At 66.1% G+C, this 55,467-nt stretch carries 52 protein-coding genes and 1 tRNA gene (1 of these 53 only partly in view); 33 read left to right on the top strand and 20 right to left on the bottom strand.

Going from position 1 to position 55,467, the window contains the following annotated elements:
• The 4 genes from ACTJI4_RS11785 to ACTJI4_RS11770 all read left to right on the top strand — a co-directional run.
• Positions 1–14, top strand: partial view of a response regulator gene (locus ACTJI4_RS11785; protein WP_440869456.1) — the final stretch only. 628 nt of this gene lie to the left of the window's left edge; 14 of the gene's 642 nt are visible here — the last part of the coding sequence; the start codon falls outside the window, past its left edge; its stop codon occupies positions 12–14.
• Positions 15–278: 264 nt separating this feature from the next.
• Positions 279–1,358, top strand: a complete 1,080-nt coding sequence (locus tag ACTJI4_RS11780) for an SRPBCC family protein (RefSeq protein ID WP_392915690.1) — start codon at positions 279–281, stop codon at positions 1,356–1,358.
• A gap of 83 nt (positions 1,359–1,441) precedes the next feature.
• A complete protein-coding gene (locus tag ACTJI4_RS11775) occupies positions 1,442–1,813 on the top strand; it encodes a DUF423 domain-containing protein (RefSeq protein WP_392915693.1) in 372 nt (123 codons plus the stop codon).
• Between the two features lies 1 nt (position 1,814).
• Entirely contained in the window at positions 1,815–2,489 is a 675-nt protein-coding gene (locus ACTJI4_RS11770) for a DNA-3-methyladenine glycosylase family protein (protein ID WP_392915696.1), read from the top strand.
• A 105-nt stretch (positions 2,490–2,594) separates the two neighbouring features.
• Here ACTJI4_RS11770 and ACTJI4_RS11765 read toward each other — a convergent pair whose 3' ends face one another.
• From ACTJI4_RS11765 to ACTJI4_RS11745, 5 genes are read right to left on the bottom strand one after another with little or no spacing between them, the layout of a single operon-like run.
• On the bottom strand, positions 2,595–3,404 hold the full coding sequence (locus ACTJI4_RS11765) for a M15 family metallopeptidase (protein ID WP_440869455.1): 810 nt from the start codon (positions 3,402–3,404) through the stop codon (positions 2,595–2,597).
• A gap of 9 nt (positions 3,405–3,413) precedes the next feature.
• Complete coding sequence (locus tag ACTJI4_RS11760) at positions 3,414–3,947, bottom strand: PH domain-containing protein (protein WP_440869454.1); 534 nt, start codon at positions 3,945–3,947, stop codon at positions 3,414–3,416.
• Position 3,948: 1 nt separating this feature from the next.
• Positions 3,949–4,125 (bottom strand): DUF4177 domain-containing protein, encoded by a 177-nt coding sequence (locus tag ACTJI4_RS11755; RefSeq protein ID WP_392915705.1) that lies wholly within the window; start codon positions 4,123–4,125, stop codon positions 3,949–3,951.
• Positions 4,122–4,301 (bottom strand): Arc family DNA binding domain-containing protein, encoded by a 180-nt coding sequence (locus ACTJI4_RS11750; RefSeq protein ID WP_282247560.1) that lies wholly within the window; start codon positions 4,299–4,301, stop codon positions 4,122–4,124. The genes ACTJI4_RS11755 and ACTJI4_RS11750 overlap by 4 nt, the downstream gene beginning before the upstream one ends.
• Positions 4,302–4,303: 2 nt before the next feature.
• A complete protein-coding gene (locus ACTJI4_RS11745; protein WP_392915709.1) occupies positions 4,304–5,173 on the bottom strand; it encodes an SPFH domain-containing protein in 870 nt (289 codons plus the stop codon).
• Positions 5,174–5,318: 145 nt separating this feature from the next.
• Here ACTJI4_RS11745 and purT point away from each other — a divergent pair, with 145 nt between their 5' ends.
• Positions 5,319–6,506 (top strand): formate-dependent phosphoribosylglycinamide formyltransferase, encoded by a 1,188-nt coding sequence (gene purT / locus ACTJI4_RS11740; protein WP_440869453.1) that lies wholly within the window; start codon positions 5,319–5,321, stop codon positions 6,504–6,506.
• A gap of 92 nt (positions 6,507–6,598) precedes the next feature.
• Here the strand turns inward: purT and ACTJI4_RS11735 are convergent, their stop codons facing one another.
• The gene (locus ACTJI4_RS11735; protein ID WP_440869452.1) at positions 6,599–7,804 is read right to left on the bottom strand and encodes an endonuclease/exonuclease/phosphatase family protein; all 1,206 of its coding nucleotides are present in this window, start codon (positions 7,802–7,804) and stop codon (positions 6,599–6,601) included.
• Positions 7,805–7,841: 37 nt separating this feature from the next.
• Positions 7,842–8,597 (bottom strand): arginyltransferase, encoded by a 756-nt coding sequence (locus ACTJI4_RS11730; protein ID WP_392915718.1) that lies wholly within the window; start codon positions 8,595–8,597, stop codon positions 7,842–7,844.
• Between the two features lie 155 nt (positions 8,598–8,752).
• On the opposite strand from ACTJI4_RS11730, the gene ACTJI4_RS11725 reads away from it, so the two are divergent.
• Entirely contained in the window at positions 8,753–9,334 is a 582-nt protein-coding gene (locus ACTJI4_RS11725) for an EF-hand domain-containing protein (protein ID WP_440869451.1), read from the top strand.
• A gap of 66 nt (positions 9,335–9,400) precedes the next feature.
• On the opposite strand, the gene ACTJI4_RS11720 is transcribed toward ACTJI4_RS11725, so the two are convergent.
• The 4 genes from ACTJI4_RS11720 to ACTJI4_RS11705 form a co-directional block, all read right to left on the bottom strand.
• On the bottom strand, positions 9,401–10,615 hold the full coding sequence (locus ACTJI4_RS11720) for an RNA polymerase sigma factor (RefSeq protein WP_440869450.1): 1,215 nt from the start codon (positions 10,613–10,615) through the stop codon (positions 9,401–9,403).
• Positions 10,616–10,675: 60 nt separating this feature from the next.
• On the bottom strand, positions 10,676–11,185 hold the full coding sequence (locus ACTJI4_RS11715) for a putative signal transducing protein (protein WP_440869449.1): 510 nt from the start codon (positions 11,183–11,185) through the stop codon (positions 10,676–10,678).
• Positions 11,186–11,191: 6 nt separating this feature from the next.
• Positions 11,192–12,100 (bottom strand): acyl-CoA thioesterase II, encoded by a 909-nt coding sequence (gene tesB, locus ACTJI4_RS11710; protein WP_068850178.1) that lies wholly within the window; start codon positions 12,098–12,100, stop codon positions 11,192–11,194.
• Positions 12,101–12,288: 188 nt separating this feature from the next.
• Complete coding sequence (locus ACTJI4_RS11705) at positions 12,289–13,068, bottom strand: enoyl-CoA hydratase/isomerase family protein (protein ID WP_440869448.1); 780 nt, start codon at positions 13,066–13,068, stop codon at positions 12,289–12,291.
• Between the two features lie 34 nt (positions 13,069–13,102).
• Between ACTJI4_RS11705 and ACTJI4_RS11700 the strand changes: the two genes are divergently transcribed.
• Positions 13,103–13,561 (top strand): copper chaperone PCu(A)C, encoded by a 459-nt coding sequence (locus tag ACTJI4_RS11700; protein WP_440869447.1) that lies wholly within the window; start codon positions 13,103–13,105, stop codon positions 13,559–13,561.
• A 278-nt stretch (positions 13,562–13,839) separates the two neighbouring features.
• Here ACTJI4_RS11700 and ACTJI4_RS11695 read toward each other — a convergent pair whose 3' ends face one another.
• Entirely contained in the window at positions 13,840–14,247 is a 408-nt protein-coding gene (locus ACTJI4_RS11695) for an acyl-CoA thioesterase (protein ID WP_440869446.1), read from the bottom strand.
• Positions 14,247–17,252: an excinuclease ABC subunit UvrA gene (gene uvrA, locus ACTJI4_RS11690; protein ID WP_392915740.1), complete on the bottom strand. Its 3,006-nt coding sequence runs from the start codon at positions 17,250–17,252 to the stop codon at positions 14,247–14,249. The genes ACTJI4_RS11695 and uvrA overlap by 1 nt, the downstream gene beginning before the upstream one ends.
• A 266-nt stretch (positions 17,253–17,518) precedes the next feature.
• Here uvrA and rplU point away from each other — a divergent pair, with 266 nt between their 5' ends.
• The 3 genes from rplU to cgtA all read left to right on the top strand — a co-directional run bounded on the left by rplU (position 17,519) and on the right by cgtA (position 19,302).
• Positions 17,519–17,836 (top strand): 50S ribosomal protein L21, encoded by a 318-nt coding sequence (gene rplU / locus ACTJI4_RS11685; protein ID WP_440869445.1) that lies wholly within the window; start codon positions 17,519–17,521, stop codon positions 17,834–17,836.
• Between the two features lie 15 nt (positions 17,837–17,851).
• On the top strand, positions 17,852–18,112 hold the full coding sequence (rpmA, locus tag ACTJI4_RS11680) for a 50S ribosomal protein L27 (RefSeq protein ID WP_019184517.1): 261 nt from the start codon (positions 17,852–17,854) through the stop codon (positions 18,110–18,112).
• Between the two features lie 140 nt (positions 18,113–18,252).
• A complete protein-coding gene (cgtA, locus tag ACTJI4_RS11675; protein WP_392915748.1) occupies positions 18,253–19,302 on the top strand; it encodes an Obg family GTPase CgtA in 1,050 nt (349 codons plus the stop codon).
• A gap of 142 nt (positions 19,303–19,444) precedes the next feature.
• Here cgtA and rpsT read toward each other — a convergent pair whose 3' ends face one another.
• Complete coding sequence (rpsT, locus tag ACTJI4_RS11670) at positions 19,445–19,714, bottom strand: 30S ribosomal protein S20 (RefSeq protein ID WP_017354922.1); 270 nt, start codon at positions 19,712–19,714, stop codon at positions 19,445–19,447.
• Positions 19,715–19,830: 116 nt separating this feature from the next.
• Here rpsT and murJ point away from each other — a divergent pair, with 116 nt between their 5' ends.
• The 7 genes from murJ (at position 19,831) to ACTJI4_RS11635 (ending at position 29,647) form a co-directional block, all read left to right on the top strand.
• The gene (gene murJ / locus ACTJI4_RS11665; RefSeq protein ID WP_392917535.1) at positions 19,831–21,435 is read left to right on the top strand and encodes a murein biosynthesis integral membrane protein MurJ; all 1,605 of its coding nucleotides are present in this window, start codon (positions 19,831–19,833) and stop codon (positions 21,433–21,435) included.
• A gap of 75 nt (positions 21,436–21,510) precedes the next feature.
• Entirely contained in the window at positions 21,511–22,458 is a 948-nt protein-coding gene (locus tag ACTJI4_RS11660; protein ID WP_440869444.1) for a bifunctional riboflavin kinase/FAD synthetase, read from the top strand.
• Positions 22,455–25,286, top strand: coding sequence for an isoleucine--tRNA ligase (gene ileS, locus ACTJI4_RS11655; RefSeq protein ID WP_440869443.1), 2,832 nt, complete (start codon positions 22,455–22,457; stop codon positions 25,284–25,286). The genes ACTJI4_RS11660 and ileS overlap by 4 nt, the downstream gene beginning before the upstream one ends.
• Positions 25,286–25,792 carry a signal peptidase II gene (gene lspA, locus ACTJI4_RS11650; RefSeq protein WP_440869442.1) on the top strand — a complete coding sequence of 169 codons (507 nt, stop codon included), beginning with the start codon at positions 25,286–25,288 and terminating at the stop codon, positions 25,790–25,792. The genes ileS and lspA overlap by 1 nt, the downstream gene beginning before the upstream one ends.
• Before the next feature lie 53 nt (positions 25,793–25,845).
• Entirely contained in the window at positions 25,846–26,796 is a 951-nt protein-coding gene (gene ispH, locus ACTJI4_RS11645) for a 4-hydroxy-3-methylbut-2-enyl diphosphate reductase (RefSeq protein WP_392915759.1), read from the top strand.
• Positions 26,797–27,071: 275 nt separating this feature from the next.
• Positions 27,072–28,955: a M61 family metallopeptidase gene (locus tag ACTJI4_RS11640; RefSeq protein WP_440869441.1), complete on the top strand. Its 1,884-nt coding sequence runs from the start codon at positions 27,072–27,074 to the stop codon at positions 28,953–28,955.
• A complete protein-coding gene (locus ACTJI4_RS11635; RefSeq protein WP_392915765.1) occupies positions 28,952–29,647 on the top strand; it encodes a lysoplasmalogenase in 696 nt (231 codons plus the stop codon). Before ACTJI4_RS11640 ends, ACTJI4_RS11635 begins: the two co-directional genes overlap by 4 nt.
• Positions 29,648–29,785: 138 nt before the next feature.
• Here the strand turns inward: ACTJI4_RS11635 and treA are convergent, their stop codons facing one another.
• Positions 29,786–31,408: an alpha,alpha-trehalase TreA gene (gene treA / locus ACTJI4_RS11630; protein ID WP_440869440.1), complete on the bottom strand. Its 1,623-nt coding sequence runs from the start codon at positions 31,406–31,408 to the stop codon at positions 29,786–29,788.
• A 112-nt stretch (positions 31,409–31,520) separates the two neighbouring features.
• Between treA and ACTJI4_RS11625 the strand changes: the two genes are divergently transcribed.
• Positions 31,521–31,596 (top strand) — tRNA-Thr (locus tag ACTJI4_RS11625).
• A gap of 198 nt (positions 31,597–31,794) precedes the next feature.
• On the opposite strand, the gene ACTJI4_RS11620 is transcribed toward ACTJI4_RS11625, so the two are convergent.
• Complete coding sequence (locus ACTJI4_RS11620; RefSeq protein WP_440869439.1) at positions 31,795–32,994, bottom strand: hypothetical protein; 1,200 nt, start codon at positions 32,992–32,994, stop codon at positions 31,795–31,797.
• 792 nt (positions 32,995–33,786) lie between these two features.
• Here ACTJI4_RS11620 and ACTJI4_RS11615 point away from each other — a divergent pair.
• Complete coding sequence (locus ACTJI4_RS11615; protein WP_440869438.1) at positions 33,787–34,089, top strand: hypothetical protein; 303 nt, start codon at positions 33,787–33,789, stop codon at positions 34,087–34,089.
• A 475-nt stretch (positions 34,090–34,564) separates the two neighbouring features.
• On the opposite strand, the gene ACTJI4_RS11610 is transcribed toward ACTJI4_RS11615, so the two are convergent.
• Positions 34,565–34,930: a hypothetical protein gene (locus ACTJI4_RS11610; protein ID WP_440869437.1), complete on the bottom strand. Its 366-nt coding sequence runs from the start codon at positions 34,928–34,930 to the stop codon at positions 34,565–34,567.
• A 120-nt stretch (positions 34,931–35,050) separates the two neighbouring features.
• Here ACTJI4_RS11610 and ACTJI4_RS11605 point away from each other — a divergent pair, with 120 nt between their 5' ends.
• Positions 35,051–36,055, top strand: coding sequence for a 2-hydroxyacid dehydrogenase (locus tag ACTJI4_RS11605; protein ID WP_440869436.1), 1,005 nt, complete (start codon positions 35,051–35,053; stop codon positions 36,053–36,055).
• A gap of 13 nt (positions 36,056–36,068) precedes the next feature.
• Here ACTJI4_RS11605 and ACTJI4_RS11600 read toward each other — a convergent pair whose 3' ends face one another.
• Positions 36,069–36,401, bottom strand: coding sequence for a SymE family type I addiction module toxin (locus ACTJI4_RS11600; RefSeq protein WP_392915776.1), 333 nt, complete (start codon positions 36,399–36,401; stop codon positions 36,069–36,071).
• 896 nt (positions 36,402–37,297) lie between these two features.
• On the opposite strand from ACTJI4_RS11600, the gene cyoA reads away from it, so the two are divergent.
• Genes cyoA through cyoD form a run of 4 tightly spaced genes read left to right on the top strand, consistent with a single transcriptional unit; the run spans position 37,298 to position 41,335 of the window.
• The gene (gene cyoA, locus ACTJI4_RS11595; RefSeq protein ID WP_392915779.1) at positions 37,298–38,341 is read left to right on the top strand and encodes a ubiquinol oxidase subunit II; all 1,044 of its coding nucleotides are present in this window, start codon (positions 37,298–37,300) and stop codon (positions 38,339–38,341) included.
• A gap of 2 nt (positions 38,342–38,343) precedes the next feature.
• Complete coding sequence (cyoB, locus tag ACTJI4_RS11590) at positions 38,344–40,347, top strand: cytochrome o ubiquinol oxidase subunit I (RefSeq protein WP_392915782.1); 2,004 nt, start codon at positions 38,344–38,346, stop codon at positions 40,345–40,347.
• Complete coding sequence (gene cyoC / locus ACTJI4_RS11585; RefSeq protein WP_392915785.1) at positions 40,344–40,985, top strand: cytochrome o ubiquinol oxidase subunit III; 642 nt, start codon at positions 40,344–40,346, stop codon at positions 40,983–40,985. Before cyoB ends, cyoC begins: the two co-directional genes overlap by 4 nt.
• Positions 40,985–41,335 (top strand): cytochrome o ubiquinol oxidase subunit IV, encoded by a 351-nt coding sequence (cyoD, locus tag ACTJI4_RS11580; protein WP_282245983.1) that lies wholly within the window; start codon positions 40,985–40,987, stop codon positions 41,333–41,335. Before cyoC ends, cyoD begins: the two co-directional genes overlap by 1 nt.
• Before the next feature lie 97 nt (positions 41,336–41,432).
• Here the strand turns inward: cyoD and ACTJI4_RS11575 are convergent, their stop codons facing one another.
• On the bottom strand, positions 41,433–43,490 hold the full coding sequence (locus ACTJI4_RS11575; RefSeq protein ID WP_392915789.1) for a putative bifunctional diguanylate cyclase/phosphodiesterase: 2,058 nt from the start codon (positions 43,488–43,490) through the stop codon (positions 41,433–41,435).
• Positions 43,491–43,661: 171 nt separating this feature from the next.
• On the opposite strand from ACTJI4_RS11575, the gene radA reads away from it, so the two are divergent.
• From radA to ACTJI4_RS11560, 3 genes are all read left to right on the top strand, one after another.
• Positions 43,662–45,038: a DNA repair protein RadA gene (radA, locus tag ACTJI4_RS11570; RefSeq protein WP_282245979.1), complete on the top strand. Its 1,377-nt coding sequence runs from the start codon at positions 43,662–43,664 to the stop codon at positions 45,036–45,038.
• Between the two features lie 85 nt (positions 45,039–45,123).
• Positions 45,124–46,980 (top strand): ATP-binding protein, encoded by a 1,857-nt coding sequence (locus ACTJI4_RS11565; RefSeq protein ID WP_440869435.1) that lies wholly within the window; start codon positions 45,124–45,126, stop codon positions 46,978–46,980.
• Between the two features lie 45 nt (positions 46,981–47,025).
• A complete protein-coding gene (locus tag ACTJI4_RS11560) occupies positions 47,026–49,332 on the top strand; it encodes a hypothetical protein (protein WP_440869434.1) in 2,307 nt (768 codons plus the stop codon).
• A 30-nt stretch (positions 49,333–49,362) separates the two neighbouring features.
• Here the strand turns inward: ACTJI4_RS11560 and ACTJI4_RS11555 are convergent, their stop codons facing one another.
• Complete coding sequence (locus ACTJI4_RS11555) at positions 49,363–50,157, bottom strand: cytochrome C assembly family protein (RefSeq protein ID WP_440869433.1); 795 nt, start codon at positions 50,155–50,157, stop codon at positions 49,363–49,365.
• A gap of 96 nt (positions 50,158–50,253) precedes the next feature.
• Between ACTJI4_RS11555 and ffh the strand changes: the two genes are divergently transcribed.
• From ffh to trmD, 6 genes are all read left to right on the top strand, one after another.
• Positions 50,254–51,633 carry a signal recognition particle protein gene (gene ffh / locus ACTJI4_RS11550; protein WP_440869432.1) on the top strand — a complete coding sequence of 460 codons (1,380 nt, stop codon included), beginning with the start codon at positions 50,254–50,256 and terminating at the stop codon, positions 51,631–51,633.
• 97 nt (positions 51,634–51,730) lie between these two features.
• Complete coding sequence (locus tag ACTJI4_RS11545; RefSeq protein WP_392915805.1) at positions 51,731–52,807, top strand: NAD(P)H-dependent flavin oxidoreductase; 1,077 nt, start codon at positions 51,731–51,733, stop codon at positions 52,805–52,807.
• On the top strand, positions 52,804–53,589 hold the full coding sequence (locus ACTJI4_RS11540; RefSeq protein WP_440869431.1) for an aminotransferase class IV: 786 nt from the start codon (positions 52,804–52,806) through the stop codon (positions 53,587–53,589). The genes ACTJI4_RS11545 and ACTJI4_RS11540 overlap by 4 nt, the downstream gene beginning before the upstream one ends.
• Positions 53,590–53,834: 245 nt before the next feature.
• On the top strand, positions 53,835–54,095 hold the full coding sequence (gene rpsP, locus ACTJI4_RS11535; RefSeq protein ID WP_068850278.1) for a 30S ribosomal protein S16: 261 nt from the start codon (positions 53,835–53,837) through the stop codon (positions 54,093–54,095).
• Between the two features lie 42 nt (positions 54,096–54,137).
• Complete coding sequence (gene rimM, locus ACTJI4_RS11530) at positions 54,138–54,650, top strand: ribosome maturation factor RimM (protein ID WP_440869430.1); 513 nt, start codon at positions 54,138–54,140, stop codon at positions 54,648–54,650.
• Positions 54,651–54,653: 3 nt separating this feature from the next.
• The gene (gene trmD, locus ACTJI4_RS11525) at positions 54,654–55,397 is read left to right on the top strand and encodes a tRNA (guanosine(37)-N1)-methyltransferase TrmD (RefSeq protein ID WP_440869429.1); all 744 of its coding nucleotides are present in this window, start codon (positions 54,654–54,656) and stop codon (positions 55,395–55,397) included.
• The last annotated feature ends 70 nt before the right edge of the window (positions 55,398–55,467 follow it).

Raw genomic sequence — 55,467 nt, 5'->3', positions numbered from 1 at the left:
TGCAGCTGGTGTAAACATGAACGCCAGTTGAAAGCCTTGTGTGGCAAGGCCTGCGGCGGTCGCCGCAGGCCACATTGACGAAACCGGCAAATAAATATGGCCAACGGCCACATGCTGGCCCGCGCGATGCGCTATCTTTCCGCTCCTTGTCTATTCAAAACCGCTGCCGGTATGGAAACCGGTGCGCCAATCCTGATCCATAACACCCGCGAAGCCTGCTAGGATTGGCGCTTCGCTTCAATCAACCCGGCCGTGGGATCGGCCCCGGAGACTCCTGAATGACCCGTATTATCGAGTTCCTGATCGCCTTGGGGATCGTGGCTGGCCTGTTCGTCATCATTGGCGTTGTGCTGCCGGGCGAGCGTCACATTACCGAAAGCATCGAGACCAACCGCAAGATGACGATCGTGTACGACACGGTCAACAGCCTGCGCCGCTTCAAGGACTGGAACCCCCTCGTCCTGCGCGATCCCGCCGTTGAACTGAAGCACTCCGGCCCCGCCGCCGGTGTCGGTGCCCGTCTGGACTATTCCTCCAAGGAATCGTCGCTGGGCGAGGGCAGCTGGACGATCACCGAGTCCGAGCCGAACAAGCGCGTGGTCATCGCCATCGAGGACCAGACCAAGGGCCACGACAAAAAGACCAGCTTCGCGCTTGAGCCGACCGGCAAGGGTGGGCGCAACGTCAAGATCACCCAGGACTACAGCATCAAGTACGGCTGGAACCTGTTTGGTCGTTACGCCGGCCTGTACGTCAGCCGTCACGTGGGTGACGACCTGAAGCTGGGTCTGTCGCGCATGGCCAACATGCTGGCCACCGTGCCGAACGTCGACTACCGCACCGCCGAAGCCCCGCTGACCGACCTGGCCGTCATCGATGCCCCGGCCGAAGACCTGCTGGTGGTCACCGCCGGCAACGTCGACCGCGGCGAAGCGACCATCACCAAGTCCATCAAGGACAACCAGGAGTGGATCAAGCGCGTGATGGAGGCCAATGACCTCGAAGCCGCCGGTCCGTTCCGCATCATCACCACTGACTTCGGTCAGGAAAAGTACGCCTTCGACGTGGCCCAGCCGGTCAAGAAGAAGGGCTCGACGGGCGCTTCGGCTGAAGCCCTGACGGTGAAGATCGACGGTGGTGCCCCGGTCAAGTACGTGCACGTTGCCCCGCACCGTACCGCCCATGCCAAGTACACCGGTCACATGGCCGGCCTGGACATCGCCCGCAACGCACTGCGTGCCTGGGCTGTGACCAGCGGCAACGAAGTGATCGATCGTCCGTACGAATCCTGGAACGGCGGCCTGGAGAAGTCGTTCACGCAGGAAGGTACGTATGACATCTACTGGGCCGTCAAGTAAACCGACGGTTGCCACGGATGTAACGTAGAACAGAAAACGCGCCGCTTCCTGCGGCGCGTTTTTTTTTGGAGGAAGATGCAGCCATGCTCAACCTGGAACGACGCGCGCGTAAACCTTCATTGCTGGCCTGCCTGGGCGGCCTGCTGGCGGCTACGGCGGTGGGTCTGTCGGCGTACGCCTCGCACGGTATTGCCGAACCGCTTGCGCAGTCGCACGTGAACACCGCCGCGCTGTTCGCGTTCGGGCACGGCGTGGCGCTGGCGGTGCTGGGCCCCACCCAGCAGAACAGCGTGGGCAAGCTGGCGCTGTACGTGCTGTTGCTGGGCACGCTGTTGTTTTCGGGCAGTCTGGTTGCCGGTGCCCTCGCGCAGTTGAACACCGGGCTGGCCCCGGTAGGCGGTACGGCGCTGATGCTGGGCTGGGTGGTGTACGGCCTCAATGCCCTGAGGCGTTGACATGCCGCGCTTCCGCCGCGGTTTCGACGTACAGGAGGCGCACGACTGGCTCTCGCGTCGCGACCGTCGCCTGGGCGCGTGGATGAAGCGGCTCGGGCCCGTGGAGGCGCCGCCCGGCTGGGCGCGCAGCTTCGACCCGGTGGATGCGCTGGCCCGCGCGATCCTGTTCCAGCAGCTCAGCGGCAAGGCCGCGTCCACCATCGTGGGCCGGGTGGAGGCCGCCATCGGCAGCACCCGCCTGCACGCCGACACCCTGGCGCGGATCGACGACCCCGGCCTGCGCACCTGCGGCGTCTCCGGTAACAAGGCGCTGGCCCTGCGTGACCTGGCCCGGCGCGAGGCGGCTGGCGAGATTCCCGACCTGCGGCGGATGTCGGTGATGCCGCACGACGCGATCATCGACGCACTGGTGCCGATCCGCGGCATCGGCCGCTGGACCGTGGAAATGATGCTGATGTTCCGGCTCGGTCGTCCCGACATCCTGCCGATCGACGACCTGGGCGTACGCAAGGGCGCCCAGAGGGTGGACAAGGCAGAGCTGATGCCGACCCCAAAGGAGCTGGCCGCACGCGGCGAGAAATGGGGCCCGTTCCGGACCTACGCCAGCCTGTACCTGTGGCGCATCGCCGACTTCACCGAAAGCCCCAATACCACCACCAATCGCTCCCAGGATTGACCGACCGCCGCACGGAACCCCGCTGCGCACGGGCAATCGCCGCGTAGGGACACGCCCTGCGTGTCCAAGGGACTTCGACTGAAACCAGCCACGCACGGCGTGGCTCTACCGGTCGAATCCGGACCAGCACCAATGCCACGGCTCATACACGATGCCGTGGGGGTTGTCGCGAGGGTAGCTCAGGTGGAAGCCGTAGCCGCCCGCGTGCTCCAGCAGCCACGCGAACGCCGCAGTCGCCTCGAAGCTCTCCTCCGCCGGCGGTTCCCCGGGGCTGCTGATATCCAGCGCCCGCCCGCTGTGGTGCTCGCTGTAGCCGGGTGCGGCGTTGACCTGCAGGATCGCGTCCACGTCCAGCCCACGCGCGCGTTTGCGCGCGAAGATGCCCAGCTGGTAATCGTGGCTGCGGTAGCCCGAGATGGCCTCCAGCACGATGCCCTCGCGCGCGGCCTGCTGCTGCATGCGCTGCCAGGCGCGCGCGGCGCCCGGCTGCAGCCATAGCGGGCGGCGGTAACGGTCGAAGCCGGCCAGCGCCAGCCGTTCCGGTTCGGCTTCCAGCGCCAGCGCGGTGTCCTGCTCATAGCGCGCCGCATCGATGCCCAGCTGTTCCAGTCGATCCTGCAGCCCGCTGAGCGGGAGCAGGGCATCGGCTGCATGGGCGCGCTGCCTTCCATGCAGCGCCAGGTCCAGGGCATCGAGCGCTTGCTCGATCCCCGGCTCGCGCATCAGGTGCGGCACCAGTGGCAGCAGTCCGTGCGCGGTGGCGGCGGCCAGGTACTGCCCATCACGCTTGCGCCGCAGCACCCAGCGGGCCCGCGCCAGCGCCCGTGCATCGGCGTTGCTGCGCGCACGCAGCAGGCCGCCGGGCCACAGTTCGATGTCGGCGGTATTGATCAGCAGGGCAGGGTAGCGGCGCATGTCCCCAGCTTAGCGCGTGGCCTGCGCGTTCAGCGCATCCAGCAGCGCCCGGGGCTGTTCCGGGCTGAGCAGCAGCACGCTGTCATCGCGCAGCGGCAGGTACAGCACGCGGCTGGCGTCGGTGATCAGGCAGAACGCCTTGCGCCGGTCGCCCATGCGGTAATGGCCGGACTGGAAACCGGGCATGCCATAGCCGTTGATCTTCAGACCGGGCTTGAACTCGGTGTGCTCGGCCAGGTCCACGATGCGCGCCTTGTCCAGCTGCAGCGAGGACACAGCGGCGCGGCGGCGGTAGAACGTGGAGGTGACGACCAGTTCGCCGTGCTGGAGCTGGATGCGGCGGCGGAAGAAGGCCCAGCTGAGCACGCCCATCAGCAGCAACAGGAACGGCACGGTATAGCCGAGTTCCATCGGCGTTCGCTGTTCGTGCTGCAGCGTGGTGCTCACGATCAGCACGGCGATGCCCAGCAGCGGCACCCACAGCCACAGCAGGCGCCAGATCGGCGCAGGGGCGACGGCAAACTCGGTGGCGGCACCAGCCATGTCAAATTTCCTTCTTGAACACCAGCAGCGCCACGCCCATGGGGGTAGGCACCAACGCATTGACCAGCTCCCAGCCAAGCTGACCCTGGCGGTTGAGCTCGGTCTGTATCTCCTCCGGCTTCAGCCCGGTCCACGAAGGCTTTACTTCAACGGTCAGATAGCTCCAGCGCTTGCTCATTCCTTGCTCTCCGGGTCTTGTTTTGGTTTGGGAAGGCGTCCCGCCTTGCGCAGTGCGTCGCGCAGCACGTACTCGATCTGCGCGTTGAGGCTGCGCAGCTCATCGTCGGCCCAGCGCTGCGCCGCTGCCAGCACGTCGGCATTGATCCGCAGCGGGTAGGCTTTCTTTTCACTCATGCTCAGTACAACGAGCCGGCGTTGACGATCGGCTGGGTGCCGCGGTCCGAGCACAGTACGGTGAGCAGGTTGCCCACCATCTGCGCCTTGCGCTCCTCATCCAGCTGCACCACGTTGTTCTTCTGCAGTTCGGCCAGCGCCATTTCGACCATGCCCACCGCACCGGCCACGATCCGCGTGCGCGCGGCGATCACCGCGTTGGCCTGCTGGCGCTGCAGCATCGCCTGGGCGATTTCGGGGGCATAGGCCAAGTGGCTGATGCGCGCGTCGAGCACCTGCACACCGGCGTCGGCCAGGCGTTCGGCCAGTTCGTCCTTGAGGTGCTGGGATATTTCAGCGGCGTGGCTGCGCAGCGACAGCTGGCCGTCCTCGTGCTGGTCGTAGGGGTAGCTGGTGGCCATCGCGCGCAGTGCCGATTCGGACTGGATGTGCACGAAGCTCTCGTAGTCGTCCACGTTGTAGACCGCCTCGGAGGCGTCCACCACCTGCCAGACGATCACTGCGGCGATCTCGATCGGGCTGCCATCGAGCTCGTTGACCTTGAGCTTGCCGCTTTCAAAGTTGCGCACGCGCTGGCTGACCTTCTTCTTGCTGAAGAACGGGTTGTTCCAGCGCAGGCCGTTGTCCTTGACGGTGCCGATGTACTTGCCGAACAGGCTCAGGACCGCGGCCTGGTTGGGCTGCACCGTGTACAGGCCGGTCAGGCTGAGCAGGGCGACGAAGCCCAGCAGCAGGCCGCCCAGCACCAGCCCCAGGTTCACGTTGCCGCGCTCCACGCCTGAGAAGAACAGCCACGCCGCCACGGCCAGCAGGACGAGGACGCCAAGCAGGAAGGGCAGGCCGGAGAGCGAGCGGACGGGCTTTTCTTTCATGGCGGGGCATCCTTTGCTGGGTGAGTTTGAGTTAGTGATATCAAATTGATATCAGATCTGCAACTGCCCTGGTCTTGACCCATCGCAGCCACCCAAGGGGTGGCTCTACAATGCCTTCCCTCGCTTTGATGTCCGGAATATCGCCATGATCACGCTCGGCACGCCGCTGTCCCCCTCCGCCACCCGTGTCCTGCTGCTGGGCTCGGGCGAACTGGGCAAGGAGGTCGCCATCGAGCTGCAGCGTCTGGGGGTGGAAGTCATCGCCGCGGACCGCTACGCCAATGCGCCGGCCATGCAGGTGGCGCACCGTTCGCACGTGGTCGACATGCTCGATGCGATGGCCCTGCGCGCGCTGATCGCCGAGGAAAAGCCGCACCTGATCGTCCCCGAGATCGAAGCCATCCACACCGAAACCCTGGTCCAGCTGGAGCAGGAGACCGGCCAGCGGGTGGTGCCCACGGCACGTGCGGCGCGCCTGACCATGGACCGTGAAGGCATCCGCCGCCTGGCCGCCGAAACCCTGGGCCTGCCGACCTCGCCGTACCGCTTCGTGGACACCGAAGCCGAGTACCGCGCCGCCGTGGCGGCGATCGGGCTGCCGTGCGTGGTCAAGCCGGTGATGTCCTCCTCGGGCAAGGGCCAGAGCACGCTGCGCAGCGAGGCCGACATCGCAGCGGCCTGGGAATACGCGCAGACCGGCGGCCGTGCCGGTGCCGGCCGCTGCATCGTGGAAGGCTTCATCGATTTCGATTACGAGATCACCCTGCTGACCGTGCGCCATGCCGGTGGCACTTCGTTCTGCGCGCCGATCGGGCATTGGCAGAAGGACGGCGACTACCGCGAAAGCTGGCAGCCGCAGCCGATGTCGCCGGCCGCGCTGGCGCGTGCGGAAGAGATCTCTCAGGCGATCACCGACGATCTGGGCGGCTGGGGCCTGTTCGGGGTGGAGCTGTTCGTGAAGGGCGACGAGGTGTGGTTCAGCGAAGTCTCGCCGCGCCCGCACGACACCGGCCTGGTCACGCTGGCCTCGCAGGAGCTGAGCGAATTCGCGTTGCACGCGCGCGCCATCCTGGGTCTGCCGATCCCGCTGATCCGCCAGAGCGGCCCATCGGCATCGTGCGCGATGCTGGCGCACGGCGAAGGCGTGCCGGTCTTCAGCAACGTGGAAGCGGCGCTGGTACATCCGGACACGGCGCTGCGCCTGTTCGGCAAGCCCAGCGTGCACGGCCACCGCCGCGTGGGTGTGACCCTGGCGCGCGGCGAGGATATCGACCAGGCGCGGAGGGTCGCGCGCGAGGCGGCCGAAGCGATCGGGGTCGAATTGCGTCCTTGATGTCGACGGGGCGACGATCAACGGTCGTCGCCTACCGTCGGCCGGTGCGTGTGTCGAACTGGCGGTAGGTACCGACCGTTGGTCGGTACGGGTTACTTCACGTCCACCCACACCAGGTGGTGGTCGCTGCCGTCGGCGATCTTTGCTTCCGGCGTTTCATTCGCCGGCCAGAACACGCCGCTGCCGATGTAGCTGAAGCCCACCGACGGCAGCACGTAATCCAGCCGCATCGTGCCGGATTTCGGGCCGAAATCGCCGGTGGCGTGGAACGGCGCGCCACGCCGCACGATGCCCTTCTCGGCATAGGCCTGGCTGGTCTGTTCGGCACCCACGCTGCGCGGGGTCGGGTAACGCAGCACGCGCGCGTTTTCGATCAGCTCCACGATCGCCTCGTGGCGGCCATCGCCATCCACCGGGTCGTTGTTGAGGTCGCCCAGGATCACGAAGCGCGCATCCTGTGCCAGCCCGCCGCACGTGCCCTTGTCATCGCACAGCCACGGCTTGTCGCCAGCGGCCAGGTATTCCTGCCACAGCCGCAGTTCGTCGTGGTTGCGCGCCGCGTTGCGCTTTTCCGGGCCGTCGAACACCGGCGGGGTCGGGTGCGAGACCAGCGCATGCACCACACCGTTGGGCGTGGTCACCGGCACGTCCCAATGCGACTTGGACGACAGCCGCAGCTGCGACCACACGTGGTCGTTGTAGAACGACTTGCCGCTGCGCGGGTCGATCGGGCGCAGCGCGCCGGGCAGCGTGCTCCACTTCAGCAGCTGGAAGCTGCGCACCTTGGCCTCGTCGATCGGGTACCGCGACAGCACCAGCATGCCGTACTGGCCCGGGTGCAGGCCGTAGCCCCAGGCGTCGTTGCCGCGGTTGCGGCCGTCGCCGCCGATCTGGCCGTTGTTGTCCAGGTCCAGCCCGCTCTGCACGCCGGTGTTGACCGGGGCGAGGTAGCGGTAGGCGAAGTGCAGCGGCGCGCCGCCGCCCGGCTGCGCTGTTTCCAGGTAGCGCCGCTGGAACAGGTCGGCGGCGCGGTGGGCGTCGTCGTAGTCGAATTCGTTGAGGAGCACCAGGTCCGGGCGCACCTGCTGCAGCACCGCGGCGATCTTGCGCGCGTGCGCGCTGTCGCCTTCCAGTTCGGCGATCAGCCCGCCGGTCTCGTCGCTGTACAGGGAGGTGTTGTAGGTGGCGATCCGCAGCGGCGCGGATGTGGGCTCCGGCATGGCGGCGGTCTTGGTCGGGGTTTGGGCGCAGCCGCCGCAGAGCAGGGCCAGGGCAAGGATCAGAGGATGGGCGTTCATCCCGCTATTCTGCACGGGCGCGCATTGCAATGGCGGGTCAGATGCCGTCCAGCGCCTCGTCGAACTCGTGCCAGCGGCGGCCGTCGTAGGCCTCCAGCGGCCGGAACCGGCGCTTGTAGTCCATCTTGCGATGGTTGCGGATCCAGTAGCCCAGGTACAGGTGCGGCAGCTGCTCGCGCCGGGCCCAGGCGATCTGCTGCAGGATCGCGAACGTGCCCAGTCCACGGTGGGCGTGGTCCGGGTCGAAGAAGGTGTACACCGCCGACAGCCCCTGCGGGGTGACATCGGTGACTGCAACCGCCAGCAGCGGGCCCCGGTGGCCCTCTTCGGACGGCCCGCGGATTTCCAGGAAGCGGCCCTGCGACCACTGCCCGATCAGGAACTGGTCGAACTCGTGCGGGCCGTGTTCGTCCATGCCGCCCTGCGCGTGGCGGTGGGTGAGGTAGCGGTGGTACAGCGCGAACTGTTCATCGGTCTGTTCGGCAGCCACGATGCGCACTTCCAGGTCGTCGTTGCGCGCCAGGCAGCGGCGCTGGCTGCGGTCGGGTGCGAAACGGGCCACCGGCACCCGCACCGACACGCAGGCATGGCAGTTGGCGCAGTGCGGGCGGTAGACCAGGTCGCCGGAGCGGCGGAAGCCCCAGCTGAGCGCCATCGGGTACAGCGTGCCCAGCCGCTGGTCGTGCGGGTCCAGCACCAGGTCGCGCGCAGCCCGCTCCGGCCAGTAGCCACAGGGGTGGTCCCCGGTCTGGAACAGGCGCAGCTCGTCGTCGCGGTCGGTGTGGATCGCCATGTCCACAGCATAGCGCCGGGGCGTCGCAGGTGCCGCGACTGTCTGGCGAATGAACACGGCCGGTGGGGCTGTCAACGCCGCCGGCGCCGGCGCGTTTTCTCTCCCGTGGGTGCCAACGCACCGCACGAAGCATCCCCCAAACACCGGAGTGACCCATGCGCAACCGCAAACCCCTTCTGCTGCTGGCCCTGCTGATGACCACCGGCGCTGCCGGCCTGGCGGTGGCCGCCGATACCCCGGCCACGCCCGCCAAGCCGGCCCGCGCGACGCTGGACACCAATGGCGACGGTTTTGTTGACCGTGCCGAGGCCGCCAAGGCGCCGCGCCTGGCCGAAAAGTTCGACAGCCTGGACACCAACAAGGACGGCAAGCTGTCCCGCGAGGAACTGCCGCGCTGGCAGGGCAAGCGTCACGGGCGTGGCCCGGGTGGCGGGCATGAGCGCCTCGAAAAGCTGGACGCGAACAAGGACGGCCGGATCAGCCGCGATGAAGCCAAGGCCGACCCGAAGCTGGCCGCGCGGTTCGACCAGATGGACCTCAACAAGGACGGCTACCTGGACAAGGCCGACCGCGAGCTGGGCATGAAGCAGCACCGTGACGCGTGGTTCGCCGCGGCTGACACCAACAAGGACGGCCAGCTCAGCAAGGCCGAGTTCGACGCGGCCAAGGGCCCGTTCGGTGGCCCGCGCGCGGAACACCGCGGCGACAAGCCGCCGATGCCGCCGAAGGCAAAGTAACGTTGTGCCGGGCCCTGCCCGGCAACCCAAAAAAGCGCCGGTCACCGACCGGCGCTTTCTCATGTGTCAGATCAACCCGCGCTCGCGGGCTACGGTCACGATCAGGCCGACGATCACCAGGTTGGTGATCAGCAAAGCAGGCCGTCCGTACATCGACTGGTACACCCAGCTGGGTCCCGCGCGTCCTTTGCGTGCGGCATCACGCGCGATCATCGGCGCCATGATCCGTTGCAGCGGCACCAGGATCTGGTAGTTCACCAGGGCGGTGCCCAGCACCATCGCGGCCAGCGACAGATACACCGGTGCATTCAGCACCGTCAGCGCCAGCACCGCCGCGCAGACCAGCATCGCGGTGAACGTGCTGTAGTGCACGAAGCGATGCACCGCCGCGCGCTCGGCCAGTGTCTGGGTATAGCAGAGCAGGTAGCGGCCACCGAGGTAGCTGCCGATCACGCCGCCGGCCATCGCCACGATGGCGATGCTCCAGTTGAACTCCGGGCCGAGCAGGTGGCTCTGGCTGGCCGCCGCGCCCAGCGAGCCCATCGCCGCGCCGCCGGACAGGCTGGCACCGCCCAGGCCGAGCTTGCTGCTGCCCACGCCTACGCTGGTGCCCAGCAGGATCGCCGCGCTCGCCGTGCCCGGTGCGGCCACCATCACCATCGACACCACCGCGGTGGCGAAGGCCGCGCTGGGCGCGCTGCCACGCGCGAACTCGCCGAAGCGGCGCAGCATTTCCCCGCGCACGCTGGCGCGCGCCCGCGACAGGCGCTTGCGCACGGCGGCATCGCTCAGCCCCAGCAGGTTGGCCACCTGCTGCGAGCTCTGGCCTTCGCGGTAGTACAGCAGCAGCGTCTCGCGGCTGTCCTCGGGCAACGCGGAGATGATCTCTCCGGCAGCCACTTCCTCCTCTGCCCGCTGCAGGTAGTCCGGCGCGGAGGGGCTGGGGTCGGCGGCCATGCTGATCGCGATCTCGGCGGCCTCGCCCGACAGCGGCCGGCCGCGGTTGGCACGCAGCCAGTCGCGGGCCAGGTTGCGGGTGATCTGGCGCAGCCAGGGCAGGAAGCTGGCGTGGTTGTGCAGCTGGTTGAGCTGCTGCCAGCCCTTGATGAAGGCTTCCTGCGCGATGTCCTCGCTGGCCTGCACGTCGCGGGTGATCGCCAGCGCGATCGCGGTCACGGTGTTCTGGCAGGCCAGCACGATGCGCCCGTACGACTGCTGGCAACCGCCGGCGGCGGCAGGCAGTTCGCGGTCCAGCGTGTCGGTCAGCGGCAGCGTGGTCATGGCGTCGGTCCCCGGGGTGGTGACATCATGACGGGGTAGGGCGGGGAATGTGACTGGGGCTTACGGTTGGTTCGTCGGAGGCGTGATCCGGACGCGGACCTCTTCCTCTTCCGGCGCCGGTTGGATGGCCGGGGCCTGCGGTTGTGCCTGCTGCACCGGTGCCGGTGCAACCGTGGGCGCCGCGCGGTGGCGCATCACCACCACCATCGCCACGGCAGCGATGATCAGCAGCAGGCCGATGCGGATGCGCCAGGCCCAGTTGCGGCGCGGGGCGATGTCAGCAGCCTGGTCGCGGAAGGCGAATTCGGCGGTGGGGTGGTCGCGGCGGGTGGTTTCCAGCAGGCGGGCGTCGCGCAGGATTTCACGCGCACGCGGCTGGTCGTCGGCGTGCACCACCCATAGGGTGGGGTGGGTGGTGGCCTTGCTGGTGTCCAGGTAACTGAACTGGCTGCCGCGCTTGCTGTGGTACGAGCGGCCGTTGGTGATGCGCACCTCGATGCCGGCATCGCGCAGCAGCTTGGCCACGCCTTCCACCGTTTCCACGCGCTGGCTGGTGAAGATCTGACGCATATCGACTTATTCCTTGGCCGGTACGGCGGCGGCCGCGGCACTGTCATCCACCACGCGGATCAATCCTTCCTGCGCGGTGCTGGCAACCAGTATGCCGTTGCGGGTGAAGAACTGGCCACGGGCCAGCCCGCGCGAATCCTGTGCGCTGGGGCTGTCCAGCGAATAGAGCAGCCAATCGTCGGCACGGAACGGGCGGTGGAACCAGATCGCATGGTCCAGCGAGGCCATCTGCACGTGCGGCTGGTAATAACTGATGCCGTGCGGGAAGGTCGCGGTGCCCAGCAGGTGGAAGTCCGACGCATAGGCCAGCAGCGCCTGGTGCAGTTCGGGCGCATCGCCCACGGTTTCATTCAGGCGCAGCCACACCTGGTGGTAGGGCGGGCGCTTGGGCGGGTGCAGTTCGTCGCGCGGGTATACGTGGCGGAACTCGAACGGGCCGCCGCGTGAGAGCCAGCGCTGCACCTTGATCGGCAGCCGCTCCAGCACTTCAGGCGGCAGCGGGCGGTTCGGTTCGATGTCTTCCGGCTGCGGCACCTCAGGCATCTTGTGCTGGTGCTCGGCCCCGCTTTCGGCCTGCTGGAACGAAGCAGCACAGAAGAAGATCACCTTGCCGTGCTGGATCGCAGTAACCCGACGCACGGAGAAGCTGCCGCCATCGCGGGTGCGGTCCACGTCGTAGACGATCGGGTGGTCGATGTTGCCGGCGCGCAGGAAATAGGCGTGCAGCGAATGCACATGCCGGCCGTTCTCTACGGTGGCCTGCGCCGCCGACAGGGCCTGGCCCAGCACCTGGCCACCGAACACGTACTTGGTTCCGATGTCACGGCTCTGGCCCCGGAACAGGTTGTCTTCCAGGCGCTCGAGCGTGAGCAGGTCGATCAGCTCGGAAACGACGGGTTCTTGCGGCTGGGACAAGGCGGCGGCCTGCGATGGGACGGACAGGAATTATACCGGTGGTGGCCAACCGCCGGCGCCGTGCGCCGCCGCCCGACCAACGGTCGGGCGCTACCACGGACACCACCCCATCGCCGGTGCACCCGACCGTTGATCGGGTACCTCTCCCATGGCCGGTAGCACCCGACCGTTGGTCGGGTGGCCCTGGCTTACGCTTTCCCCAGCCGTGCTACCAGCGCCTGCAACGCCTGCTGCGCATCCGGGGCATACCAGGCCTCGACGAACCGGTCCAGCCGGATCAGGTCGGCATGCAGGGCTTCGTGCAGGTCTTCGCGGGCAATGGCGCGGGTGAGCAGCATCGGCTGGCGCGGCAGCTTCAGCAGGCGGCCCAGCCAGGCTACCGCGCGCGGCACCACGTCGGCCGGGGCAGCCAGCTCATCCACCAGGCCGATCTCCAGCGCGCGTTCGGCCGGCACCATCTCACCGCCGATCAGCAGCTGGGAGGCGCGGTGGTGGCCGACCACCCGGCGCATCAGGCGCTGGATGCCTTCCGGCGCCACCAGCCCCACCTGCACTTCGTTCAGGCCGATCACCGTGGGCTGGGCCGGGTCCGGGCTGCGCGCCAGGATCCGGTAATCACAGCACAGCGCCAGCACGCAGCCGCCGGCCGGCGCATGGCCGGTCAGCGCCGCCACCACCGGTACGCGGCTTTCTGCCAGGGTGCGCACCGCGCCGAAGAACGCCTGCCAGCTGTCCAGCAGCTTGTGCCGGTCCTCGCCATGGCTGAGCAGGTGCGGCACGTCCATGCCGGCGCTGAAAATGCGCTCGCTGCCCGACAGCACGATGCCGTGTACGTCATCAGCCATGGCCTGGTTGATGGCATGGATCAGATGACGGCACAGCTCGGTGTCCAGTGCATTGACCGGCGGGCGCGCCAGTCGCAGCTCGCGGATGGGGCCATGGTTGATCACCTCGATAAGCGTCGTCATGCTGCGATCTCGTTGCGGGCAGGGAACTGAGGCGATGATAACCAAACCATTCGTGTGCGTATTGTTGGCCATGTGTGCGGCCGACGCTCCAGCCGCCGCGGCCGAGCCGTCGTGTGTGACGGTGCGCGAGGGCTGGGTGCGGTTGCCGCCGGGCAGCGCGCCGATGGCGGCCGGCTACGGCGTGATCCACAACGGCTGCAAGGCGCCGGTGACCGTGGTGGCTGCGGGCAGCAAGGCGTTCGGCGAGGTGTCGCTGCATGAAACCACGCTGGTCAACGGCGTGAGCCGCATGCGTGCGGTGGAGCGTTTGCCGATCGCGGCCAATGCGAGCGTGGCGCTGAAACCCGGCGGCCTGCACCTGATGTTGATGCAGCCGGAAGTGCCGCTCAAAAACGGCGGCGAAGTGCCGTTGCGCCTGAGCCTGGAAGACGGCCGCAAGATCGATGCGATGCTGATCATCCGTGCTGACGCTCCAAGGTCGCCAGCGCGGTAAACAGCGTCGGCCTTGGGGAAGCGTCATGCGTTCGTCGCACGCAGACGAGTTCAGTGCAGTCGTTTGGGAACCGACTCTACCGGCGTCATTGCCCTGTCGCGTCGGTGATTCCATCGGGCGGGGACCTGCCGCCTCAGTGATCCCGGTCGCACGCGGACCCGCCGGTAGGGTCGCTCCCCAGACGACTGCACGTAGCGCGTCCACGAGCGGTGAGGCATGACCTCGAACGGAATGGGCCGTTGAACGAAACAGGCCGCCTCATCGGCGGCCTGTCGGGTTCAGGTGGACGCGCTGCGGATGGCGTCCGGCAGCGGGGCGCTCCTGCCGGTCTGGGTGTCCATCCACACCACTACCACGTTGCCGTCCGAATACAGCGTACTGTCGTTCTTCTGGTCCACGATGCGGTGGCCGATGGTCACGCTGCTGTTGCCCAGGCGTTCGACAAACAGCTCCACAATGATGTCGTTTGGCCACACGATCGGCAGGCGGTAGTTGACGTTGGTGGCGGCCACCACCGGGGCGATGCGGTCGGTCATCGATACGTCTTCCACGCCCAGCATCCAGCGCACGCGCGCTTCTTCCAGGTAGGAAATGTACTTGGCGTTGTTGACGTGGCCCATGCTGTCCATGTCGCGCCAGCGCACGCTGATCGGTACGCGGGCCAGGATCTTGTGTTCGCTGCTCATTACTTCTTCTTCGCCTTGGTGGTCTTGGCAGGGCTGGTCTTGCTGGGGGTCGCCGCACGCGTGGCGGCGACCGCCTTCCTGGCGACCTTGGCCGGCTTTTCCGGCTTGGCCTTGCGCGGCGGGCGGGCGTCGGGTTTGTTGGCCACCGCCGCCGGGCGTTCGGGGCGCGCGCTGACCGAGGGCAGCATCTTGGCCAGGAACTGGCCGGTGTACGACGCCGGGTGCGCGGCCACGTCTTCGGGCGTGCCGGTGACCAGGATGGTGCCGCCGCGGTGGCCGCCTTCGGGCCCCAGGTCGACGATCCAGTCCGCGGTCTTGATCACGTCCAGGTTGTGCTCGATCACCACCACCGTGTTGCCTTCGTCGCGCAGCTTGTGCAGCACGCCCAGCAGCGCTTCGATGTCGTGGAAGTGCAGGCCGGTGGTCGGCTCGTCCAGGATGTACAGCGTGCGCCCGGTATCGCGGCGCGAGAGTTCCTTGGACAGCTTCACGCGCTGCGCTTCACCGCCGGACAGCGTGGTCGCGCTCTGGCCCAGCTTGATGTAGCTCAGGCCGACGTCCACGAGCGTTTCCAGCTTGCGCGCGATGCCCGGCACCGGTTCGAACAGCTTCAACGCATCTTCGACGGTCATCTGCAGCACGTCGTTGATGTTGTAGCCCTTGTAGAGGATCTCCAGCGTTTCGCGGTTGTAGCGCTTGCCGTGGCACACATCGCAGGGCACGTACACGTCCGGCAGGAAGTGCATCTCCACCTTGATCAGGCCATCGCCCTGGCACGCTTCGCAGCGGCCGCCGCGCACGTTGAAGCTGAAACGGCCCGGCGAATAGCCGCGCGCACGTGCTTCTGGTACCTGCGCATACAGCTCGCGCAGCGGAGTGAACAGGCCGGTGTAGGTGGCCGGGTTCGAACGCGGGGTGCGGCCGATCGGCGACTGGTCGATGTCCACCACCTTGTCGAACAGGTCCAGTCCTTCCACTTCCTTGTACGGCGCGACCGGGTGCGACGAGCCGTTGATCTCGTTGGCGGCCAGCGAGAACAGGGTGTCATTGATCAGCGTCGACTTGCCCGATCCGGAGACGCCGGTGATGCAGGTCAACAGGCCCGACGGAATGTCCAGGTCCACACCCTTGAGGTTGTTGCCGCTTGCACCACGCAGGTGCAGCGTCATCTTCGGGTTGGGCTTGTGCCGGCGCGCGGGAATCTCGATCGCGCGCTTGCCGGACAGGTACTGGCCGGTGAGCGAACGCGGTGCGTCGAGGATGTCCTGCAGGGTGCCCTGGCCGACGATTTCGCCGCCGTGCACGCCCGCACCCGGACCGATGTCCAGCACGTAGTCGGCCAGCCGGATCGCGTCTTCGTCATGCTCGACCACGATCACCGTGTTGCCCAGGTCGCGCAGCCGGGTAAGGGTGCCCAACAGGCGCTCGTTATCGCGCTGGTGCAGGCCGATGGACGGCTCGTCGAGCACGTACATCACCCCGACCAGGCCGGCGCCGATCTGGCTGGCCAGGCGGATGCGCTGGGCTTCACCACCGGACAGCGTGTCGGCCTTGCGCTCCAGGGTGAGGTAATCCAGGCCCACGTCGACCAGGAAGCCCAGCCGTTCGCCGATCTCCTTGACGATCTTGCCGGCAATCTCGCCGCGCCAGCCGGGCAGGGTCATGCCGCTGAAGAACTTCAGCGCCTCGTCGATCGGCAGCACTACCAGTTCCGGCAGCGCGCGGTCGGCCACGAACACATTGCGGGCTGCACGGTTCAGGCGCTGGCCGTTGCACTCGGGGCAGTTGCGTTCGCTGATGTACTTGGCCAGCTCTTCCCGCACTGCCGCCGATTCGGTTTCCTTGTACCGGCGTTCCAGGTTGGGAATGATGCCCTCGAAGCGGTGCTTGCGCTGGGTCCGGCCACCGGCCTCGGTGAAGTAGGTGAAAGTGATGGTCTCATCGCCGCTGCCGTACAGCACCGCCTTGCGTACCGGTTCGGACAGGCTCTGCCACGGCGCATCGGTGTCGAACTTGTAATGCTTGGCCAGCGAGGCGATCAACTGGAAGTAGTACGCGTTGCGGCGGTCCCAGCCACGCACGGCACCGGCCGAAAGCGACAGCTCCGGGTGCACCACCACGCGCGAGGGATCGAAGAATTCGGCCATGCCCAGGCCATCGCAGCCCGGGCAGGCGCCCACCGGCGAGTTGAACGAGAACAGGCGCGGTTCCAGCTCCGGCAGCGAGTAATCGCAGACCGGGCAGCTGTACTTGGACGAGAACAGGTGGGCCGGGGCATCCTCTACATCCAGCGACTGCACCGACACCATGCCGTCGCCCAGCTTCAGCGCGGTTTCAAAGCTCTCGGCAAGGCGCTGCTTGATGTCCTCGCGCGGGCGGAAGCGGTCGATCACCGCTTCGATGGTGTGCTTCTGGCGCAGCGCCAACGGCGGCACCGCGTCGATTTCATGCAGCGCACCGTCCACCCGCACGCGCACGAAGCCCTGTGCGCGAAGCTGGTCGAACACCTGGGCGTGCTCGCCCTTGCGCTCGCGGATCACAGGCGCCAGCAGCATGTAGCGCTGTTCCGGGTCCAGGGTCAGCACGTGGTCCACCATCTGGCTCACGGTCTGCGCTTCCAGCGGGTAGCCGTGGTCGGGGCAGCGCGGGCTGCCCACGCGGGCGTACAGCAGGCGCAGGTAGTCGTAGATCTCGGTGATGGTGCCGACGGTCGAACGCGGGTTGTGCGACGTCGACTTCTGCTCGATGGAGATCGCCGGCGACAGGCCTTCGATATGGTCCAGGTCCGGCTTTTCCATCACGCTCAGGAACTGGCGGGCATAGGCCGACAGCGACTCCACGTAACGGCGCTGGCCTTCGGCGTAGATCGTGTCGAACGCCAGCGAGGACTTGCCCGAGCCCGACAGGCCGGTAATGACAATAAGCTTGTCGCGGGGAAGGTCGAGATCGATGTTCTTGAGATTGTGCGTCCGCGCGCCGCGGATGCGGATGAAATCCATCGCCATGGGGGATCCGTTGAAAGTGGGGCAAGCGGAGACGGCAATCGGTCAGCCTACCGAGCTTGGGATTTGGGGGCAATCGGCGACATTGCCAGCCCCTTGTCTCATCTATTGAGACCGGCGCCCCCTGAACCTGAACGGGGTTCAGGCGATTGCCGCCCCAGGCAGGGGGTGGGTTGACCCGGGCCGGGGGGATTCATTAAAATCCCGCTCCTGTCTGCCCTCGATGGCAGCAGTCCATAGACCACAATAACTACAGAGGAAGTCTGGTCATGTACGCAGTACTGGTAACCGGCGGTAAGCAATACCGCGTGGCGCAGGGCGAAACGCTCCGCGTTGAAAAGCTCGAAGCCGACGTCGGCAACGAGATCAAGTTCGAAGAAATCCTGATGCTGGGTGACAGCGACGGCATCAAGCTGGGCGACGCTCTGAGCGGCGCTTCGGTCACCGCCAATGTCGTTTCGCAGGGTCGTGCCGACAAGGTCCGGATCATCAAGTTCCGTCGCCGCAAGCACCACATGAAGCGCCAGGGTCACCGTCAGTACTACACCGAAATCGAGATCACCGGCATCGCCGGTGGCAGCAAGTAATAAGGAGAAGCAGTCATGGCACATAAAAAGGGCGTAGGCTCATCGCGCAACGGTCGCGACTCCAACCCGAAGTACCTCGGCGTCAAGATTTTCGGTGGCCAGGCCATCGATGCCGGCAACATCATCGTGCGTCAGCGCGGCACCCAGTTCCACCCGGGTACCGGCGTTGGCCTCGGCCGTGACCACACCCTGTTCGCGCTGGTCGACGGCAAGGTGGAGTTCTCGGTGAAGGGCCCGAAGAAGCGTCGTACCGTCAGCGTCGTCGCCGAAGCCTGAGCGTCGCGATACGCAGGCGCCCCCGCCCCGGCGTGGGGCTGCTGACGAAAGCCCCGCTCCGGCGGGGTTTTTGTTTTTCACGTTAGACTCTGCGGTCGGGCGCACCCGTTGCCCACCGCCTCCAGTTGGCATCCAGAATCATGAAACTTGTAGACGAAGCAGAAATCCAGGTTACCGCCGGCAATGGCGGCAACGGCTGCGTCGGTTTCCGTCGCGAGAAGTTCATTCCGCTGGGCGGCCCGGACGGTGGCGACGGCGGCAATGGCGGCAGCGTGTATATCCGCGCCGACGAAAACCTCAACACCCTGGTCGATTTCCGTCACGAGCGCATCTTCAAGGCGCAGCGTGGCGAGAACGGCATGGGCCGCCAGGCCTACGGCAAGGGCGGCGAAGACCTGATCATCACCGTGCCGGTCGGCACCGTGGTGATGAACGTGGCCACCGACGAAGTGATCGGTGACCTGACCCGGCACGGCGACATCCTGCTGGTGGCCAAGGGCGGCAAGGGCGGCCTGGGCAACATGCACTTCAAGAGCTCCACCAACCGTTCGCCGCGCCAGTCGCTGCCGGGCGAGGAGGGCGAGGAGCGCCTGCTCAAGCTGGAGCTGAAGCTACTGGCCGACGTGGGCCTGCTGGGCTTCCCCAATGCCGGCAAGAGCACCCTGATCCGCGCCGTGTCCGCCGCCACCCCCAAAGTGGCCGATTACCCGTTCACCACGCTCTACCCCAACCTGGGCGTGGTGCGCGTGGAGAACTACCGCAGCTTCGTGATCGCCGACATTCCCGGCCTGATCGAAGGTGCCGCCGATGGCGCCGGCCTGGGCGCGCAGTTCCTGCGCCACCTGCAGCGCACCCGCCTGCTGCTGCACCTGGTGGACATCTCCCCGATGGAAGGTGGCGTGGAAATCTCGCCGATCGAGCAGGTCCGTGCGATCGAGCGCGAGCTGGCCAAGCACGACCCCGAGCTGCTGGAAAAGCCGCGCTGGCTGGTCCTGAACAAGGCTGACCTGATGTTCGAGGATGAGGCCAAGGCAGCCGCCGAGCAGATCATCGCCGAGCTGGGCTGGACCCAGCCGTGGTATCTGGTATCGGCGCTGGGCCGTGAAGGCACCTGGCCGATCATGACCAACATCATGGCCTTCTTCGACCGCCAGAAGGAAGACGAGGCGGATGCGCGCAACGCGCTCTGACGCTGACGTTGCTTCCTCGGGAAACCCGGCTTCGGCCGGGTTTTTCTGTGGGGGCGCCCGCCATGGATGGCGGGACGCAAAAAACCCGGCCAGGGCCGGGTTCTTGTACCGCACGCCGCGCCAGGCGCGGCGTTGCGCCGGATCAGGCGGCCTTGAGGGCCTTGATGCGGGCGGTCAGGCGGCTCTTGTGGCGAGCGGCCTTGTTCTTGTGGATCAGACCACGCGAGCTGAAACGGTCGAGGATCGGCTGGGCGACGGCAAAGGCTGCCTCGGCGCCGGCGGCATCGTTGGCGTCCAGCGCCTTGATCACCTTCTTGACAGCGGTGCGCAGCATCGAACGCTGAGCCGTATTGCGCGCGTTGCGCACGACGGTCTGCTTGGCGCGCTTCTTGGCGGACTTGATATTGGCCACAGTGGTGGTTTCCTGAAAAATCGGTGTAATGGGAACAGCAAGCTGGAAAGTATGATGGCTCGAAAAATGTACGTCAAGTCAATTGTCAAGAGGAAACACGGGTGAGTTCACCAAGGATGTTGCGCGGGCTGCTGTCTTTCAGCAGCATGACCATGATTTCGAGGGTGCTGGGGCTGGTCCGCGACCTGGCCGTCACCACCACGTTCGGCACCAATGCGGTGACCGATGCCTTCTGGGTGGCCTTCCGGGTGCCCAACTTCCTGCGTCGCCTGTTCGCCGAGGGCTCGTTCGCCACCGCTTTCGTGCCGGTGTTCACGGAGGTGAAGGAAACCCGTTCCCATGAGGAGCTGCGCGAGCTGATGTCGCGCGTGGCCGGCACCCTGGGCGCGGTGTTGTTGCTGGTCACCGCGCTGGCGCTGATCTTCGCCCCGCAGCTGGCCACCCTGTTTTCCAGCGGGGTCGATACCGACCCGGCCAAGCACGGCCTGCTGGTGGACCTGTTCCGGCTGACCTTCCCGTTCCTGCTGTTCGTTTCGCTCACCGCCCTGGCCGGCGGCGCGCTCAACAGCTTCCAGCGCTTCGCCATGCCCGCGCTGACGCCGGTGATCCTCAACCTGTGCATGATCGCCGGTGCGCTGTGGTTGGCGCCGCGGCTGGGCGGCACCCCGGAAAAGCAGATCCTGGCGCTGGGCTGGGCGGTGCTGGCCGCCGGCGTGCTGCAGCTGCTGTTCCAGCTGCCCTCGCTGAAGGGCATCAACCTGCTGACCCTGCCGCGCTGGGGCTGGACCCATCCCGGGGTGCGCAAGGTGCTGACCCTGATGGTGCCCACCCTGTTCGGCTCCTCGGTGGCCCAGATCAACCTGCTGCTGGATACCGTGATCGCGGCCAAGCTGACCGACGGTTCGCAGTCCTGGCTGTCGCTGGCCGACCGCTTCCTGGAGCTGCCGCTGGGCGTGTTCGGGGTGGCGCTGGGCACGGTGATCCTGCCGGCGCTGGCCCGCCACCACGTAAGCACTGACAAGGCCGGCTTCTCCAGTGCACTGGACTGGGGCCTGCGCACCACGCTGCTGATCGCCGTACCGGCCATGCTGGGCCTGATGCTGCTGGCCGAGCCGCTGATCGCCACGATCTTCCAGCACGGCCAGTTCACCGCCTTCGACACCCGCATGACCGCGCTGTCGGTGTACGGCCTGAGCTTTGCGCTCCCGGCTTTCGCCCTGCTCAAGGTGGTGCTGCCGGCGTTCTACGCCCGCCAGGACACCCGCACCCCGGTCCGCGCCGGCCTGGTCGCGCTGGTGGCCAACATGGTCTTCAACTTCCTGCTGCTGGCCGTGCTGTACCACGTGATGGTGCCCGAGGCGCTGAAGGCGCAGGGCGTGTGGGTGGCGCTGGGCAAACAGCCGGGCCTGCACCTGGCGCTGGGCATTGCCAGCGCGCTGTCCAGTTACCTGAATCTTGGCCTGCTCTGGTACTGGCTGGGCAAGACCGACGTGTACCAGCCCAAGGCCGGCTGGGGCGGCTACGTGACCCGCCTGGGCCTGGCCTGCGCGGCCATGGTGGCGGTGCTGCTGGGCCTGCTGCAGCTGATGACCGACTTCACCGACATGGACAAATGGCACCGGATCGGCAACCTCGCCCTGCTGGTCGGCAGCGGCGGCCTGACCTACCTCCTGGCCCTGGTCGCCATGGGCTTCCGTCCGCGTCACCTGCGCGAGCATTGATCCGTGGGCACCCCGGCTATACTTCATGGCTATCCCTTGCAATGCATCGGTCCTGACGGGCCGGATTCCCAGTAGATGACCAGGTTGTTCAGAAGCATCGAAGGCGGGCCATTGTTCCCGCACGGAAGCGTGGTCTGCATCGGCGCATTCGACGGCCTGCACCTTGGCCATCGTGCGCTGGTGCGGCATGCGGCCGCGCGTGCCCGCGCGCTGGGCGTGCCCGCCGTGGCGGTCGCGTTCGAACCGCTGCCGCGCGAATACTTCGCCCAGGGCGAGCCGCCGCCGCGGCTGACCCTGGCGCGCGACAAGGTCATGCTCCTGCGCGATTTCGGCGTGGACGCCATCGGCCTGCTTCGTTTTGACGCGGCCATGGCCGCCATGCCGGCCGAAGCCTTCGTCGAACAGCTGCTGGTCCATCGGCTGGGCGCGCGCGAAGTGTGGATCGGGCCGGAGTTCTGCTTCGGCAACCGCCGTCGCGGCGACCTGGCCCTGCTGCAGGCCATGGGGGCCGAACGTGGCTTCACCGCCGGCGATATCGAAGCGGTGGATTTCCACGGCGAGCGCATTTCCGCCACCCGCATCCGCCAGCGGCTGCGCGAAGGCGATTTCGCCCATGCCGCCGACCTGCTGGGCCGCCCGTATTCCATCGGGGGCAGGGTAGTGCGCGGGCGCCAGCTCGGGCGCACCCTTGGCTTCCCCACCGCCAACCTGCGCTTCCCGAAAACGCCGGCGCTGGCGGGCATCTATGCCACCTGGGTGCACGGCGTGTTCGATCAGCCGTGGCCATCGGTGTCCAGCTTCGGCACCCGGCCGACCGTGGACGGGGTGGAGCCGCTGCTGGAAGCGCACCTGTTCGATTTCCAGGGCGACCTGTACGGTCGGCATATCCAGGTTGAATTCGTCGCCAAGCTGCGCGACGAAGAGAAGTTCCATGATCTGGCGGCATTGACCGACCAGATGCACCGTGACGCCGATCAGGCCCGTCACATCCTTTCCGAACACAGATTGCGAGCCACTGCGTGAGCCAGGACTACAAAGCCACCCTTCATCTGCCGGCAACCGAATTCCCAATGCGCGGCGACCTGCCCAAGCGCGAGCCGGGCATTCTGTCGCGCTGGGAAGACGAGGGACTGTACGCCCGCCTGCGCAAAAACGCGCAGGGTCGCCCGCTGTTCGTGCTGCACGACGGCCCGCCCTACGCCAATGGCCAGATCCACCTGGGCCATGCGGTCAACAAGATCCTCAAGGACATCATCGTCAAGTCGCGCTACCTGGCCGGCTTCGATGCGCCCTACGTGCCCGGTTGGGACTGCCACGGCCTGCCGATCGAAATCGCGGTCGAAAAGAAGTGGGGCAAGGTCGGCGTCAAGCTCGATGCCGTCGCGTTCCGCCAGAAGTGCCGCGAGTACGCCGAAGAGCAGATCGACCTGCAGCGCCGCGACTTCAAGCGCCTGGGCGTGATCGGCGATTGGGACAACCCGTACAAGACCCTGAGCTTCGATTTCGAAGCCAATGAAATCCGCGCGCTGTCCAAGATCTTCGCCAATGGCCACATCGTGCGCGGCGCCAAGCCGGTGCACTGGTGCTTCGACTGCGGCTCGGCGCTGGCCGAAGCGGAAATCGAATACCAGGACAAGACCTCGCCGGCCATCGACGTGGCCTACGTGGCGCGCGACCCGGCGCAGCTGGCCGCGCGTTTCGGCGTGAGCCTGCCGGCCGATGTCGAGGTCGCCGTGCCGATCTGGACCACCACCCCGTGGACGCTGCCGGCCTCGCTGGCGATCTCGCTGGGCGCGGACATCCAGTACGCCCTGGTCGAAGGCCCGGCCCACGCCGGCAAGCGCCGCTGGCTGGTGATCGCCGCCAGCCTGGCCGAGCGCGCCCTGCGCCGCTATGGCGTGGAAGACGTAGTCGCCCACGGCCATGCCGCCGGTGCCGCGCTGGAAAACCTGCTGCTGGCCCATCCGTTCTACCCGCAGCGCGACATCCCGCTGCTCAACGGCGCGCATGTGTCCGATGAAGACGGTACCGGTGCGGTGCACACCGCTCCCGGCCACGGCCAGGAGGATTTCGTGGTCAGCCAGCAGTACGGGCTGATGGACAACTACACCGCCGCCCAGATCAACCCGGTCGACGGCCGTGGCGTGTACCTGCCGTCCACCCCGCCGGCCGGCGAGGTGGTGCTGGCGGGCGTGCACCTGTGGAAGGCGCAGCCGCTGATCGTGGACGTGCTGCGCGATTCCGGTGCGCTGCTGGCATTCGTGGAAATCGTGCACAGCTACCCGCATTGCTGGCGCCACAAGACCCCGGTGGTATTCCGCGCCACCCCGCAGTGGTTCATCTCGATGGACAAGGCCAACCTGCGCAGCGATGCGATGGCCGCCATCGACAACGTCGGCTGGTTCCCGGGCTGGGGCAAGGCGCGCATCGGCAGCATGGTCGATGGCCGCCCGGACTGGTGCATCAGCCGGCAGCGCACCTGGGGCGTGCCGATCGCACTGTTCACCCACCGCGAAACCGGCGAACCGCACCCGCGCACCGTCGAGCTGATGCAGCAGGTGGCCGACCGCGTGCAGGCCGGCGGCATCGACGTCTGGTACGCGCTGGACGCGGCCGAACTGCTGGGCGATGAAGCGGCGCAGTACGAGAAGGTCACCGACATCCTCGATGTCTGGTTCGACTCGGGCGTTACCCATGAAGGCGTGCTGCTGGAGCGTGGTTTCGGCAAGCCGGCCGACCTGTACCTGGAAGGTTCCGACCAGCACCGCGGCTGGTTCCAGTCTTCGCTGCTCACCGGCGTGGCCATCGACAGGCATGCGCCCTACAAGCAGTGCCTCACCCACGGCTTCACCGTGGATGAGAAGGGCCGCAAGATGTCCAAGTCGCTGGGCAACGGCATCGAGCCGCAGGACATCATGAAGACCCTGGGCGCGGACATCCTGCGCCTGTGGATCGCCTCGGCCGATTACAGCAACGAAATGTCGCTGTCGCAGGAAATCCTCAAGCGCAACGCGGACGCCTACCGTCGCCTGCGCAACACCGCGCGCTTCCTGCTCGGCAACCTGGACGGCTTCGACCCGGCCCGGCACCTGGTGGCCCCGGCCGACATGGTCGCCCTGGACCGCTGGATCGTGCATCGCGCCTGGGAAGTGCAGGAGAAGATCAAGACGGCGTACACCGGCTACAACATGGCCGAAATCGTGCAGCTGCTGCTGAACTTCTGCAGCGTGGACCTCGGTTCGCTGTACCTGGACGTCACCAAGGACCGGCTGTACACCATGCCGACCGACTCGCGCGGCCGCCGTTCGGCGCAGAGCGCGATGTACCACATCGCCGAAGCGTTCACCCGCTGGATCGCTCCGATCCTGACGTTCACCGCCGATGAGCTGTGGGGCTACCTGCCGGGCGAGCGCAAGGAAAACGTGCTGTTTGCCACGTGGTACGAAGGCCTGCTGCCGCTGCCGGCCGATGCCGCGATCAACGCCGCCGATTTCGACCAGCTGCTGGCCCTGCGCGAGCAGGTGGCCAAGGTGCTCGAGCCGATGCGCGCCAACGGTGCGATCGGTGCCGCGCTGGAAGCAGAGATCACCGTCGCCGCCAGCGAGGAAACCGCTGCGCGCTGGCAGCCGCTGGCCGAGGAACTGCGCTTCCTGTTCATCAGTGGCGATGTCAGCGTGCGCCCGGCGACCACCGACGAAGTGTTCGTCAGCGCCCAGCCGACCACCAAGCAGAAGTGCGTGCGTTGCTGGCACTACCGTGCCGACATCGGCAGCGTGGCCGCCCACCCGGAACTGTGCGGTCGTTGCGCAAGCAACGTCGACGGTGCCGGCGAAGACAGGAAGTGGTTCTGATGCGCGCCGCACGTCCGCGTCCCAGCGCGCTGGTCTGGCTGCTGCTGTCGGCCGCCATCATCGGCCTTGACCAGTGGAGCAAGGCCTGGGTGCTGTCCAGCCTTCCCGAGTACCAGCCGGTCACGGTCATCGACGGTTTCTGGAACTGGTACCGCACCTATAACACCGGCGCAGCGTTCAGTTTCCTGAGCGACGCCGGCGGCTGGCAGCTGTGGTTCTTCACCGCGCTGGCGGTGGGTATCAGTGGCCTGATGGCCTTCTGGCTGTCGCGTACCCCGCGCGCCCACTGGCGCAGCGCGGTGCCGTACGCCCTGGTGATCGGCGGGGCCATCGGCAACGTCATCGACCGCCAGGTGCACGGCCACGTGGTCGATTTCATCCAGTGGTACGTGGGTGAGCACTACTGGCCCTCGTTCAACATCGCCGATGCGGCGATCGTGGTCGGCGCTGTGGGTATCGCGGTGTTTGGCCTGTTCGACGGCAAGACCGAGAAAAAAGCGGGATAATTCCCTCCAGTTCCCTGTATCAACCGGCCCCGGCCGGCCGGAGTATCTGACCGATGGATGTGTTGCTCGCCAATCCGCGTGGTTTCTGTGCCGGTGTCGATCGTGCGATCGAGATCGTCAAACGCGCGATCGAGACCCTGGGTGCGCCGATCTACGTGCGCCACGAGGTCGTGCACAACCGGTTCGTGGTCGATGACCTCAAGCGCCGGGGCGCCATCTTCGTCGAAGAGCTGGACGAAGTGCCCGATGGCAATACCGTCATCTTCAGTGCCCACGGCGTTTCCCAGGCCGTGCGCCAGGAAGCCGAGCGGCGTGGGCTGAAGGTGTTCGACGCCACCTGCCCGCTGGTGACCAAGGTGCACCTGGAGGTAGCGCGGCACTGCCGTGCCGGCCGCGACGTGGTGCTGATCGGCCACGCCGGTCACCCGGAAGTGGAAGGCACCATGGGCCAGTGGAGCCGCGAGCGTGGTACCGGCACGATCTACCTGGTGGAAGACGTCGAAGACGTCGCCACCCTGGTGCTGGACCAGCCGGAAAACTTCGCCTACACCACCCAGACCACGCTGTCGGTGGATGACACCCGCGGCATCATCGACGCCCTGCGTGCACGCTTCCCGGCCATGCAGGGGCCGAAGAACGATGACATCTGCTACGCCACCCAGAACCGCCAGGATGCCGTGCGCGACCTGGCCAAGCGCTGCGACCTGGTGCTGGTGGTGGGCTCGCCGAACAGCTCCAACTCCAACCGCCTCAGCGAACTGGCACGCCGTGATGGCGTGGAGTCGTACCTGATCGACGGCGCCGACGAGATCGACCCGGCCTGGGTGCTGGGCAAGAAGCACATCGGCCTCACCGCCGGCGCCTCCGCACCGCAGGTGCTGGTGGATGGCGTGATCGCGCGGCTGAAGGAACTGGGTGCAGGCAGTGTCGGCGAACTTGAAGGCGAGCCCGAATCGATGGTGTTCGCACTGCCGAAGGAGCTGAGGCTGCGCCTCATCTCCTGACCGGAGTGACGACCAACGGTCGTCAACTACCGCACCGACGTGACGACCAACGGTCGTCACCTACCGCACCGACGTGACGACCAACGGTCGTCACCTGCCGGTAGGTACCGACCGTTGGTCGGTACGCACGGAACATGTCCGATGGCGCGGTAGGGTCGCATCCCGATCGACCGCCGATGACAACGCCCCACGCGGCGAAGGCATGACCTTTGGCCATGGGGCTGTGCGCTACGCAGGTCTAGCATCGATCAATTCGAATGCCGGAATCCCCCTCGATGAAACTGCGCGCCACCGTCCTCTCCGTGCTTCTCGCCGCCACCGCCACCGGTGCCCACGCGCAGACGCCACCGCCGCAGGACGTCGCCTTCCCGGGCACCCTGCGCATCGACGTGGACGCACGCGACATCGGCCGCCGCATCTTCAAGGTCAAGGCCACCGTCCCGGCCCGACCAGGCCCGCTCACGCTGCTGTACCCGCAATGGCTGCCCGGCGCGCATTCGCCCAGCGGCCCCATCGATAAACTCGCCGGCCTGGTGGTCACCGCCAACGGCAAACCGCTGGCCTGGAAGCGCGACCCGTACAACGTGTACGCCTTCACCGTCGACGTGCCGCAGGGCGCCAGTGAGGTGGTCGCCAACTTCAACTTCCTCTCCTCGCAGGGCGCAGGGCAGGGCCGCGTGGTGATGACCCCGGAAATGCTCAACCTGCAGTGGAACGCCAACTCGCTGTATCCGGCCGGCGTGATCACCCGCAACATCCAGGCCCAGGCCAGCGTCACCCTGCCGCCGGGCTGGGCCTACGCCACCGCGCTGGACACCGAGCGCCGCGACGGCGACACGGTGGTGTTCAAGCCGATCAGCTACGACCACCTGGTGGACTCGCCGCTGTTCGCCGGCCGCCACTACCAGCAGTTCGACCTCGACCCCGGCGCCAAGGTGCCCGTGCGCCTCAACGTGTTCGCCGACGACGCCAAATCGCTGGTGGCCAAGCCCGAACAGCTGCAGGCGCACCGCGCACTGGTGCAGCAGATCTACAAGCTCTACGGCGCCCGACACTTCGACCGCTACGAATTCCTGCTCGCGCTCACCAGCAAGCTCGGCGGCATCGGCCTGGAGCACCAGCGCTCCAGCGAGAACAGCGGTGACACCGGCTACTTCACCGACTGGGACAAGACCTGGCTCGGCCGCGATCTGCTGCCGCACGAATTCAACCACTCCTGGAACGGCAAGTACCGCCGTGGCGCCGACCTGACCACCGCCAACTTCAACGTGCCCATGGGCGACAGCCTGCTGTGGCTGTACGAAGGCCAGACCCAGTTCTGGGGCCATGTGCTGGCCGCGCGCTCGGGCCTGTGGAGCACAGACCAGACCCGCGACATGCTCGCGAACGTGGCAGCCACCTATGACCGTGGCCGCCCCGGCCTGGCCTGGCGCAACCTGCAGGACACCACCAACGACCCCACCATCGCCCAGCGCCGGGCCCTGGCGTTCCGCAATTACCAGATGAGCGAGGACTACTACTCCGGCGGGCAGATGGTGTGGCTGGACGTGGAAGGCAAGCTGCGCGCCTTGACCGGCAACAAGCGCAGCATCGATGATTTTGCCAAGGCCTTCTTCGGCATGCACGACGGCGACTGGAACGTGAACCCGTATACGTTCGATGAAGTGGTCAGCACCTTGAACGGCATTGCCCCCTACGACTGGGCAAGCTTCCTGCGCGAGCGCCTGGACGGCCACGGCCCGCTCACCGGCGGGCTGGAAGCAGCGGGCTGGAAGCTGGTCTACACCGACACCCCGAACGATGCCTACAAGGCGCAGGAAACCCGCGCCAAGAACACCAACCTGCTGTACTCGCTGGGCGTGGCCGTCACCGAGGCTGGCGCCATCACCGACGTGCTCTGGGACAGCCCCGCCTTCAACGCCGGCCTGGCCCCGGGCATGAGCGTGCTGGCGCTCAACGGCCGCGTGTTCAAGGGCGAGGACCTGAAGGACGCCGTGGCCGCCGCCAAGACCGACAAGGCCCCGCTGACCCTGCTGGTACGCAACTTCGACCGCATCGACACGGTAAAGCTCGATTACCACGGCGGCCTGCAGTACCCCTCGCTGCAGCGCATCGCCGGCAAGCCCGACCGCCTCGCCGAGTTGTGGAAGGCGCGATGAACCTGCGCCGCGACGTGCCGATTGTGCTGGCGGCGCTAGCCGCCATCATCGGCGCGTCGCTGGATGGCGACGGCCGCTGGCTGCACTGGATCGCCAAGCCGCTGACCACACTGTTGATAGCGGGAATCATCCTGCAACACCGCCGTAATGCCGGCCCCTGGCCGACAACCTCGGAATCTGCCGGCCCCCGCGCATACTCCACCGCCATCCTCCTCGGCATGGCGTTCTCCTGCCTCGGCGACATCGCCCTGATGCTGCCATTCGACGCCTTCGTACCCGGGCTGATCGCCTTCCTGCTCGCACACCTCTGCTACATCGTCGCCTTCCGCGCAGGCTTCAGGGCAGGGCGGGGCCTGCGGTTCGCGGCCGCAGTGCTCGCAGTATTCGCCGGCATCAACCTGGCCGGTCTATGGCCGCTGCTCCCCAACGACCTGCGCATCCCGGTAGTGGTTTACGTAGTAGTGCTCGCACTGATGGCCACACTCGCCCTGGCGCGCGCGTGGGTGAAGAACGCAGCAATCCCCTCCGCGCCCACAAGCGCCCGCTGGGCCGCAACCGGCGCAGTCCTGTTCGTCATCAGCGACTCCGTACTCGCCTGGGACCGCTTCGGCGGCGGCCTCCCAGCCGCAACCCTGTACGTACTAAGCACCTACTACGCAGCGCAATACTGCATAGCCCGCTCGGTCCGATAACGGCGCACGCGCGTGGCGGGGCCGGCTCTGGGGCTGCCTGCATGGCACGGCTGGTAGGGTCGGTTCCCAAACGACTGCCGACTTCGCCAATCACTGCTGTAACGCATGACCCCGCTCGGAGATGCGCTCTTCGCGTGATCACTCCCCAACATCCCCCGCCGATTCGCACCGCTTCCCTTCATCACACAACCGATCCAACAACGCCAACGCCACCCCATTGCTCCACCCAAACCCATCCTGCAACGGGTACTCACCACCACCGCCACCCCCGGCCGAGCCATCCACCACATACTTCTCCACCAACTTCCCCTCACGGTCGTAAACCGTCTGCACCGTCCGCAGGAACCGCACGCCAATCTGCCGCGCCAACGCATCCTGCTTGTACCGCTGCAACCCATCCACCGCCACCCACTGCAACGGCGCCCACCCATTCGGCGCATCCCATTGCTGCCCGGTGTTCTCGGTGGTGGTCAACAACCCGCCCGCACGCACCAACTGCGTCTGCACCGCTTCGGCCGTGCGCCTTGCCTGTGCCGGGCTCGCCACCTCCAGCCACAACGGAAACAACGCCGCAGCCGTAAGCGCAGGGCGGGGCGTACCACGCTCCAGATCCCGATCCGCATACCACCCCTGCCGCTCATCCCACAGCAACGCGTTGATCGCCCGCTTGCGCTGATCCGCCTTCCGCGCGAAATCCCGCGCCGCCGAACGTTCCCCGGCCGCGCGACCCGCCCGCGCAATCGTCGTCTCCAGGTGGAACAGCAGGCTGTTCAGATCCACCGGCACGATCTCCGTGGTGTGGATGCTCCCCAGCTCCGCCGGATGCACCAGCCACCGCGAACTGAAATCCCACCCCGATTCCGCCCCGGCTCGCAGATCGCGATACACCTGCGACGGCGCGCGATCCGGCACCGTGGCCGCCGTCGCCAGATCATCCGTCCAGGATTCCGTACGCGGCACCGCCCGCGCATCCCAGTACCGGTTGAGCAGGCTCCCATCATTCATCCGCACCACACGCTCACTGGCCGCACCCGGTGCCAACCCTTCCGCCCCACGCATCCAGAACGCATGCTCGGTGCGCAGCTGCGGCAGATACCGGCGATACGCCTCATCCCCTTCATGCGTAGCCAGCAGATCCACCATCAAACTGAAGAACGGCGGCTGCGACCGGCTCAGGTAGTAGCTGCGGTTGCCATTGGGAATATGCCCGTAGTGGTCCAGCTGCCAGGCGAAGTTGTCCACCATGTCGCGCACTTGCTGCCAGCGCCCGCTGGAGGCCAGGCCCAGCAGGGTGAAGTAGCTGTCCCAGTAGTACACCTCGCGGAAGCGCCCGCCCGGCACCACATACGCCTTGGGCAGCGGCAGCAGCGAACCGCGCGGGTCCACGGTGTCGGTGGTCCGGGTCAGCACCGGCCATAGCCCCTCGATATGCGCGCGCAGGGTTTCCCCGGCGGGCGGCACGTAGGCGGCGGACTCCGTGGGAACGGTGAAGTGCGTGGCCACGAAGGCGGGCAGGGCGTAGCCGGGCTGCGCCTGGGCCTGGCCCCATTCCGCCAACAGTGCGTCGGCATCCAGAGCCGGTACCGCATCGGCGAACGTCTTCTGGTCCTTGAACAGGTGGGCCCGCTGGACTTGCTGGAACAGGGGCTGCCACTGCTGGTCCGGCGGCTGTGGGGCTTGGGCGGGCGCCTGGGCACCGGCGGAGGCGGAATAGAGCAGCGACCCCAGCAGCAGGGCGGCCAGGCGGAGACGTGGGTTCATGGGCGGTTTCCAGGCGGCAACAGCCCGACTGTAGGGGCGGGAGCGTCAACAAAGGGTGCGGCGGGGCCGCCAATTGACCCGCCCGGCCGCTCCCCTTAGAATTGCCTGCTCAGCCGGAATAGCTCAGTTGGTAGAGCGGCGCATTCGTAATGCGTAGGTCGTAGGTTCGATTCCTATTTCCGGCACCAGATACAGCAAAAGCCCCGGCCTTGGTCGGGGCTTTTTGTTTTTGGCAGCTAGCGGCAGCTACTGATCGGAAGGGGATTCGCCACGGCCTGATGGATTGCTGCGCTTCCTTGCAGCGAGATTGCTGTTATCGAGACCAACTCCTCGGCTACGTGCGACGATCCGGCTTCGACCCAGCCTATGCGCGGCAGAGAATTCCATTATGAGCTGGCCTTCTTAAGTAAGCGCATGTACGTCTGAGACGTATCCCTTCCCTCCCAAGCGGCTTTGACGTGCTCGGCAATCTTAGGAGCGTCAGACTCAATGGTAGAACGCCAGAGGTTCGGGCTGTACTCGTAGACTCTAAGCATGTTGTCGATGTCGAATATCCGGCCTGTATCAGACGCTTTAACAAGCACTACAGGCTTGTCTTCCGCCATCCGTATTCCAAGTTCGAATAGGACATTTGGATTGTGATCTGTTAGGTCGGCAATCACCAAGTCGGCCTCAAGCAGTTCATTTATGATCGTCGATTGAATTACATCGCTTCCCTGACGATTTGCGGTCTCTACGACGAAGCCCGCGCTGATTCCGGCGGGCGTTAAAAGGCTGCGCAGTACCTCTGTAAAGAATCCTTTGGGGCGACTAGGGTTTCTTTCCACGAAAGGCATGATTATGAATGCTTTGAGAGTTCTGTCGCTAGCCCCTTTAGGTGCACCCAAGACCACGGTCGACGGCCTTTCTCCAACTGGGGCATCCACCGTGCCGTAGTCAACAGAGCCGTCTGTTATGCCCAGTTCAGTGCAGTTGTCTCGAAAGATTGTAGAGAACTCCTCGTGATATCGAGGGGCCAGTTTGAACTCTCGTTCAAGCGTATTGCCGAGATACTTCATCTCTGGCAAGTTTGCACCCTTGTAATGCTCTAGCACTTTGTCGAAGATCGGGATTCTTCGAAAGGACTCGATCTTCTTCGCGCGTTCCAAGTCGGCATTTGAGGCGTACAAGATCTCTGTGCCCAATTCGGCGATAGATATTGCCGCGGTGTCTCGAGTTCCCTCTGTTAACCCGTAGTCACGTGAAGCCGCTGTTAGATAAAAGAACTTGGCAGACATGCCTAGGCCAAGGGCCTTTGCCACCTCGGACGGCTGCCAAGGGTTTCCGCCGTTGAAGTCGCGAATCACCTGGGCCACTCGCAGTGCATCAATAACGGTATGTATAGGATAGCTTCGCCTGCCGTCAGGCGTGCTTACACGACCTGTCTCCTTCTCGTTCACCTTCCTTGTGGCTGCCTTGCGCGAGACGGTCACCTTCTTTGTCGCGGACTTCTTTACGGCAGCCCTTTTCTTAACCGACTTCTTGCTACTACTCATCGCCGTTTTCCCTGGACTTGTTGGTGGCAGAATTTTGTAGAAGACCTTCATAGCTAAGGTCCCAAGCATCTTGAGAAGTCATGACTACAAGTGACTTTCAATCGCATCACTTGCTCCAATTACCAAGCACCCATTCCCAATGCCGGGTCGTGTAATCCCACCGCCAGTGCGCACGCACCCATTTGGTCTTCCCAAATGGTCGAAAGGTTTGGATGTTCTGCACCCGATCCGGTGGCTTGGGAGGCTTAGGGGGATGGATCTTTGGTGTGGTCATAAATCGACTCTTCCTAACTCGGAATGGGAGTAGATCGGGATGACTGAAGTTGAACGAGTGGCTCTACGGGAGCTGCTTGCATTCCGCCAAAGATATCGGCCTTATGGCAGAAACTGTAACGGCGGTCAAGTTGCAGGCTCGGTTGATCCTTGAGGGGATAACTCGGCATTTGTGCCGCTGCGGACAACCCTCATCCAATCACCGCGTCGCATCCTGTTCTAGGGTGGCCTTTTCGCCACCTACAAGCAGTTTGTCAATGCTATCCGCACTCACGAAGCGCATTGTTCTTGCCGCAGTACCTCGGGATCGCTTGTGCCGAGTGCGCAGCTAGCTGTTCTCAACCGGTCGAGAAGCATTTAAGGTTGGAACTCACTTCAAATGGATGCAACCACATGGGAAGCTTCTCACTCTGGCATTGGCTGATCCTGCTCATCATGCTGGCGGTGCCCGTTGCAGCTGTCGTTACCGTAGTCCTATTCGTCAATTCCCGCCGCCGCTCAGGCAAGTGATGGAATTGGGGGCGCGACAGTTGCTGATGCGTGCCCTTGTCGAAAAAGGTGAGGTTGCACATGCATGATTGGACGCTATTGGATGTACGGGTCGATTGGGAAAGCGGTGAGGCTGAGCTTCGTATGCTCGATGGATCTTCTTCGCTTCGATCGATAGTGTTCAAGGGTCTGCGCGAGCTGTCGGTAGACAGGCGTGAACACTGGGGTCCAAGTCGCTCGGTCAATGAGGCTGCCTGGATCAGTGCGGGAAGCGAAGATGGCATCTCAATGAAGCTTGAAATGCAGACCGGCGGGATCATCAGCATCTCCGCGGTCTCATGCGAAGTGGATGGTATGCCCCACACGGGCGTCTTCCGGGAGTGATTGGATGGCGAAACGTATCCGAATCATAGTTTGGGGTCAGGCGCGAGCGATGGGCAGGACTGTGGCCGTCGTGGTGCTGTGCATGGCCACGGGTGCGTGCGTGGGTCCCACCCGTTACGCAGCGCCGGGCAGCTTCAGTCTTTCGGTAACGGACAATCCGGCCGACAAGCAATTCGACCTGGTCCTGAACTCCGCCGCCAACGCGCCCCTTTGTCTTGCGAAGGAAACGTGGCCGGCAGAATCCGGGGTGCCATTGGGGTTCGATGGCGCGGTTCTGCAGACGCCTTCCGGTTCAAGGTCCCTGCAGTCCATCGGCAGCGCTTACTGCCCGGGCGGATGCGGCGAGCTGCGGATCGAGCCGGGCCGGGCCTTGCGTGGGGTGGTGCCGTATCGGCTATTTGGGGATGAAGGCGTAATCGCCGCGGAAGCGCAGCGGACGCTTCGGTTTGAAGTTCACCCTTGGCTCTGCGGGAGATCAGCCCGGTAGTCGAGGTCGTGCTCTATCGATGTGCGGCACATCGTTGTCCAATTGTGCCCGGCTATCGTCGGTGGGGCGTGGCGCTGCTAGCCGATTCCAGAACGCCAGCCGCCGCAGGTAACCACCCATAGATCCGGCAGCCATCGCTCCCCCGGCGAGGCCGGTCATGCGCAAGGCTGCCGCGTGAGCCCGCAACCATGGCAGCACGGCCACCAGTTGCGCGCCCAGCAGCAACACCAGAACGTCCAGCCCGATGGCGTCCACCAGCAGCGCCAGTGGCAGCAGCTCAAGATTGCAGGTGAGCAGCAGGACCAGCACCGTGGTGGCGGCGGCCAGGAGCTTGGCTCTGGAGATCTTCGGCATCGGGGGCTTCCCAAGGGCGGTGATACAGCAGTGGGGGCAGCTGGGGGGCACTTCAATGGCCGGTTTGGTGCTACGCCAGCCATCGGGTTACTGTCTGGGCGTACCCGCAGAGGCTCGCCCATGAAAACCGCCGTCTTCAGCGCTCGTCCTTACGACCGTCGCTTCCTTGAGGAAGCCAATGCGCGCGACCATACGGAACAGGGCTTCGAGTTCGCCTATTTCGATGTGGCGCTGGATGCCTCCACGGTGGGGCTGGCCCAGGGCTTCGACGCGGTCTGCGTATTCGTCAACGACCGCCTTGACGCGCCGGTACTGAATGCCCTGCACGCACTGGGCGTACGCGCGGTACTGCTGCGCTGCGCCGGCTTCAACAACGTGGATATCGCCACCGCCGGCAAGCTGGGCCTGTTCGTCGCCCGGGTGCCGGCGTACTCGCCCGAAGCCGTGGCCGAACACGCCTTGGCGCTGATCATGACGCTCAACCGGCACACCCACCGCGCCTATAACCGGGTGCGCGAGGGTAACTTCATGCTGGATGGCCTGCTGGGCCGCACCCTGCATGGCAAGACGGCGGGCATCGTGGGCACCGGCAAGATCGGGCTGGCCACGGCGCGCATCCTGCATGGCATGGGCTGCACGGTGCTGGGCTTCGATCCGTATCCGTCACCGGCATTCGATGCCTTCGGCGAAAGCGTATCGCTGGAAACGCTGCTGGCCCGCTCGGATATCGTCTCCCTGCATTGCCCGCTTACCCCACAGACCCATCACCTCATCAACGAGGAATCGCTGGGGTTGATGAAGCCCGGCGCGATGCTGGTCAATACCTCGCGCGGCGCGCTGGTCAACACCGATGCGGTGGTGCGCGCGCTGAAGTCGCGGCATCTTGGCCACTTGGCCATTGATGTGTACGAGCAGGAAAGCGCGCTGTTCTTCCAGGATCTGTCTGGCGAGATCATCGATGATGATCTCTTCCAGCGCCTGATGACTTTCCCGAATGTGCTGGTCACCGGGCACCAGGGGTTCTTCACTGTGGAAGCGCTGCAGGAGATCTGCAGCATCACCCTGCGCAACCTGTGCGATTTCGCCAGCGGGGCGGAATGCCAGAACAGGGTGGTTGCTGGCTGAAGCTGATCGAACACTACCGGTCTTCCACTTCTGCATAGCGCACGACGGGTTTCTTGGCACTCTCGCGGACGGGCGGGTCGTCGTTCCACAGCGGGCGCAGGAGAATCTGGCCGGGAGTGGCTTCGATTCGTACGTGCACACCTACCTCGAAGCCGAACCTGCGCAGCCAGGCGCCGCGCAGGGTGACCATGGGGTAGGGGCCGAAGCGGTCGCGGTCGTGCTCGTCCAGCTGGGGCACGGCGCGTACGTTGTGGTGGTAGCTGGGGGTGTAGCTGGGTGCGCAGCGGGGTAGCTGCAGGATGACTTCTTCGTCGTCTTCGGGCCACTGGACGGGTTTGGGTTTCATCTTCGCTCCTCCAACAGGGAATGGCCCTCGCCGGTCAGGGCGAGGGCGTCGGGAGGTCAAAACCGTGCAAGCCAGACGGCGGGTGTATTCCCCCGTGAGGGGTCTTGTATTAGCCACCCTCCCGACATGGGACATCCTCAATTTTGGCTCACCGGAGTTTTGAGCTCCGGGGAGAACCTTGCCCGCGGACGACGAAGAAGCGAAATCGATTGTGTCTGTTGGGTTCGCGATTTCAGTAGGCTTTATCTACTGGTGTCGGGTGCGGCACGGAAGTGCGGGAAATGCGTCGTTTGTGTGTGAGCAAAGGCACAAAAATTGTTTTTCGCCGACGTGCATCATTTGGTTTGAGGGCGTTTCGGGGCGTCGTAATCGGTCCGGTGGGCGCGGAATGGCGGGTGGGGCGGGTGAGATCAAGAGCGGTTTTGATCGGGGTTCATGCGTTACCGGGTGTGGGTGGTGCGAGGGCAGTCGTTTGGGAACCGACCCTACGGCGCCAGGCGGCCCGGTGTCCGGCGACCGTGTGCCCGTGCCCGGCCCGGCGGTCCGGTGTTCGTCCGGGGTGTACCCGAGTGCGCGCGAGGGCGGGTTCGAGTGGGTCGGGCAGGCGGGCTGGGCCGGTGGCGCCGATCGCCGCCGTGAACGATTCATGTCTATACATGACGTTCTTGATGTGCCGATCCGGGCAGTGCGCGCGCAGTGCGACAACGTGTCGCAGCCGTTTCCGGGCCTTTCCTGCGCCAGATCATTGTCAATGCCCTTCTTAAATGGTGCGTGACGGCATAAAATTACGGGGCTGACATGAACGTCCTCCGTGCCGCTCCCCTGGGACCGGTACACCCGGCCTTGGCCGGAGGGGCGCGCTTGAGAAGGCATTCCCTACGCAATTGGATCGACCGATGATTCCGTTGAAATCCCTTGGGCGCTGGCTGCGCCCGGGCCTGCTGTTCGCGTTGTCCGTGTTCATGACGGGCTGCAGCTCGGCCATTCTGGCCCCGAAGGGCCAGGTCGGCCACGATCAGAAGACCCTTCTGATCACGGCCACCGTGCTGATGCTGCTGGTCGTCGTGCCGGTCATCATCATGACCCTGGCGTTCGCCTGGAAGTACCGCGCCTCCAACACCAAGGCCCGTTATGAGCCGAAGTGGTCGCATTCCACCGCGATCGAAGTGGTCGTCTGGTCGATCCCGTGCATGATCGTGCTGGTGCTGGCCGTGCTGACCTGGCGTTCGTCGCACTCGCTGGATCCGTACCGTCCGCTGGACTCGCAGACCAAGCCGGTGGTGATTGAAGCCATTTCGCTGGATTGGAAGTGGTTGTTCATCTACCCGGAAGAGAACATCGCGACGGTCAACGAAATCACCTTCCCGGTGAACACCCCGCTGAACTTCAAGATCACGTCCGATTCGGTGATGAATGCCTTCTTCATCCCGCACCTGGGCAGCATGATCTACTCGATGACCGGCATGGAGACCAAGCTCCATCTGATCGCCAACGAGACCGGTACGTTCCCGGGCATGTCCTCGCACTACAGCGGCGCGGGCTTCAGCAAGATGCATTTCGACGCCAACTCGGTGACCGAAGCCGAATACCAGGCATGGCTGGCCAAGGTGCGTGCGCAGAGCACCCCGATGGACCAGGCTGCCTTTGGCGCGCTGGTGGCCGACAAGAACCACGACTGGCACCCGGTGACCTACTTCGGTACCACTGAAACCGGTCTGTTCGACTGGGTCGTTGCCCGCCACATGGGTGACAACCAGCACTACGGCATGGACCACAAGGCCATGGATCACAAGGGCATGTCGCACGGCGCTGCGGGCGAAAGCCACGAAGGCCACGAGATGCCGGCCGGTGCCCATGACATGCCGGCCGACCATGCCGAACACACTGCAGACGAGCACGCCGCCGCCGGTCACGCCGGCCACGCAGGCTCGGGAGAATAAGCATGAATCCGTTGGGCAAACTGACATTCGCTGACATCCCGCACGACCCGATCATCATCTCCACGCTGGTTGGCGCGGGGATCGGTGGCCTGCTCGTGCTGGCCCTGATCACCAAGTTCAAGCTTTGGGGCTATCTCTGGAAGGAGTGGTTCACTTCAGTCGACCACAAGAAGATCGGCGTGATGTACCTCATCGTCGCCTTCGTCATGCTGCTGCGCGGCTTTGCCGACGCCATCATGATGCGTACCCAGCAGGCCATCGCCGCCAACGGCGCCGAAGGCTTCCTGCCGCCGCACCACTACGACCAGATCTTCACCGCGCATGGCGTGATCATGATCTTCTTCGTGGCGATGCCGCTGATCACCGGCCTGATGAACGTGGTGGTGCCGCTGCAGATCGGCGCACGCGACGTGGCCTTCCCGTTCGTCAACTCGCTCAGCTTCTGGCTGTTCGTGGCGGGAGCGGGCCTGGTGATGATCTCGCTGGGCGTGGGTGAATTCGCGCAGACCGGCTGGCTGGCCTTCCCGCCGTTGTCGGGCAAGGAGTTCAGTCCAGGGGTAGGTGTCGATTACTACATCTGGGGCCTGCAGGTAGCAGGTCTAGGTACGACACTGAGCGGTATCAACTTCTTCATTACCATCCTGAAGATGCGTACCCCGGGCATGAAGCTGATGCACATGCCGGTGTTCACCTGGACCGCGCTGGTCACCAACGTGCTGATCATCGCCGCCTTCCCGGTGCTGACCGTCACCCTGGTGCTGCTGACCCTGGACCGTTACCTGGGCACGCACTTCTTCACCAATGACGGTGGCGGCAACGCCATGCTGTACATCAACCTGATCTGGATCTGGGGTCACCCGGAAGTCTATATCCTGGTGCTGCCGGCCTTCGGCGTGTTCTCCGAAGTGATCGCCACGTTCTCGCGCAAGGCGCTGTTCGGCTACAAGGGCATGGTGTACGCCACGGCCACCATCGGCGTGCTGTCCTTCATCGTGTGGCTGCACCACTTCTTCACCATGGGTTCGGGTGCCAACGTCAATGCCTTCTTCGGCATCACGACGATGATCATCTCCATTCCCACCGGCGTGAAGATCTTCAACTGGCTGTTCACCATGTTCCGCGGCCGCGTGCAGTTCACCAGCCCGGTGCTGTGGACGATCGGCTTCATGGTCACCTTCACCATCGGCGGCATGACCGGCGTGATGCTGGCGATCCCGGCCATCGACTTCGTGCTGCACAACAGCCTGTTCCTGATCGCCCACTTCCATAACGTCATCATCGGCGGCGTGGTGTTCGGCATGTTCGCCGGCATTACCTACTGGTGGCCGAAGATGTTCGGCTTCCGCCTCAACGAGGCCTGGGGCAAGCGCGCGTTCTGGTGCTGGTTCATCGGTTTCTATGTGGCCTTCATGCCGCTGTACATCCTGGGCTTCATGGGCATGACCCGCCGCATGCAGAGCTACCCGAACCCGGAATACCAGCCGCTGCTGGTCATTGCGATGGTCGGTGCGTTCATCATCGGCGCCGGCATCCTGTGCCAGATCATCCAGGTGGCCGTGTCCATCCGCGACCGCAAGAAGACCGCCGACCTGACCGGTGATCCGTGGGATGCCCGTACGCTGGAGTGGGAAACCTCTTCGCCGCCGTCGTTCTACAACTTCGGTTCGCTGCCCAAGGTCACCGAGCTGGACGACTTCTGGGAACGCAAGCAGCGTGGTGAGGCGTGGGAGCGCCCGGCCAGGTACACCGACATCCACATGCCGCGCAACACCGGTACCGGTGTGGTGATCGGCGCCTTCAGCCTGGTGTTCGGCTTCGCGATGATCTGGCACATCTGGTGGCTGGCCATCGTTGGCATGATCGGCATGATCGGCACCTTCATCTGGCGCACCTTCGACAAGGACGTGGATTACTACGTGCCGGCTGCCGAAGTGGAGCGGATCGAAAATGAGCACCGCCGTCACCTGCAGGCGCAGGGTCTGGTGAAATCGGAGTTGCAGGCATGAGCAGCACTATCGCCAACAACGTGAACCACGGGCACGCCGCACACGCGGCGGCCCATGGCCATGACGACCACGAACACCACGACACCGGCGAGAACACCGTCTTCGGTTTCTGGGTGTACCTGATGAGCGACTGCCTCATCTTCGCCAGCCTGTTCGCGACCTATATCGTGCTGGCCGGCGGCACCAACGGTGGCCCGGGTCCGAAGGACCTGTTCGACCTGACCTTCGTAGCGTGGGAAACCACGCTGCTGCTGGTGTCCTCGCTGACCTTCGGCCTGGGCATGATCGCGCTGCACAAGCACAAGGTTGGCCAGATGTACCTGTGGCTGGGCCTGACCTGGCTGCTGGGCTTCGGCTTCATGGTCATGGAAGTGTGGGAGTTCAACCACCTCATCCATGAGGGCTACGGTCCGGGCCACAGCGCGTTCCTGTCGGCGTTCTTCGCGCTGGTCGGCACCCACGGCCTGCACGTAAGCGCCGGCCTGCTGTGGCTGCTGATCATGTTCATCCAGATCAAGCAGAACGGCCTGACCCCGACCAACAAGACCCGCATGGCGTGCCTGAGCCTGTTCTGGCACTTCCTGGACCTGATCTGGATCGGCGTGTTCTCCGTCGTCTACCTGAAGGGAGCGCTGTAATGGCCGCACATGACAATCACGCACACGACCACGGTCATGGCGCCGCCGGCGAAAGCCACGGCAGCGTCAAGTCCTACCTGGTCGGTTTCCTGTTGGCTGCGGTGCTCACCATCATTCCCTTCTGGGCGGTGATGAAGGGCGGCCTGCCGGTCTTCACCACGGGCGTCATCATCGTGGTGGCGGCCATCCTGCAGATCTTCGTGCACCTGATCTTCTTCCTGCACCTGAACCGTTCGTCGGAACAGCGCTGGAACGTCAGCGCGGCGGCCTTCACCGTGGTGGTGATCGGCATCATCGTCGCCGGCACGCTGTGGGTGATGCACAACATGAACGTGCACATGATGCATTGAGGTCCACCGACCGCATGCACGCAGAAAGGCCGCCCCAAGGGGCGGCCTTTTTGTTGGTCAGTCGTTCCAGCACGATGACCGACCCTACCGCTGCCGGCTATGCGGCGTTGCGCAGGAACTCGTCGGCGGCCACCGGCTTGCCCAGGTGGTAGCCCTGCAGGAGGTCGCAGCCCATGGCGTTGAGATAATCGCGCTGGCCGGCCGTTTCCACCCCTTCGGCCACGATCTGCAGCTGCAGCGAACGCCCCAGCGCGATGATCGAGGACACAATCGCCGCATCTTCGGCGTTGTCCTCCAGGTCACGCACGAACGCGCGGTCGATCTTCAGTTCGGTGGCCGGCATGCGCTTGAGGTACAGCAGGCTGGAATAGCCCGTGCCGAAGTCATCGATGGAGATGTTCACCCCCATCGCGGTCAGCCCGTGCAGGATCTGCAGGCTGGCTTCCACATCCTGCATGGCCGTGGTTTCAGTCACTTCCAGGGTGAGGTGGTGCGGGGCCAGATCGTGGCGCTGCAGGGTTTTCTTTACTGTCTCCAGCAGCGACGCCGAGGCGAACTGCAGCGGCGACAGGTTCACCGCCATCGACCACCCCGCGTGCCCGGCGTCATGCCACTGCCGCAGCTGCGCGCAGGCCTGGTCCAGCACCCAGTCGCCCAGGGGCAGGATCAGCCCGCTGCGCTCGGCAATCGGAATGAAGGTATCCGGCCCCAGCAGGCCCAGTTCGGGGTGCTGCCAACGCACCAGCGCCTCGGCGCCGATCAACCCGCCGCCATCGGCGCGGAACTTCGGCTGGTAGTGCAGCACCATTTCATCGCGCTGCACCGCCCGGCGCAGTTCCTGCAGCAGCTTGAGCTGGCGGTTGGCGCTCACGTGCATCGCTTCGGTGAAGAACGTATAGCCGTTCCGTCCCGAGTCCTTGGTGTGGTACATGGCCGCATCGGCGTGCGCCATCAGCTCACGTTCGGTAGTGGCATCGGTGGGGTAAAGCGCTATGCCCAGGCTGGCGGTCACCTGCAGTTCCAGCGTGTCGATCTCGAACGGCTCGCCCACGCTGGCGATGATGCGCTCGGCTACCACGGCTGCATCCTCGGGCACGTCCAGCTGGAACACGATGACGAACTCATCGCCGCCCAGCCGGGCAAAGGTGTCCTGCGCGCGCAGCAGCCCGCTGACGCGCTGGCTTACTTCGATGAGCAGCTTGTCGCCGAGCTGGTGGCCGTAGGCATCGTTGATGGCCTTGAAGCCGTCCAGGTCGCAGAACATCACCGCGAAGCTGAAGTTGCGCCGCCTGGCTTTTTCGATGGTCTGTTCGATGCGGTCCTGCAGCAGCATGCGGTTGGGCAGCTGGGTGAGCGGGTCGTGCAGCGCGGCCTGCAGCAGCTTTTCGTTGGCCTGGGCCAGCGAATCGGCCAGCAGGCCGGTGCGGGTTCGCATCTGGCGGTCGAACAGCGAGGCGATCAGCGCGATGCCCAGCGTGGCCAGGGTGGTGACGATGACCAGCACCGCCAGCCACTTGGTATCCAGCCCATTGGCGTACACGGCGCCGCAGATGCTGCCTTCCGGGAAGTTGGCGGCGGCCATGCCGGTGTAATGCATGCCCACGATGGCGAGGCCCATCACCAGCGAGGCTACCCCGCGCAGCAGCCCGGTACGGCGCTGCTGGGTGCGCAGCCGGAAGGCGATCCACAAGGCGGCGCCGGCCGCGACGATGGCAATGAGCAGCGAAGCGGTGAACCACAGCGGGTCGTAGTCGATGCCAGGCTGCATCCGCATCGCGGCCATGCCCAGGTAGTGCATGCAGGCGATGCCCAGCCCCATCAGCACCGCGCCCGCCACCAGGCGCGGCCACGGCAGTTCCGGGCGCGACACCAGCCACAGCGCATAGGCCGATGCGCCTACCGACGCGGCCAGCGAATAGAGCGTAATGGCGAGGTCGTAGCCGACCGGGATCGGCAGGTGGAAAGCAAGCATGCCCACGAAGTGCATGGACCAGATGCCCAGGCCCATGGCGGCAGCGCCTCCGGCCAGCCACCAGCGGGCCACGCGGCCTTCGGTGCTGGCCAGCCGACCGGCCATGTCCAGCGCGGTATACGAAGCGAGGATGGCAACCAGCAGCGAGAAGAAGACGAGACTCTGGCTGTAGGTGCCGGTCATGGAGAAGCCTGGGGTGACGTGGGGAAGGGAAAAGGCGCGTGCGCCCGCCACGGTATCGGCCGGGGCGGCACAAGGTTGAGCGGGGGCGTTCAGCGGGCGGTCGGGCGCAGGTCTCGGTTGCTGCGACGCGGCTCGGCTATCCTGCCCGACAGACGATGAATTGGATTTGACATGGCCAAGCGGCTTACCGCCTACGTGTGCACCGAATGCGGCGCGGAATACAGCAAGTGGCAGGGGCAGTGCACCGAGTGCGGCGCCTGGAACGTGCTGAGCGAGATCACGCTGGAAAGCGCGGCGGCCACCAAGTCACCGGCCGCGCGCCGTTCGGGCTGGGCCGGCAAGGTCGATGCGCCGAAGATCATGGCGCTCAAGGACGTGCAGCAGACCGAGCACCTCCGGGTAAGCACCGGCATCGGCGAATTCGACCGCGTGCTGGGGGGCGGCCTGGTCGAGGGCGCGGTGGTGCTGGTCGGCGGTGACCCGGGCATCGGCAAGTCGACCCTGCTGCTGCAGGCGGTGGCGAAAATGGCGGCCACGCTGCCGGTGCTGTACATCACCGGCGAAGAGTCGCTGTCGCAGGTGGCCGGCCGCGCGGTGCGGCTGGACCTGCCGCTGGACAACGTCAACGCACTCGCCGAAACCCAGGTCGAGGCCATCCTGCAGCACGCCAGCGCGGCGCGGCCGAAGCTGATCGTGGCCGATTCGGTGCAGACCCTGTGGACCGAATCGCTCACCGCCGCGCCCGGCTCGGTAAGCCAGGTGCGGGAAAGCGCGGCGCGGCTGGTGCGCTTTGCCAAGGAAACCGGCACGGCCGTGTTCCTGGTGGGGCATGTGACGAAGGAAGGCGGCATTGCCGGCCCGCGCGTGCTCGAGCACATGGTGGATGCGGTGCTGTATTTCGAAGGCGAGAGCGGCAGTCGCTTCCGGCTGTTGCGCGCGTTCAAGAACCGCTTCGGCGCGGTGAACGAGCTGGGCGTGTTCGCGATGGGCGAGAAGGGATTGAAGGAAGTGTCCAATCCCTCGGCGATCTTCCTGTCCGGCGGCAGCACCCGGCAGCCGGGCAGCTGCGTGATGGTCACCCGCGAAGGCACCCGGCCGTTGCTGGTGGAAGTGCAGGCGCTGGTGGATGCCTCGCCGCTGTCGAATCCGCGCCGCGTGGCGGTGGGGCTGGAACAGAACCGCCTGGCGATGCTGCTGGCGGTACTGCATCGACACGGCGGGGTACTGGTGGGCGACCAGGACGTGTTCGTCAACGTGGTGGGCGGCATCCGCGTGCAGGAAACCGCAGTGGACCTGCCGGTGCTGCTGGCGGTGTTGTCCTCGCTGCAGGACCGCCCGCTGGCGGAGAAGACGATTGCCTTTGGCGAAGTGGGCCTGTCCGGCGAGATCCGCCCGGTACCGAACGGCGAGGACCGCCTTCGCGAAGCGGCCACGCACGGCTTCAAGCGTGCCATCGTGCCAAAGGCCAATGCACCCAAGACCGGCAGCGTGAAAGGCATGGAGGTCATCGCGGTAGAGCGCCTGTCCGAGGCCATCGACGCCATCTGAATCCGGCGTTTCCAGTGCGCCGCCGCGCAGGCAATGCGCGGCCACGCTGTGGTAGTTTTCCGTTCCTGACGGAGAAAACGATTACATGCACGAGACTTCCCTGGAGGCACAGGGCGCCAGCGAGATCCGCCGCGCCGGTGTCGACCTCAATGGATTGATGACGGTACTTGGCAAGCACCTGTATTCCACCCCCGTGGTGGCCCTGCGCGAACTGGTACAGAACGCGCACGATTCACTGGTGCGGCGGCGCCTTGAGCAGGCTGGCTGGGACGAGGCGGGCCGGATCGAAGTGCACGGCGATGCCGTCAACGGCATCGTAAGGATCATCGATACCGGTGCTGGCCTGACCCAGCAGGAAATCCACGATTACCTGGCCACCGTCGGGGTGGGCTATACCCGCGGCCTGCGCCAGGCGGGTGAAGACGATGAAGGCCTGATCGGGATGTTCGGGCTGGGCTTCCTCTCCGCGTTCGTGCTGGCGCGCCGGGTGACCGTGCGGACCACCTCCTACCAGCAGCCCGGCCTGGGCCATTGCTACGTATCCAGCAACGCCGAGCAGTACACGGTGTCGCCAATCCCTGCGCGCGCGGTGGGAACCGAGGTGGTTCTTGAACTGCATGGCAGTTACGTGCACCTGGCGCAGGAGCAGAACCTGCGCGAGATCCTTGGCCGTTACTGCGCGCTGCTGGGCGAACCGATCCACGTCGGCCAGGATGCACAGGCGATCAACCCCGAGCCGCCGCCGTGGCGCCCGCAGGCCGGCGTGGTCCTGCATCCGCTGCAGGCGCAGCGGCGCGCGCTGGAGTTTGCTGCGCACTTCGAGCGCAGCTTCGAGCCGATCGCCTGCATGCCGTTGCGCGCCGAAGGCGGCAGCGATGCGGTCGGGCTGCTGTGGGTGCAGGACGGCGCGACCTACGGCACCAGCGACAACCGCAACCTGTCCGTATTCGTGCGCGGGATGCTGCTCGATGACGACGCGCGCGACCTGCTGCCGCCGTGGGCCGGTTTCATCGGCGGGGTGATCGAATCCGGCCGGCTCACCCCCACCGCGAGCCGTGAGGACCTGCAGCGTGATGAAACCTACAACGCGGTCCAGCATGCTTTGAGCGAGGCGCTCATTGACGGGCTGGTGGACATTGCACGGCAGCAGCCCGAAGCGTGGCGGCGCATCCTGGCCCGACACAACGAGGCACTGCTGGGGGCGTCGCTCTGCGACGACCGCCTGTTCCAGCTGCTGCTCGAACACGTGCGCGTGCCAAGCTCGCACGGCGACATCAAGGCCAGCGAACTGCCGTCGCGCGGTGCGGTGCACGTGATCCTGGACAGCGGCGGTGGTTTCGAGGAAATGCTGTTCCGTGCGATGGGCGTACCGGTGGCGCATGGCAACCGGTACGCGGTGGTCCCTTTCCTCCGACGCTGGACCCAGGCCAAGGGCATGCGCCTGGTGGAGCTGGGTACCGAACAGGGCAATCGCGCGCTGTTCCGTACCGACACCCTGCCCGAGGCCGAGCTGGCCTGGCTGCGGACGCACCTGGGCGACGGCGAACAGCTGCTGCCGGCGCATTTCAGCCCGGCCGCGCTGCCGGTGGTCGTGGTGCCCGATCGCGAGGCCGAACTGAAGCGGCGCCTGGAAGACGACGAGAACGACAAGCGCGTTTCGATGGCGGCGCTGCGGCTCGCACGTCAGTTCACCGCCCGCATCGCCGCGCGCGCACCCTCGCGCCTGTACCTCAACCTGGACAACCCCGCCGTGCACGCCCTGCTGGCCGCGATGCGTGCCGGCAACCCGCAGGCCGAGGCCGCAGCACGCCTGCTCCGCTCGCTGAAGGTGATCGTCAGCGCCCAGGGGCGCACGCAGGACGGCGGCATGGCCAGCGGCGATCTCAATCGCGCCTTCGGCGACATCGCCGATGCGCTGCAGCAGATGCTGCAGCCGCGCTGACACTTCCCTTCTACAACATCAGGCGACAAAGGACGGCATTACCGCATGGATATCTGGAACTGGGTGGAAAAACTGCAGGACGATCTGGGTGAGGCAGGGCAGGCGCAGAGCGCGCAGCTGCTGACCCGGCTGACCGACGAGGTCTGCGAGCTGCGCATGGATCGCGTCGATGCATTGCTGCCCGAAGCGCGTGCGCTCGGCAAGACGCTGGGCAATCCATGGCTGGAAGTGTTCGTCGGCCACTGGGAGATGCGCAACCGGGTCGGCAACCGGCTGGAAGGCGAATCGGCGCTGGGTGACGCCGTGGCGCTGTTCGAGCGCGCGCACCGCGCCGATACCGTGGAGTGCCCGCAGTCCGTGTGCGTCACCCAGGACCTGGCCGCCTGCTACGGCAACATCGATGGTCCGGGCTGGGTGCCTGAACGTGTGGAAGTGTGCGAGGAAACGCTGGCGCGGATCGACCCGAGCTGGGCGTGCTTCCAGTGCCTGAGCTGCGAAAAGGCCGACGCCCTGCTTGACGATGGCAACCCGCAGGGCGCGCTGGACTATCTGGACGTGCAGGCCGGCGCCGTGCTGGCACATGGCCGCAAGGTCTACGACAGCTTTCCGGAAATGCGCATCAAGATCCTTCTTGCCAGCGGCCGCGCCGCCGAGGCACTGACGCTGATCGAGCAGCGCCAGGCCGAGGTGGATGCCGAGCGCGAGTCCGAGCCGGCCAACTGCACCGTGCCGCGCAGGCTGTCGCGCGCGTGGGCATTGGCCCAGCTGGGGCGCGATGACGAGGCGCTGGAAGCGCTGGTGCCCTGGCACCAGGTGTCGCCCAACTACCGCCGCATGTGGGCACACACGGTGGCGCTGCTGGTACGCAACGCGCCCGAGCGCAACAGTTGGGACCTGGGCCGGCGGCTCAGCGCGACGCTGGCGCACTACGCCGAGGTCGGCGCGCACCGTTTCGTGATCGAGATCGCGGGGTTGTGCGTGGACATGGCGCTGCAGCGTGGCGCGGTGTGGACCGCGCAACGCCACCTGGCGCTGGCCCGGGAACACCTGGGCAGGCTGCGCCAGGACCGCGGCGCCGCGCAGGCCGTGGCGGCGATGGCCGCACGCATCGGTGCCGCCCCTGCAGCACCCGCCTTGCCCGTGCCCGCCGAAGCCCTGCTGGGCTGGCTGGTCGAGCAGGGCGGGAACGGGGAAGGGCGTGACCCGGAGCGCGAAGCGCAGTGGCTGCTGCAGGGGGTGGCGGCACGGCCCGACGATGCGGAGATGCTGGACGTGGCTGCATCGGCGCTCAATGCCTGCGGGGCCGAGGATGAAGCCATTGCGTTGCTGTGGGCGTTCGTTGATCGCCATGCGCACCAGGATGCTGCGCCGGCCTACTCGTTGATGCGGCTGCTGGTGCAGCGCGGCGACCAGGCCGGGCTTGACCGGCTGGTGCGGCACTACCAGCCGCAGGTGCCGGTATTCGCACTGTGGTGCCAGGCGCAGATGGCCCACAAGCTGTCCGATTGGACCGCGCTGGAGCACGCCTGCTCGGCATTGCTTGCGGCCTCGCCGGGATCGCACGGCGCGCGCAACCTGCTGGCGATGGCGCTGATGGCCATGCACCGCTTCCAGGACGCTGCCACGCAGTACCGCCACCTCACCGAAGTGCTGGAGGAACCGCGCAGTGCGCACTGGGACCACATGACCGCGGCCAGCGCCGCGCGCGACTGGGAGGCCGTGCGCGCGTCGGCGGCCGCCATCGGCATGCAGCTGGAGAGCACGCAGGGGCCTGTCGAAGAGGACTTCGGCTGGGTGATCATCCGTTGCATGGATTCTGGCGAGCCGACCGAGTACTACGCGCGGCGCACCGGCCCGGTGACGGCACGCATCGTGGAGAACGCGCCGGCCCACCGCCGCCAGCGGGTCGACGACTGGGTGGTGTTCGATGCCGAGCTGGTGCACCCCGTTCCCGAAGACGAGGCGGAGCGCAGCCGCTTCATGCCAACCCATGCCGAAGTCCATCTGCTCGAGAGCGGTGGCCATGCGGCGAGCTGGCTGGTCGACGGCGTGCACCCGGGGGAAGATGCATGGGCCATCTTCTCCGACGCGGTCAAGGCACGTGGCTGGAAAGTGTGGGCCCACAGCGCCGATGACTATCAGCTCACCGACAGCGAAGGGGATGCGGTGCCCCAGCCGGGGGTGCTGTTCACCGTGGCCCAGCCACTGGACGAGCCACCGCTGGCACTGCACCAGTTCCTGCTGGAGGCAACGGCGGAGTGGCCGCATCGGATGTGTTGGCTGCGCCTTGCCGAGGCCTGTGGCCAGGACGAGCAGCGGCACCTTGACGTGATAACGCGTTACGGTCTCTGAGCACTGGACCGGGCGCGCCGCCGCTATCGGCTAGCGTGCGCGCCCGAACACCAGTTCGATCACGAACTGGCTGCCGAAGAACGCCAGCAGCAGCAGCGCCATCGCGGTCAGCGTCCAGTGCACCGCCTTGGCGCCGCGCCAGCCATACCGGCGGCGGCCGATCAGCAGGGTGCCGAACACGATCCAGGACAACACGCTCAGCACGGTCTTGTGCACCAGCTTCTGTGCAAGCAGGTCGTCGACGAACAGCACGCCGGTGACCAGGGTCAGGGTCAACAGTGCAAACCCCACCGCGATCACCCGGAACAGCAGCGCTTCCAGGTCGGCCAATGGCGGCAGGGCGCGCAGCCACGGCCGGAAATCGCGGCGGCGCAGGGCGCGTTCCTGCAGCCACAGCATGATCGCCAGCAGCGCGGCCACGCTCAGGGTGGCGTAGGCCAGCAGCGCCATCCAGGCGTGCGTCGCCAGCTGCCAGCCCAGCGGACGGCTCGGAGCATGCCCATGGCCGTGGTAGACACACAGCACCGCCGCAGCCATCGGAAAGACCAGTACGCCCAGTGCTGCCATCCGACCGCGCGCGGCCACCAGCGACGTCAGCCAGGCCATGCCCAGCCCCACCAGCGACAGCGCGGCGAAGAAGTGCATGTCCGGCCCGCCGCTGGTGTGCAGGGCCACCAGCGCGTGGTAGCTGCCGTGCAGGACCATCGCCGGCACCGCCGGCCATAGCCAGATCGGCAAGCGGTTGGCGTCATCGCGCACCACCGCGCGCACCAGCAGGGCGGTGGCGGCAAGGTAGAGCAGGGTGGCGATGAGAACGATTGTCATCGTGTCAGTTTCGCATACCCCCGGCCCCTCAGGGGAGTGCAGCAGACCCGCTATACTGTGCGTCTCATTGTCTTTCGTTCTGAACAGGTTGCCTCCATGTTCGAGTCCCTGACCCAGCGCCTCTCCGGCACCATCGAGCGGCTGCGTGGCCGCGGTCGCCTGACCGAGGAAAACATCCGCGAGGCCACCCGTGAGGTGCGCATCGCGCTGCTGGAAGCCGATGTCGCCCTGCCGGTCGTGCAGGCCCTGGTCGAGCGCATCAAGGTGCGCGCGGTGGGCCAGGAAGTGCTCAAGTCGCTGACCCCGGGCCAGGCGCTGATCAAGGTCGTGCGCGACGAGCTGACCGCCGTGATGGGCTCGGCCGCCTCCGACCTGAACCTCAACGTGCCGGCCCCGGCCATCATCCTGATGGCGGGCCTGCAGGGTGCGGGCAAGACCACCACGGTGGGCAAGCTGGCCAAGCACCTGAAGGAAAAGCGCAAGAAGAAGGTGATGGTGGTATCGGCCGACGTGTACCGTCCGGCCGCGATCGAGCAGCTCAAGACCCTGGCCGACCAGGTGGGTGTGCTGTTCTTCCCGTCCAGCGCCGACCAGAAGCCGGAAGCCATCGTGCGCGCGGCCATTGATGATGCACGCAAGTCGTTCGTGGACGTGCTGCTGGTCGATACCGCCGGCCGCCTGGCCATCGACGACGCGATGATGGCCGAGATCAAGGCCCTGCACGCGGCGGTGAACCCGGCCGAAACCCTGTTCGTGGTCGATGCCATGACCGGCCAGGACGCGGCCAATACCGCCAAGGCCTTCGGTGAGGCGTTGCCGCTCACCGGCGTGGTGCTGACCAAGACCGACGGTGACGCCCGTGGCGGTGCAGCGCTGAGTGTGCGCTACATCACCGGCAAGCCGATCAAGTTCGTCGGCGTCAGCGAAAAGCCGGACGGCCTGGATGTGTTCCACCCGGACCGTATCGCCAGCCGCATCCTGGACATGGGCGACGTGCTGTCGCTGGTGGAGCAGGTCGAGCAGCAGGTCGACAAGGACAAGGCGCAGAAGCTGGCCGAGAAGGTGGCCAAGGGCAAGAAGTTCGACCTGAACGACATGCGCGACCAGCTTGAGCAGATGCAGAACATGGGCGGCATCGGCGGGCTGATGGACAAGCTGCCGGGCCTGGGCCAGATTCCCGAGCACCTCAAGCAGCAGGTCAGCCAGGGCAAGGAAGTGCCGCGCATGATCGCCATCATCAATTCGATGACCAAGAAGGAACGCCGCAACCCGGGCCTGCTCAACGGCTCGCGCCGCGCCCGCATCGCGCGCGGTTCCGGGCTGACCCCGGCCGATGTCAACAAGCTGATGAAGCAGTATCAGCAGATGGAAAAGATGATGAGCAAGATGGCCGGCGGCGGCATGAAGGGCATGATGCGCAGCATGAAGGGCATGATGGGCGCCATGGGCGGCCGCGGCGGCCTTCCGTTCCGCTGAGCCCGCGCCATGCGGCGATAATACGTAGGGACACGCCATGCGTGTCCACGCAGCACCCGGCGTAGACTGTAAAGGTCGACCCCAAGGTGCGCCCCGCATGACCGACCCGCGAATCCTTGAACGCGCCGACAGCTTCTGTCGGCGTTTTTCATTGCAGTCCCCCATCCTGCTGGCCCCGATGGCCGGCGCCTGCCCGGTGAGGCTGTCGGCCGTGCTGGCCAACCACGGCAGCATGGGTGCGATGGGCGCGGTCCTTTCGCAGCCGCAGGACATCGTGGCCTGGATGGACGCCTTCCGCGCCCAGTCCTCCGGCCCGGCGCAGGTCAATGTGTGGATCCCGGACCCTGCGCCCGTGCGTGATCCCGCCGCCGAAGCCGCCACCCGTGCGTTTCTCGCGCAGTGGGGCCCTGAGGTACCGATAGACGCGGCCGATGCCGGTCCGGCCGATTTCGACGCGCAGTTCGATGCGCTCATCGCCGCGCAACCTGCGGTCGCCTCCACCATCATGGGCGTCTTCAACGCCGTCCAGGTGCGGCGCCTGAAGGACGCCGGCATCGCCTGGTTCGCCTGCGCCACCACCCTGGCCGAAGCACTGGCTGCCGAAGCGGCCGGTGCCGATGCGGTGGTCGCGCAGGGCTTTGAGGCCGGCGGCCATCGTGGCGCCTTCGACCCGGCGGCGGCCGAACGCCAGCTGGTCGGGTTGTTCGCGTTGGTGCCGCGCCTGGCCGACCGCCTGCAGGTGCCGGTGATCGCCGCAGGTGGCATCGCCGACGGCCGCGGCATCGCCGCCGCGCTGATGCTCGGTGCCAGCGCAGTGCAGATCGGCACCGCCTTCCTGCGCACGCCCGAATGCGCGATCGATCCGGCCTGGTCGCAGGCACTGGCTGCCGCCGAACCGGAAGACACCTGGCCGACCCGCGCCTTCAGCGGCCGGCTCGGCCGTGGGCTTGCCACGCCGTATGTACGAGCAGCCGCCGACCCATCCGCACCGCCTCCGCGCCCGTACCCGGTGCAGCGCGGCCTGACCGCGCCGATGCGCGCCCACGCCAACCGCGAACACCGCATCGACGCGATGCAGGCGTGGGCCGGGCAATCGGCCTGGATGGCGCCCGACACGCCGGCGGCCGACGTGCTGCGGACGCTGTGGGCCGACGCGCGCGGGTTGCTGGGATGAGCGTGTACTGCAACGGCCATCGCGCCAGCGCCGACGAACTGGCCGGCGCACTGGTCAACTACGGTCATTTCAGCTCCCTGCAGGTGCGCGGCGGTGCGGTGCAGGGGTTGGACCTGCACCTGCGGCGCTTGCGCCAGGGCACCGGGGAACTGTTCGGCAGCACGCTGGATGGCACGCAGGTGCAGGCCTGGATGCACGCCGCGCTGCAGGCCGAAGGCATGGTCGATGCCTCGCTGCGGGTAACGGTGTTTTCCCGCGCGTTCGATTTCCGCCAGCCGCTGCAGCCGGTACCGGTGGACGTGCTGGTCGCGGTGGCGCCGCCGGCATCGGCCCCTTCATCACCGCGACGCGTGTGCAGCGTGCGCTACCAGCGCGAGCTGCCGCACCTCAAACATGTAGGCACCTTTGCGTTGTTCCAGCATCGACGCCAGGCGCTGCAGGCCGGTTTCGACGATGCGCTGTTCGTGGATGCGCACGGGTTGGTCAGCGAAGGCACCACCTGGAACGTGGCGTTCGCGCGCAACGGCGAGGTGGTGTGGCCACAGGCACCGGCGCTGCGCGGCACCCATGAGCGCCTGCTGCAGGCGGGGTGGGGCGGGGCACCGACATTGGAGGCGGTGAGCCTGGAGCAGCTGGGCAGGTTCGATGCCGCCATCGGCCTCAACGCCTCCGGCGTATGGCCAATAGCCAGCATTGATGATCACCGGTTCCCGGAATCCGAGGCATTGGCGCAGAAGGCGTTGGCCACGTTGGGCGGGCAGGGGTGGCAGCCTCTGGCGTAAGGCGGCACGACCAACGGTCGTGCCCTACCACGGAGACGCGGACCGACGGCCGTCTCCAACGGCGGAGACGCGGACCGGTAGCGCACGACCGTTGGTCGTGCGGCGCCGCAACGCCGCGGCCGCCGGCCCACAAGGCCCCGTTCAGCTTCAAATGCCCCGCTGGGCTTGGAATGCCCCGACCCCGCCGCTATAATCGCCGGCTTACCGCGCCATCCTGGCGACTGGGCAACAGAGGAAGCAACACCATGGTCAAGATCCGACTGACCCGCGGCGGCGCCAAGAAGCGTCCGTTCTACCACATCATCGTGACCGACTCGCGCAGCGCGCGTGACGGCCGCAACATCGAGCGCGTGGGTTACTACAACCCGGTTGCCCAGGGCGCCGAAGCCCGCATCGTGCTGGATATCCCGAAGGTCGACGCATGGGTCGCCAACGGCGCCCAGCTGACCGACAAGGTTCGCAACCTGTACAAGGAAGCGACCAAGGCCCAGGCCGCTGCGGCCTGATCCTGAAGGGCCGCGCCTGGCGCGGCCCGTCGGCATATACAGATGAAAGATACCGAGCGCCGCATCCTGCTGGGCAGGATTGTCGGCGCTTTTGGTGTGCGAGGCGAGATGAAGCTCGAGTCCTGGACCGAGCCGCGTACCGCCATCTTCAACTATCAGCCCTGGATCCTGCGCTCGCCCGCCGGCCAGGAGAGCACCCTCACCGGCGCGCGCGGACGTCAGTCCGGCAAGCATCTGGTAGCGGTGTTTCCCGGTGTCACCGACCGCGACGTGGTCGAGTCGATGTACGGGACCGAAGTCTATGTAGCGCGCAGCGCGCTGCCGCCGCCGAAGGCCGACGAGTATTACTGGGTCGATCTGGAAGGCCTGCAGGTGCGCACCGTTGAGGGCGTCGAACTGGGCCGGGTGTCGCACCTGTTCTCGACCGGCTCCAACGACGTGGTGGTGGTACAGGGTGACCGCGAGCGGATGATCCCGTTCGTGCAGCCGGACTTCGTGAAATCGGTGGATTTCGACGCCAACCTGGTGATCGTTGACTGGGACCCGGAGTTCTGACCGGTGCGCATTGACGTCATCACCTTGTTCCCGGAGTTCATGGCGCAGTCGGCCGCGCTCGGCGTGGTCGGCCGTGCCGCTGAACGCGGCCTGCTGCACCTGCATGGCTGGAATCCGCGTGACTACGCCGAGGGCAACTATCGCCGGGTGGACGACCGTCCGTTCGGTGGTGGACCGGGCATGGTGATGCTGATCGAGCCCCTGCGGGCCTGTCTGGCTGCGGCCAAGGCTGCCGACCCGGCGCCGGCCCCGGTGATCTACCTCAGCCCGCAGGGCAAGCCGCTGACCCAGGCCAAGGTCAGGGAACTGGCCGCGCTGCCGCGCATGATCCTGCTGTGCGGGCGCTACGAAGGCGTGGACGAGCGCTTCCTGGCGGCTGAGGTCAGCGAGGAAATCTCGATTGGCGATTACGTCCTGTCCGGCGGTGAGCTGGGTGCGGCGGTGATCGTGGATGCCGTTACCCGGCTGCAGGAAGGCGCCTTGAACGACGCCGAGTCTGCCGCCCAGGACAGTTTCGAAGGCCCGCAGGGGCTGCTGGATTGCCCGCACTTCAGCCAGCCGGCACACCATGAATGGGGCGATGTCCCGGACGTGCTGCGCTCGGGCAACCACGCGGCCATCGCCTGCTGGCGCCGCCAGCAGTCGCTGCTGCGGACCTGGCTGCGCCGCCCGGACCTGCTCGACGAGGCCAGCCTGTCCAAGGCCGACCGGATCCTGCTGGACCAGGCGCGGGCCGAACTGCCGTAACGCCGACATGTGGTAGCGGGGGGGGGGGGGGGGGGGGGGGGGGGGGGGGGGGGGGGGGGGGGGGGGGGGG

This window comes from Stenotrophomonas sp. 22385 (assembly GCF_052045085.1).
Taxonomy (GTDB): Bacteria; Pseudomonadota; Gammaproteobacteria; order Xanthomonadales; family Xanthomonadaceae; genus Stenotrophomonas.
Note: the sequence above shows the minus strand (reverse complement) of the source record. Positions and strands in the feature narration are given on the sequence as shown.

Excerpts from the sequence above, each read along its gene's own strand:
- ACTJI4_RS11780 (WP_392915690.1), top strand. The coding sequence starts at position 279 with ATGACCCGTATTATCGAGTTCCTGATCGCCTTGGGGATCGTGGCTGGC.
- ACTJI4_RS11775 (WP_392915693.1), top strand. The coding sequence starts at position 1,442 with ATGCTCAACCTGGAACGACGCGCGCGTAAACCTTCATTGCTGGCCTGC.
- ACTJI4_RS11770 (WP_392915696.1), top strand. The coding sequence starts at position 1,815 with ATGCCGCGCTTCCGCCGCGGTTTCGACGTACAGGAGGCGCACGACTGG.
- ACTJI4_RS11765 (WP_440869455.1), bottom strand. The coding sequence starts at position 3,404 with ATGCGCCGCTACCCTGCCCTGCTGATCAATACCGCCGACATCGAACTG.
- ACTJI4_RS11760 (WP_440869454.1), bottom strand. The coding sequence starts at position 3,947 with ATGGCTGGTGCCGCCACCGAGTTTGCCGTCGCCCCTGCGCCGATCTGG.
- ACTJI4_RS11755 (WP_392915705.1), bottom strand. The coding sequence starts at position 4,125 with ATGAGCAAGCGCTGGAGCTATCTGACCGTTGAAGTAAAGCCTTCGTGG.
- ACTJI4_RS11750 (WP_282247560.1), bottom strand. The coding sequence starts at position 4,301 with ATGAGTGAAAAGAAAGCCTACCCGCTGCGGATCAATGCCGACGTGCTG.
- ACTJI4_RS11745 (WP_392915709.1), bottom strand. The coding sequence starts at position 5,173 with ATGAAAGAAAAGCCCGTCCGCTCGCTCTCCGGCCTGCCCTTCCTGCTT.
- purT (WP_440869453.1), top strand. The coding sequence starts at position 5,319 with ATGATCACGCTCGGCACGCCGCTGTCCCCCTCCGCCACCCGTGTCCTG.
- ACTJI4_RS11735 (WP_440869452.1), bottom strand. The coding sequence starts at position 7,804 with ATGAACGCCCATCCTCTGATCCTTGCCCTGGCCCTGCTCTGCGGCGGC.
- ACTJI4_RS11730 (WP_392915718.1), bottom strand. The coding sequence starts at position 8,597 with ATGGCGATCCACACCGACCGCGACGACGAGCTGCGCCTGTTCCAGACC.
- ACTJI4_RS11725 (WP_440869451.1), top strand. The coding sequence starts at position 8,753 with ATGCGCAACCGCAAACCCCTTCTGCTGCTGGCCCTGCTGATGACCACC.
- ACTJI4_RS11720 (WP_440869450.1), bottom strand. The coding sequence starts at position 10,615 with ATGACCACGCTGCCGCTGACCGACACGCTGGACCGCGAACTGCCTGCC.
- ACTJI4_RS11715 (WP_440869449.1), bottom strand. The coding sequence starts at position 11,185 with ATGCGTCAGATCTTCACCAGCCAGCGCGTGGAAACGGTGGAAGGCGTG.
- ACTJI4_RS11705 (WP_440869448.1), bottom strand. The coding sequence starts at position 13,068 with ATGACGACGCTTATCGAGGTGATCAACCATGGCCCCATCCGCGAGCTG.
- ACTJI4_RS11700 (WP_440869447.1), top strand. The coding sequence starts at position 13,103 with ATGATAACCAAACCATTCGTGTGCGTATTGTTGGCCATGTGTGCGGCC.
- ACTJI4_RS11695 (WP_440869446.1), bottom strand. The coding sequence starts at position 14,247 with ATGAGCAGCGAACACAAGATCCTGGCCCGCGTACCGATCAGCGTGCGC.
- uvrA (WP_392915740.1), bottom strand. The coding sequence starts at position 17,252 with ATGGCGATGGATTTCATCCGCATCCGCGGCGCGCGGACGCACAATCTC.
- rplU (WP_440869445.1), top strand. The coding sequence starts at position 17,519 with ATGTACGCAGTACTGGTAACCGGCGGTAAGCAATACCGCGTGGCGCAG.
- rpmA (WP_019184517.1), top strand. The coding sequence starts at position 17,852 with ATGGCACATAAAAAGGGCGTAGGCTCATCGCGCAACGGTCGCGACTCC.
- cgtA (WP_392915748.1), top strand. The coding sequence starts at position 18,253 with ATGAAACTTGTAGACGAAGCAGAAATCCAGGTTACCGCCGGCAATGGC.
- murJ (WP_392917535.1), top strand. The coding sequence starts at position 19,831 with ATGTTGCGCGGGCTGCTGTCTTTCAGCAGCATGACCATGATTTCGAGG.
- ACTJI4_RS11660 (WP_440869444.1), top strand. The coding sequence starts at position 21,511 with ATGACCAGGTTGTTCAGAAGCATCGAAGGCGGGCCATTGTTCCCGCAC.
- lspA (WP_440869442.1), top strand. The coding sequence starts at position 25,286 with ATGCGCGCCGCACGTCCGCGTCCCAGCGCGCTGGTCTGGCTGCTGCTG.
- ispH (WP_392915759.1), top strand. The coding sequence starts at position 25,846 with ATGGATGTGTTGCTCGCCAATCCGCGTGGTTTCTGTGCCGGTGTCGAT.
- ACTJI4_RS11640 (WP_440869441.1), top strand. The coding sequence starts at position 27,072 with ATGAAACTGCGCGCCACCGTCCTCTCCGTGCTTCTCGCCGCCACCGCC.
- ACTJI4_RS11635 (WP_392915765.1), top strand. The coding sequence starts at position 28,952 with ATGAACCTGCGCCGCGACGTGCCGATTGTGCTGGCGGCGCTAGCCGCC.
- treA (WP_440869440.1), bottom strand. The coding sequence starts at position 31,408 with ATGAACCCACGTCTCCGCCTGGCCGCCCTGCTGCTGGGGTCGCTGCTC.
- ACTJI4_RS11620 (WP_440869439.1), bottom strand. The coding sequence starts at position 32,994 with ATGAAGGTCTTCTACAAAATTCTGCCACCAACAAGTCCAGGGAAAACG.
- ACTJI4_RS11615 (WP_440869438.1), top strand. The coding sequence starts at position 33,787 with ATGCATGATTGGACGCTATTGGATGTACGGGTCGATTGGGAAAGCGGT.
- ACTJI4_RS11610 (WP_440869437.1), bottom strand. The coding sequence starts at position 34,930 with ATGCCGAAGATCTCCAGAGCCAAGCTCCTGGCCGCCGCCACCACGGTG.
- ACTJI4_RS11605 (WP_440869436.1), top strand. The coding sequence starts at position 35,051 with ATGAAAACCGCCGTCTTCAGCGCTCGTCCTTACGACCGTCGCTTCCTT.
- ACTJI4_RS11600 (WP_392915776.1), bottom strand. The coding sequence starts at position 36,401 with ATGAAACCCAAACCCGTCCAGTGGCCCGAAGACGACGAAGAAGTCATC.
- cyoA (WP_392915779.1), top strand. The coding sequence starts at position 37,298 with ATGATTCCGTTGAAATCCCTTGGGCGCTGGCTGCGCCCGGGCCTGCTG.
- cyoB (WP_392915782.1), top strand. The coding sequence starts at position 38,344 with ATGAATCCGTTGGGCAAACTGACATTCGCTGACATCCCGCACGACCCG.
- cyoC (WP_392915785.1), top strand. The coding sequence starts at position 40,344 with ATGAGCAGCACTATCGCCAACAACGTGAACCACGGGCACGCCGCACAC.
- cyoD (WP_282245983.1), top strand. The coding sequence starts at position 40,985 with ATGGCCGCACATGACAATCACGCACACGACCACGGTCATGGCGCCGCC.
- ACTJI4_RS11575 (WP_392915789.1), bottom strand. The coding sequence starts at position 43,490 with ATGACCGGCACCTACAGCCAGAGTCTCGTCTTCTTCTCGCTGCTGGTT.
- radA (WP_282245979.1), top strand. The coding sequence starts at position 43,662 with ATGGCCAAGCGGCTTACCGCCTACGTGTGCACCGAATGCGGCGCGGAA.
- ACTJI4_RS11565 (WP_440869435.1), top strand. The coding sequence starts at position 45,124 with ATGCACGAGACTTCCCTGGAGGCACAGGGCGCCAGCGAGATCCGCCGC.
- ACTJI4_RS11560 (WP_440869434.1), top strand. The coding sequence starts at position 47,026 with ATGGATATCTGGAACTGGGTGGAAAAACTGCAGGACGATCTGGGTGAG.
- ACTJI4_RS11555 (WP_440869433.1), bottom strand. The coding sequence starts at position 50,157 with ATGACAATCGTTCTCATCGCCACCCTGCTCTACCTTGCCGCCACCGCC.
- ffh (WP_440869432.1), top strand. The coding sequence starts at position 50,254 with ATGTTCGAGTCCCTGACCCAGCGCCTCTCCGGCACCATCGAGCGGCTG.
- ACTJI4_RS11545 (WP_392915805.1), top strand. The coding sequence starts at position 51,731 with ATGACCGACCCGCGAATCCTTGAACGCGCCGACAGCTTCTGTCGGCGT.
- ACTJI4_RS11540 (WP_440869431.1), top strand. The coding sequence starts at position 52,804 with ATGAGCGTGTACTGCAACGGCCATCGCGCCAGCGCCGACGAACTGGCC.
- rpsP (WP_068850278.1), top strand. The coding sequence starts at position 53,835 with ATGGTCAAGATCCGACTGACCCGCGGCGGCGCCAAGAAGCGTCCGTTC.
- rimM (WP_440869430.1), top strand. The coding sequence starts at position 54,138 with ATGAAAGATACCGAGCGCCGCATCCTGCTGGGCAGGATTGTCGGCGCT.